Consider the following 57,671-nt stretch of genomic DNA (forward strand, 5'->3'; position numbering starts at 1 on the left):
GCAAACGAGGGAAATGTCGGCTCCGAGCGCGGCATATTTGGCAATCGTTCCGCCGCAAATGAACGATTCGTCGTCCGGATGCGCGAGCACGAGCGTCAGGCGCAGAGGCTCTTTTTTGTTGCGGACCTGTATCGTCATGCGAAAGCCTCCTTGGAAAGCTCCAAGCCGGTTGTCAGCTTGCCGTCGGAATCATGGCCGGCGATCAGCAGGCGGCCCGCTTCGTCGACCGTCATGTGCGTCAGCCCTTCGATGCGTATCCAGCCATTGCCCTTAAGCCGCAGCGCAACCCGGTACGGACCTGAGCCGTGCACATGAGTATTCTCGATCTGAACGACAACGTTGCGGGCGAACCCGCCGGGCGTCACCTCGAGGTGCGCGAACGAGGTGCGGCCGGCGAATGCGTCAAGCTTTTCAGCGAGCAAATCTTTATCAATCGGTTTCATGACTGCACCACCTGGTTTCGTAAATTATGGACGAGACATAGGGAGAAAAAGGTTCTCCTTCCATTATAGAAAAAATTTCCGCCGCCGTCATGCCGTCGCATCTTGCCAAAACGAGGCCGCCGGAGTAGGATGAGGGGTGACGTTTTTTCAATTGACCGCCGGATAAAGCATGCAGAAAGGGGGCGTCACGCGACGATGTACAGCTACATACGCCATTTGGCGCAGCTTCCTTCCGGTGTCATCCGCTTCGTAGCCACCGAAACGACGCTTGGCATCGGCATAGGGATGCTGAATATGATTTTGAATTTGCACCTGCTTGCTATCGGCCTCGATCCGCAAGATATCGGCGAAATCACCTCGGCAGGAACGCTTACGATGGGGCTTGTCAGCTTCCCGTCGGGCTACCTGGTCTCGAAGTTCGGACGGAAGCGGATGCTCGTCTTTGGATTGGCGCTCATGGCTTTAGCTTACGCCGGTTTCGGGCTCGGACACGGAAAATGGGGCATGCTCGTCGCGCAGCTTGGCTGGTCGGCGGGATTAACGTTCCTGGTCACGTCGGAAATTCAGCTGTTGTTCCAATATTGCCCGGACAAGCGGCAAGAGACGCAGGCTTATGCGCTGCTGTTTGCCGTATTTACGCTGTTTACCGGCATCGGCACTCTGCTTGGCGGCTACTTGCCGAAATGGCTCGGCGGCGCATCGTCCGTGTACCAGTATACGTTTTACGCCGGTGCGGTTTTTATTGCGCTAGGTGCGTTTTTGCGCGGAGTGCTGCTGCCTGGTGCGAGCGACATGAGACCGCAGCCGGAGGAGGAGAAAGTCGTCCTTACGCAGAGCCTCGCGATCGCTGCCGGACGTACCGGCTCGTTCTCTCGTCTGCTCAAGCTGTCGGTTTCCATTTTCTTAATCGGATTTACTTTTAACATGGCGAATCCTTATTTGAATGTGATCGTCCAATACCGTTTTGGCTGGGCGGACGAGCAAGTATCGCTGCTGCTAAGCGGAGTCGGCGTAGCGCTGTTTTTCGGCTCGCTGCTCATGCCGCTTGTGATCGACCGTTTCGGCATGCGCAAAGCTTTTGCCTACGCGTTCGCCGTCAACGCCCTGCTTGTGTTCGCATTGGCGGCTCCGATCGGCGCGGCCGCATTTTCCGCGGTGCTGCTGCTGCGCGGGGGATGCTTCACGCTATTAACTAATATGATCGACAGCGAGACGATGTCGGCCATAGACGAATCGGAGCGCAACCGCTTCGCCGGGATGCGCACCGTTTTCCGCAGCGTGGGCAGCGCGCTCGCCGCATACGCGGGCGGGGCTGTGCTGGAGGCGAAAAACACAGGGCTGCCGTTCGCCCTCACCGGCATCAGCCTGCTGCTCGGCTGGGCGTGGTTTTTGGCAGCGGCATTGCCGTCCATGCGACGCAAGGAGCGGGCGCCGCAGCCGGGGACGGGAGCGGATATGAGCGCGTAACGCGAACAAGCCCTCTACCCGTGAAACCGGAATCCGTGGTAATCTGGACGTATCGAACTGCGCAAAGTCAAGAGAGGGGGCGGCGTTTTTTCGTGCCGAGCTTCGATCTTATATCCGATCTTCATCTCGATTTCTGGATACGGCCGACATGGAATCCGTTTTCCTCGGCGCATAAGCTTCAGCGTATGCTGGCCGCCATCGTACCCGCGGCTCCGTCGGACGTGCTGGTCATCGCCGGCGATCTCGGCCACGACAACAAACAAAACGCCCGCTTCGTGCGCCGGCTGGCTGAAGTATACAGCCATATCGTCGTCGTGCTCGGCAACCACGACTATTACGTGCAGACGGCGGCGCAGCGCAGCGCCTACCGGCTGCGCTCCGAGCTGCGGGTGGCGGAAATGAAAAAGCTGCTGGAACGCATTCCGAACGTCAGCCTGCTCGACGGCGACTGCGTCAAGGTGGACGGCGTTACTTACGGCGGCTGCTCGATGTGGTACGACTTTCAATACGGCATCCAAGTGCTGAATCGCCATTATCGGCAACTTTACGAGCATTGGATGCGCCGTTCCAACGACGCCAGGTTCGTCCTCGGCTCGGCGCCAGGCTGGCTGGAGGAGCTCGTGCGCGAGCAGAAGCGGAAGCTGCGAAGCGTCGTCGGCCAAGCGGACGTTATCGTGACGCATGTGGCGCCCGATTGGAGCGTCGTGCCGGAAGGACGAGAGCTTGAGCCGGAGACGAGCTGTTATTTTTTTGACGGGAAACCGTATTATGCAGATGCCGCAGGCAAAGTATGGTGTTATGGCCATGTGCACCGGCGGAGCGACTATGCGCGGCACGGGTGCCGTTTTGTGAACGGAGCGCTCGGGTATCCGGCCGAAGCGAACGGCGCGGTTAAGCCTGCGATGCGAATTGTGTTCGGTGAATGACTGGAAGCGACGAATGTCTTTTTACATAATAATTATTATGTGTAGTTGGGGGGCGACGTACGATGGCGGCGACGATGGGGCCGGTACAATGGCGCGCAGCTTTGCGTCAACTGTTTGCGGACGCGGGGTATGAGAAAGACGAGCTGGTGCAGCTTGTGGACGCTTATGAGGAGCTGGCAGCCGACTATGCGGCGCTGCTTGCCGAAAATGAACGGCTAAAGCTGGAGGCGCGCCGGGCGAGGGCGGATGCGGCAGCGGGCATGGGATCCGGTACGGGTCATATGTCAAGCAAGCTGTGGGATGCGATACACGAATAGCGAAGGTACTGTTTCGTTTGCGACGACGATCAGTTGATCGTTTGACGAATTAAGGGGAAACAGGAAGCGGATCGGAAGCCGCGGGCTATGTGAGCCTGCGGCTTTTTTCCGCTTTAAGGCGTTGTGTTGCTTAAACCGAAGGAATGGCGATTCATTTTTGCCGCGAGAAAGTTTTTGCCGGTTGCTGCCGATTGAGCGCGAACGTTCCAATGCTTTTTTGCAATCGCATTGCCGCTATATTGTCGATTTTCGGAACGATTCTACAATTTTTAGTCCACTGGGTGTGTACATTCGAGGTGATATATGGTATTTTAAATTTAGAGAAAATATTGTTATACAAGGTTTTAATGATATTAAATATGTATACTCATAATGTACAATTGTTCGTTGTACAGAGACTAAGGAGGCGAAGGTGCATGGCCGGCATAATGCTGCAAAAGTGGTTGCAAGATCAGCTGGACGGTTTGCGCAGCAACGGGCTTTATAACGAGATCGATCCTTTGCAGGGGGCGAACGGTCCGACGATTCGCATTTCGGGCCGGACATTTGTGAATTTGTCTTCCAACAATTACTTGGGGCTTGCCACCGACTCCCGGCTCATCGACGCGGCGATTGCGGCGACGCGCCAGTATGGCGCGGGGGCGGGCGCTGTCCGGACAATCAACGGTACGCTGGAGCTCCATGCGGAGCTGGAACGAAAGCTGGCGGCATTCAAGCATACGGAGAGCGCCATCGCTTATCAGTCAGGCTTCAATTGCAATATGGCGGCGATATCGGCTGTTGTGGACGGCGGCGATGCGATTTTGTCAGATGAGCTGAACCACGCTTCGATCATTGACGGATGCCGTCTGTCGAGGGCAACGATCATTCGTTACCGGCACAGCGATATGGACGATTTGCGAGCGAAAGCGATGGAGGCGAGAGCGTCGGGAAAATACGCCAAAATCATGGTCATCACCGACGGCGTCTTCTCCATGGACGGCGATATCGCGAAGCTTCCGGATATTGCCGCTATTGCCGACGAATTCGAGCTCATTACGTACGTCGATGACGCGCACGGCTCCGGAGTGCTTGGCGGCGGAGCGGGAACGGTCAAGCATTTCGGATTGTCGGAACGGATCGATTTGCAGATCGGCACGCTGTCCAAAGCGATCGGGGTCGTCGGCGGCTATGTGGCGGGATCCAAACTGCTGATCGATTGGCTCAAAGTGCGCAGCCGCCCGTTTTTGTTTTCCACGGCGCAGCCGCCGGGGCCGGTCGCTTCGTGCATCGCCGCGATCGATATTCTCAGCTCGAGCGAAGAGCTGCAAGCGGCGATGTGGGCGCGAGCGGACTACTTGAAACGCGGGCTCAAGGCGCTCGGCTTCGACATCGGGCGCAGCGAAACGCCGATTACGCCGGTCATGATCGGCGACGAGTCGCTCACGCAGACGTTCAGCCGCGAGTTGTACGAAGCAGGCGTTTATGCGAAGGGCATCGTATTTCCGACCGTGCCGAAAGGCGCAGGACGCATCCGCAATATGCCTACGGCGGCTCATACGGAATCGATGCTCGATGAAGCGCTGTCCGCTTACGAACGGATCGGGCGCAAGCTTGGGGTCATCTAAAAGGAGGCTGACGCTTTATGAGGACGATAGTCGTAACCGGCGCGCTTGGGCAAATCGGGACCGAGCTTGTGCCTTATTTACGGGAACGGTATGGGGCGGAGCAGGTTATCGCGACCGATGTCAAGGCGGCTCCGGACGCCGAAGAGGCGGGACCGTATGCGGCGCTGGACGTCATGGACGGCGAAGCATTTTACGAGGTGGTGCAAAAGCACCGCGCCGATACGATCATTCATTTGGCAGCGCTGCTGTCGGCGACGGCCGAAGCGAAGCCGCTTTTCGCTTGGCAGCTCAATATGGGCGGTTTGCTGAACGCTTTGGAGACGGCGCGGCAGCTCGGCTGCAGCGTCTTTACGCCGAGCTCGATCGCCGCGTTCGGCGCCGGCGTCCCGAAGCTGGGCACACCGCAGGATGCGCCGCAGCGCCCCAGCACTTTATACGGCATCAGCAAAGTATCGGGCGAGCTGCTATGCGACTATTACTACCTCAAATACGGCGTCGATACGCGCGGCCTTCGTTTGCCCGGACTGATCTCGTATGCGGCCGCTCCCGGCGGGGGGACGACCGATTACGCAGTAGACATGTATCGCCAGGCGGTATCGTCCGGGAGCTATACGAGTTATATTGCCGAAGGCACGTATATGGATATGATGTATATGCCGGATGCGCTCGAGTCGATTGTCCGGCTCATGGAGGCCGATCCGGCGAAGCTGGCGCACCGCAACGCCTACAATGTGAGCGCAATGAGCATAGAGCCGGGAATGATCGGCGCCGCCATCCGCAAGCAGCTGCCCGACTTCCGGCTCGATTACTGCGTCGATCCGGTGCGGCAAGCCATCGCCGAGAGCTGGCCCGATGCGCTTGACGTATCCGCTGCGGAAGAAGAGTGGGGGTTCCGCCCGCAGTACGATCTTGGCGCCATGACAGCCGACATGTTGCGCGAGCTTCGGCTCCGTCTGCCGCAAGTGCCGCCGGTGAAGGCGGGCTAGCGGCAATTGCGCTCGGCGCTTCCTGCGGCCTGCGTTGTAGAAGCCGGCGTTCCGGTGTAAGATAAAAGCAAAGGATGGACATGCAATGGTGCGTAATCCCGCCTTAGGCGGGATTTTTTGCTGCAAATATTAGCGTTTATATCGCTGAGCTTCATACCGATGAATACATTTCATCGTTAAACGCGGTCGTGCATAAGGACGGCGTAAGCCGGTTATCTTTGCGACAAAGAGGAGTTCGAGAGAATGAACACGAGCGGCCGTCGCTTTATTCGGTACTATAGCTTGGGTCTTTTGCTTTACGCCGTTGCCATCGCCGTATACGTTATCGCAACGAAAGCGAATAACGTTCCTGAGGGCGTGCAGGGCACGGCCGCCGATCCGCGCACCTTTATGAACACGCGGCAGCTGGCCGATAGCGAGATTTACTCCGCGTGGCGCAATTGGCTGTTCTTTATCGGCTATCCGTGGGAGTGGGGCGTATACGTCGTCCTGCTATTCAGCGGCGCTGCCGCCAGCTTTGCAAGGTGGCTGAGAGCTAAGGTGCCGGCAGCGGTATGGAGATTCCCTCTCTATGTGCTTTCAATCGCTTTCGTCGTGTTCGTCGCCGGGTTGCCGTGGCGGATTGCAGCTTATTTGCTGTCGCGCGGCTACGGCATTACGACGCAGCCGTTCTGGGGCTGGCTGCGGGACAAGGCGGTCGCCTTCGGCGTAAACGGCCTGGCGACGGTTGCCGCAGCGGCGGCGGCAGTGTGGCTGCTGCAGAGTGGCGGCCGCTGGTGGCTCAAGCTGTGGCTCTTGTCCGTGCCGTTTACGCTGTTTTTGATGGTCGTGCAGCCGGTCGTGATCGACCCGCTCATCGACAAGTTCAGCCGGCTCGAGGATCCGGCGCTGGAGCGCGACATCCTGGAGCTGGCCGCGCGTGCCGGCGTACCCGCGGACCGGGTGTACGAAGTGCATATGGCCGGCAAAACGAACGCATTGAACGCCTACGTCACCGGCATCGGGCCGACGCTGCGCATCGTGCTGTGGGACACAACGCTGCGCAAGCTGAACCGGGACGAGGTGCTGCAAGTTATGGCTCACGAGATCGGGCATTATGCCAGGCATCACCTTGAATGGAGCACTGCCGGAGCAGTAGGTTCGTCGTTTGCGCTGCTCTGGATCGGCGGACGTCTGCTCGTATGGGCGCATGCCCGGTGGAAAAAGGTTTGGGGCATCGAGCGACTCGGCGATATGGCGGTCGTGCCCGTGCTGCTGCTGCTCGTGTCGGTGCTCTCATTCGTTACGCTGCCTTTTGCGAATGCGGTGTCAAGGCAAGCCGAGCATGCGGCGGACGATTTCGCGCTGCGGCTTATCGGCAGCGGCAAGGCTGCGGTAACGATGAATCAAAAGCTCGCGGCGGCCACGCTCGACATCGTCGATCCGCCGCTGCTCGTTCATGTATTCCGGGACAATCATCCGAAAGATATGGAGCGCATTCACGATGCCGACACGTACCGGCCTTGACGGCGAGAGCGCCGTCTCCCTCTATGTCATTGCCGGCATCGCCACTTCGCCGGATTTCATGGAAGAGCTGCGCGACGAGCTGGTACGGCGGTTTCGCGCCGAGACCGGCTCGGAGCGGATCCGCTCGGCGCTGCTGCACCCTTATGGCGCATGGGACCGCAGCATTTGGGCTCAGCTGCGCGACATTCGCCGCGATATGCGGCTGGCAGTCGGCAAAAGAAGCGGCTCGCGCGGGGGCGCTCATGTGCTGGAGCGGCTTGCAGCGGATGGCGCGCTGCGCGGAACGCTGTGGCTCGTCGGCCATAGCGGAGGCGGCGTTGCCGCCGTGCATGCGGCGGAAGCGCTGCTTGCTTTGCCGGATGCCCCCGATTGCCGCATCGTGCAGGTCGGCTCGCCGCGCTGCGCCGTGCCGGAGCCGCTGCGCGGCCGCACGGCTTATTTGTACGCGGTAGGCCGGGACGGCCGGGCAAAGGATCCGATTTGCCGCCTCGGTTCATGGGGAGGTTGGGAACGAGCGGGCGCAGAACTGCGTGCCGGCAAAAGCGCCGGACGGCGGGTGCCGCAGTGGCCGCCGAAGCTCGGCGTGCCCCGCTGGAACCGCGACAAGCAGGCGCCGCACCGGCGTGTGCCGCTGCCTATCGTCGGCGGTCATGCCGATTATTTTCGCAGCGGAGGCATGTTCAGGCAGGCGTTGGACGGCAGGAGCAATATGGAGTTGACGGTTGAAGCGATGTGGCCGACGCTGAGGGGCGATTTACGTAGCTTGGACGGCGAAAGTGTCGAGAACTGACCGGAGGCGGGCGCGAAGATTGGCGCTCTCTGCGATTTCCCAAGCAATAGCGGAGGCTGCTTCAGGGACGGCAGAGATGGTTGGTTACGTAAGTTCGCAGCGGGGAAAACATTCGAGGTGTCAGCAAGCAGGGCATTTCCTTATCGGTTTGCGCGTTCGCAGGGGGCGATCGTCGAGGACGTCATCTGTGTCATAGAGCGCAATCTCGAAGGAAAACAAAAGCTGAAGGAAGCAGGGTTAAACTTATACTCGTTGTTGACAATGGAAGAACTGCTTCGTGCGGGTTCGGCCGGAAGCTAACCATTTTACATAATAATTATTATGTCATTTCAATGAAAAAACGACCCGAGAACAGCAGCCGCCAGTCTCGGGTCGATTTCGCGAACGTTATAGCTTTGTATCGTCGATACCGTCCAGCCACGCTTCGATTTCGCCGATAACCGATGCGACGCAGCCGTCTTCGAACGGCGAACGCAGCCCGGCCAAAGCGACGAGACCGGTAAACGAGCGGCTGCCGCCGGCTTTGCACAGCTCCACGTAGCTGTTCCACGCATCGTCGCGGTTGTCGTTGGCACGTTTCCAATATTGCAGGGCGCAAATTTGCGCGAGCGTATAGTCGATGTAGTAGAACGGCGTTTTGAAAATGTGCTGCTGCTGGTGCCAGAAGCCGCCCCGCTCCAAAAACGGCATATCGTCGTATTCCCGGCTCGGTATATAAGCGCGCTCGATGCGCCGCCACTCGGCTTTGCGCTCCGCCGGAGTCGCTTCCGGATGCTCGTAGACGAAATGCTGAAACTCGTCGACGGCGACGCCGTACGGAATGAACGAGACCGCACCGCCAATATGCGAAAATTTGTATTTGTCCGTATCTTCCTTGAAGAACGATTCGATCCACGGCCACGCGAAAAACTCCATGCTCATCGAATGGATCTCGCAGGCGTCCAGCGTCGGATGGCTGTATTCCGGCACTTGCTGCCCGCGGCTCATATAAGCCTGGAACGCGTGTCCGGCCTCGTGCGTCAGCACATCGACGTCATGCGACGTGCCGTTGAAATTGGAGAAAATGAACGGCGCTTTATATTTGCTAATATAGGTGCAATAGCCGCCGACCCGTTTGCTCGGCTTGCTGACCAGATCCATCAGCCCGCCTTCCAACATGAAGCGGAAAAACGCATCCGTCTCCGGCGACATTTCGGCGTACATGTTTTGCGCTTGGGCGACGATCCAATCCGGATCGCCCTTCGGCGTCGGGTTGCCGGTCAAGTAGGAGAGGCCGTCATAATAGCGCAGCTTGTCGAGGCCGAGCCTGATGCGGCGCCGTTCGTTCAGCTTCGTGGCGACAGGCACGATATGCTCCAGCACCTGCTTGCGGAAAACCGCCACTTTCGACGCATCGTAGTCGGTCCGGTTCAGGCGCGCGTAAGCGAGCTCGATGAAATTCGCATACCCTAGCTTGCGGGCGATCTCCGTGCGCAGCTTCACGAGCCGGTCGTAGAGGCCGTCGATCTCGGCTTCGTGCTCCTCGAAAAAGCCGTAGCGGGCGTCGGCAGCCCGTTTGCGCATGGCTCGGTCCGTCGATTGCATGAACGGCGCCAGCTGCGAGAGCGTGCGGTCCTCGCCCTCGAAAGGTATTTTGGCGGAAGCGACCAGCTTGATATATTCGCTGACCGTTTTGTTTTCCTCCTGCAGCAGTCGGGTGACGTCATCGGAGAACGTCTTCAGCTCGAGCTCGGCTATGGCGAACAGCTGCGGCCCCCATATCGCTTCCAGCTCGCTCCGGAACGGGGAACTGACGAGCGCCTTGTAGTATTTCACAATAAGTCCTTGATAAAGCGGCGCTGCTTCGTCAAAATAATCTTGCTCGGCTTTGTAGAACGAATCGGCGGTGTTGATCGTGTAGCGGATTTTGGCGATTTGCATCATCGATTCGATTTCGCTTCTGGCGTCGTTGATCGATTGCATCGCCCGGTTTTGCTCTTCGCACGAAGCGGCGGCGGCGAATCGGTCCAGCAAGCCGAGGAACGTCTCTTCAAAAGCTTTCAAATCGGGACGGTTGTAGGCGAACTCTTGAAATTTCATAGCGGGCCTTCTTTCCGGCGATTGTTTACTTGCTTGCGCATTGTTCAACGCGTCAAGATTCAGTATATAGCAGAAAATGGGTTCTTGCCATAGAGCAAGGCCGTTTTGAATGTTCCGGGCGTATGATACGTATCGTTATAGGGCAATAAGTGTTACAGGGGGAGAACAGGGTGGCGGATTCCTTATACGAAGTTCAGACCCGAAGCCGGCTGCGAAGATGGGAGCTGGGGCTTGCGGCACCGCCGGGCAGGATTGCGCGAATGGGAAAAAAAAATACAAACGAAAGTAAACGACCTGCTTCCGGACAAATGGCACCAGTCGGTGACGGCCGCCGTGAAAGCGATCGTGCGAACGGCGCTGTTTTCCATGGACTATATCCCGAAGACGAAGCCGCTCCGGGCGGAATCGCTTGCGGATCACGACATTCGCGCCGAAGAGACGCTCAAGCTGTACCGGCGCATTGCCACCGTCGAAGGTGCGGGAACGGGAGCGGGCGGCATTGTGCTTGGACTGGCCGATTTTCCGATACTGATCGGCATTAAGCTGAAATTTTTGTTCGAGCTGGCCCATGCGTACGGGTATTCGACGGACGATTACCGGGAGCGGCTTTATTTGCTCCATGTGTTTCAGCTCGCGTTCTCAAGCTCGGAGCGACGGGCGGCAATTTGGGAGAAGCTGAAGCGGTGGAACGCCGCCGCCGATCTTGTGCCTGCCGGACTGGCGACGGATCAGGACCAGGTCGACTGGATGCAGCTCCAGCAGGAATACCGGGATACGATCGACTTCCGCAAAATGCTGCAGCTCGTACCGGGCATCGGCGCTGCGGTCGGCGCGTGGGCCAATTATGGGCTGTTGGAAGAGCTTGGCGAGGTCGGAATGAATTGTTACCGGTATCGGTGGCTGCAAGACAAGACGAAGAGAGAGGGGACAGTCAGCATTGACGAACGATAACGAATGGAACGAGCTGCAGAATACGCTGCATCGCTATGTGGAAGGAAGCAAAAAGGAAACAGCCCGCGGCCGCGTCGCTTCCTACATTCCCGAGCTGGCGAAAGCGCCGCATGACGCGCTCGGCATATCTCTTATGAACGGCGACGGCCAGACGCTGATGGCGGGCGATTGCGAGCTGCGCTTCACCATGCAAAGTATTTCCAAAGTATTTACATTTATTCTCGCGCTAATGGATCGGGGAGAGGACGCCGTGTTTGCCAAAGTCGGCAAAGAGCCGACCGGCGACGATTTCAACTCGATGCTGAAGCTGGAACTTGTCGAACCCGGCATTCCGTTCAACCCTTTTATAAATGCCGGTGCCATCGCCATTACATCCATGATCGCAGGCCGTGACGCGGACGAGAAAGCGGAGCGGATCTTGCAGTTTTTGCGGCGCGTGTCCGGAAACAGCGGGCTTGCAGTGAAAGATGAGGTGTACCGATCCGAGTACGAGACGGCGCACCGCAACCGGTCGCTCGCTTATTTTCTCAAGGATAACGGCGTTCTGGAGGATGACGTAGACCGCATCCTCGACGTCTACTTCCGTCATTGCGCGGTGGAAGTGACGTGCTCCGATGTGGCCAAAATGGCGCTGGTGCTAGCCTACGGCGGCGTCGATCCGATCAGCGGCGAGCGGCTCATTCCGCGCCGTTTCGTGCAAATTACGAAGACGTTCATGATAACTTGCGGCATGTACAACGCTTCCGGCGCTTTCGCTATCGAGGTCGGGCTGCCGGCGAAAAGCGGCGTCTCCGGCGGCATTTTGACGCTGGTACCCGGACGTTACGGCATCGGCGTCGTCGGTCCGGCGCTGAACCGCAAAGGGAATAGCGTCGCCGGCGTGCACGTGCTGCAGCAGCTGTCGGAGCATTTCGACTGGAGCTTGTTTTGACGGATCCGATCCGGGATGGCTGGCCGTTTGCAACATTTTCCTCTCCGTAGCGTTTAAAGAAAAGCACAGACAGATTATCGGATGAGGTGTGGGAGAATGAACAAAAAGTTGCTGGCGGCAACGTTATTAACGGCATTAAGTGTAAGTGCGGCGAACCCGCAACAGGCAAAAGCGGCCGGACGAAGCGTTACGGTTACGCTGCCGCATTTCCCGGTCGTGCTCGACGGAGTGGCGATCGACAGCGAGAAGCTTCGATATCCATTGCTAACCTATAACGACATTACCTATATTCCGATGACGTGGTCGATCAGCCAGGCGACAGGACTTCGCTTGAAATGGAGCCAAGAGAGCGGCCTGGACGTCGATCTGGATATGCCCGCGGCCGAGAAGCCCGATCTTGAGCAAGGCGGGTCGTTCCGGCAAGATCGGAGCTATCGGGCCAAAGTAGTCGATTATCCGGTCAAAGTCAATCAGCAGGCGATCGACAACGGCTCTCAGACGTATCCGCTGCTGGAGTTTCAGGATATTACCTACTTCCCGTTAACGTGGAATTACGCCGTAGACGATTTTCGCTGGAAATTGGGCTGGGATGCCGAGGACGGCTTGAGCATCGCAACTGCGCAACGCCGGTATATGACCGGGATTATCTATGACGACGACAGGTATTTGTACACGTACGTCCACAACGTTCCGAATCGGTTGTTCCGCATCCCCAAAAGCTTGCAAGGTTCGATTGAACTCGTGTCCGAAGAAGAGTCCAAGCGGATTCAGGCGGCGCGGGATGCAGGCCAGGCAGCGCCGGCGGGAGCAATCGCCCAGCCGCAAGCCAAGCTGACGACGTATCGCGACCATCAGCTGTGGCTGAACGACAAGCCGCTAATAAGCGTGGAGAAATACGAGGAAGGAAATGCCGCGTTCCGCAAACAAAGCGCTGCCGATGCACCGTTCGTTTACGACGAGAGCGCCTACGATGCAGGCGCCGACACGAAGGTGTTCTCATTCCGCATCCCGGTCGGTCCGAGCAATCCGTTCGAAACGCCGAGCGAGCAGCCGCTCGTTGTCGTGCATAAAGACGAGGTGCAAGTTGTTCCCGGTCTGAAATCGCCTTCCGTCTACAAGGTTGACAGCGGCTTATGGCTGTCGGAAATGTCGCCGACGAGGCTGTCCGCCCGCACGGCTCAATACCGGGGCAAAGTGCTCTGGATCGGGGCGGACGGAAAAAGCCGCGATTGGAACGAGCAGCTGAAGGCGCAGTATTTGCGCGTGCTGAAAGCGGACGGCGGCAAGCTTCTCGTGCAGGCGTACGAGCTGTACCGACCGGAAAATGCGCCGCCGGCAACAACGGGTTATTACTGGCTGCACGGTGACGGAACGTATGAAAAAATCGCCGGCTTGACCGAGGCCACCGAGGTGAAGGGCTCCTTATTCATCGCCGACAACCTCGATGCTTATGTGGACCGGGACAACCGGATTTACGTCGTCCGGAACAATACCGTCACCATCGCCAATAACGGAACGAGCCGCACATGGTGGGATTATGAGCTGAAAGAGGTGACCGAACAGTACCCGAATGCAGGGTATTGAATAAAATTCGCCCAGTGAAGTATGATAGACTGAAGCGCTGCCAGGGAGATTCCGATTCCCGGCAATCAGTCGGTCCGTAAGGAGAGTTGCCTGCTTGCTTCAGCACAAGCTCGTAGCGTTTATAGCCCATTATGGTTATGTCGGCATCTTTGGCGCCTTGACACTCGGAATTGTCGGCTTGCCGGTGCCCGATGAAGTGCTGATGACGTTTGCCGGCTATTTGATTTCGAAAGGCCGGCTGCATTATATACCTACGGTTTCCGTTGCTGTCGTCGGCAGTTTCACGGGAATGAGCCTCAGCTTCCTGATCGGGCGCAAGCTAGGCTATCCGGTGCTCGTGAAATACGGCAAGTACGTCCATATTACGGAGGAAAAGCTGAACGGAACACATCGATGGTTCGAGCGTTTCGGCAAATTTGCGGTAACGATCGGCTACTTTATTCCGGGAGTCCGCCACATTACCGCTTATTTGGCCGGCATAGGCAAGTGGCCGTTTCGCCATTTTCTCGTCTATGCGCTTCCCGGAGCGATGCTGTGGGCGGTTACGTTTATAACGCTGGGAACTTATTTGGGCGAACATTGGCGCAAAGTGACGGAGACGATTCACCGCTACCTGCTCGTTGTGCTGCTCATCGTCGTCGTGGCCGGGCTTGTGGCATGGTACGTCAAAAAAAGATGGAAAAAATCGGCGATATGAGCCTTGCAGGAGGTATGCTGGCATTGCTATGAGCTTGAAAATTCAATTATCCCGGGCGTTTGTTATAAGTCTCATTTGCGTTATCGGGTTTGGCGCGATCGCTCTGATGATCGGCGACAATGCCATTGCGGAGTTCGACCGTTCGGTGGCCGCGTTCATTCAAGGGCTGGAGTCGCCGCCGCTGACGCAGGTGATGATATTTTTCACGAATATCGGCGCGGGTTGGCCGGTAGTCGCGATTGCAATCGCCATCATGGCTTTTCTGTACATCGTGCTTCGTCATCGGAAGGAGCTGCTGTTATTCGTCGCTGTTGTCGCCGGCTCAACGCTGTTAAACGAAATATTGAAGCATGTATTTCAGCGAGCCCGCCCGGTCGTGCACCGGATCGTCGAAGCGAACGGCTTCAGCTTTCCTAGCGGCCACTCCATGGCTGCTTTCAGCTTGTACGGTGTCGCCAGCTTTTTGCTGTGGCGGCACATTCCGACCGCCTTCGGCCGCGTCATACTTATACTGATCAGCGTCGCGATGATCGCTTTAATCGGCATTAGCCGCATTTATTTGGGTGTTCATTACCCGAGCGACGTGCTTGGAGGCTTTCTCGCAAGCGGCGCTTGGCTGGCGGCGGCGATCTGGTTTTATCAGCGTTATCAAGAAAAGTCATCTTGACCTCAATCATACGTACTATCCCCGCAGGACGGGGATTTTTTTCGTTTGGGGATTATTGGTATCGGCTCCCCGGTTGCGGCAAATACTACTGAATATTGCAGCGGGAAGGGACCAGAAATGAAAGCAGCCGGCAGGATTTATGCGCGGGACATCCGCAATATCGTGACGAATTGGGCGGCGGCCATCATCGTATCTGGACTCGTCGCGCTGCCGTCACTATATGCGTGGTTTAACATCGAAGCTTCCTGGGATCCGTACGGACAAACCGGGGGGATTACGGTAGCTGTCGTCAACGACGACAAAGGTGCCGCGATACGGGGCACTCCGCTGAACATCGGGGCCGAAGTTGTAGACTCTTTGAAGGAGAACCATGATATCGGCTGGATTTTTGTTAATGACGAGCAGGCGCTGCAAGGGGTTCGCCATGGCGATTATTATGCGAGCATTACGATTCCTGCCGACTTTTCGGAGAAAATCGCTACGGTGGTCACACCCAATCCGCAAAAGGCGGAGCTTGTGTACACCGTCAACGAAAAAATCAACGCGATAGCGCCGAAGATTACCGCCAAAGGCGCAAGCAGCATTGTGGATAAAATCAGCAGCGCCTTCGTCAAGACGGCGAACGGAGCGATCTTTCGCGTCTTCAATGAAATAGGGGTCGAGCTGCAAAGGAACTTGCCCGATATCGAGAAAGTGCGCGATGCGATTTTTCGGCTGGAAGCGATGATGCCGGAAATTCATCAAGCGGTGGACGTTGCGGTAGCGGATGTCAATAAGGCGAGCGCGATCGCCCAGCAAATTCAACAGAATCTTCCGCTCGCGGCGCAGTTGGCGCAGGAGGGGGCAGACTTCTCGAGCCGGCTCGGGGACTTCCTTGGCAGCGCCTCGGCGGCGATGAATGAGCTGCGCCGAACATCAAGCAGGACCTTGCGCTGCTGCAGGAAACGGCGGATTCTGTGGGGGAGCTGGCCGGCATTTTGCAGCAAAACAAAGCCGATCCGGCAATCGTCATCGCGGCGCTTGACCGAACCGCCCAGCGGCTGGCTTTCGCCCACACGGCCACGCAGAACCTCGTCACGCTGTTCCAGCGGCTGCAGTCCTTCACCGGCGGCAACGCGCTGGCTCCTGTCATTGCCAGCCTGCAGCAGATCGATGCTCGCTGGCAGCAGCAAGCGGCAGCTGTGAGCGCGATCCGCAGCGCCATAAGCCGCGGGGAAGCGCCTGCAGACACGCTGGTGAACGACTTGAGCCAACTTGGAAAAGAGACGTCGGCCGCGCTCGGGGACGTGCTGGCCCGCTACGACACCGAAATTGTGCCGCAAATTTCGCAAGCGATGAACCAGGCGACTACGGCTGCGCATAACGTGCAGGCGATGCTCGCGGATGCGAATAAGAGCATTCCCGATGTGGAGCGAATCGTCGGCGATGCGGCAAAAGGGCTTGCCATTGGCGGCCAGGAGCTGGCCGCGCTGCAGCGGGACTTGCCTGCCGCCGAAGCGAAGGTGAAAAGTATCGCGGACCGCATAAGGGAGCTCGAGAAAGAAGGTACTTTGAACGAGCTGATCGATTTGCTCAAAATTAACGCCGACAAAGAAAGCGACTTTTTCGCCGAGCCCGTCAAGCTGACGGAGAACAAGCTATTTCCGATCCCGAACTACGGCTCCGCCATGTCGCCGTTTTTCACGACGCTGTCGTTATGGGTCGGAGCGCTGCTGCTTGTGTCTTTGCTGACGGTTGAAGTTCATGAACCGGAAGCCCAGTTGAAAAGCTATCAAATCTACTTCGGGCGCTATATGACGTTCGGTACGCTCGCTGTTTTGCAGTCGGTTTTAGTCACTGCGGGCGATATATGGCTGCTGAAAGCGTACGTTGCAGACAAGCTGCCGTTTATCGCGTTCGGCATGCTGCTAAGCGCCATTTTTATGCTGATCGTGTATACGCTCGTCTCTGTCTTCGGCAACGTCGGCAAAGCGATGGCGATCGTTCTGCTCGTGCTGCAGCTGGCCGGTTCGGGCGGGACGTTTCCGATTCAAGTGACGCCGCCGTTTTTCCAGGCGATTCATCCGTTTCTGCCTTTCACATATGCGATCAGCATGATGCGGGAAGCGGTCGGCGGCATTTTGTGGGATATTGTTGCCAAAGACGTGGCTGTGCTGCTGCTGTTCGTTGGCGCGGCGCTGCTCATCGGGCTGGCGCTTAAGAGCGCAATCAACCGTGCGGCCGAGCGGATGGTCGCGAAAGCGAAGGAGAGCAAGCTGATTCATTAGCATTCGCGATGCGCGCCGCAGGCGGGAAAAATGATATAATTTTCAAGATGGACATAGTGGAGGAGGATTGGATATGGACTTGAAGCTGGCTGGCAAAGTTGCGTTAATTACGGGCGGCAGCAAAGGGATCGGGTTCCGGACGGCTTTGTGCTTGGCCGAAGAAGGCGCCAAGGTGGTAATATGCGCCCGAAACGAAGCCGATTTGCGCGATGCCGCCGCTTACATTAGCGAACGTACCGGGGCGGAGGCGTTTTATATTGCGGCAGATGTGGCCAGCGAGGCGGATTGCGAGCGAGCGGTAACGGAAACGGTGAAGCGGTACGGGCGATTGGACATTTTGGTGAACAACGCCGGCACGGCGGCCGCGATGCCGTTCGAACAGGCGAGGACGGAATTGTGGCGGCGCGATCTGGATCTGAAGCTGTTCGGAGCGATCCACTGCTCCCGCTACGCCATTCCTCATATGCGCGAGACCGGAGGCGGAGCTATCGTCAATATTACGACATCGTCCGCCAAAACGCCTCCCGCCTCGTCGTTGCCTTCGTCGGTGAGCCGCGCTGCGGGGCTGGCCTTGACGAACGCGATGAGCAAAGACCTGGCTGCGGACAACATTCGGGTCAATACGGTATGCATCGGCATGATCCGCAGCGACCAAATCGAGCGAATATGGAAGCGGGATGAGCCGGACATGACGTGGGACGAATATGCGCGGGATCCGCGCCACCGCATCCCGCTCGGCCGCATTGGCGATACGGAGGAGGCTGCGAGAGTGATCGTCTTCCTGGCATCCGATGCCGCCTCTTACGTCACCGGCACTTCCGTCAATGTCGACGGCGGCTCGGGCGCTTCTTTGTAATCCCGCTCCTTCATACTAAGAAGTATAAGACCCGGCTCCGGACAGCATTGGTCCGAAGCCGGGTCTTGCCATCTCATCTTACTGGTGGATCGGCTTGCTCAGTGCAATTTGCGCGTCGCGAATGTTCCCTTGAATGACTCGTTCGACGCTGTGGCTCGGGTACACGCCGTGGGCATACAAAAAGTTGAACACTTGCGCGTGCAGCTGTACGCCTTGAATGAGCTGGTTCAATAAAGCTTCCCTGACAAAAGGCGTGGTCGTTTCCGTTATAAGCAAGCTGACGTTGCGGACTCCGCTTTTGGCAAAAATCAGCAGATCGGATGCGATAAACCGATCTTCGGTTGACATTTCCATCTGATGTTCCTCCCGTATGTTCCTGCATCGGAAAAGTATGAGCTGCGCCTATACTTAAGCTGATTCCGCTTCTAGACGTTAAGCCCGAGGAGTAACGGCGAGCAACGTGCAAGACGTCGCACGGCCGGCTTAACGCCGGGAAACGCGCTCGACCTAAGGACGGTGTGAGCCGGTTCCTCTCGGTTCCTTAAGGCAAAATGGCCCGGTATTGCAGCAGATGAATAATTTCCGCGATATGCTGCTCCGTTACCCGAATGGTATGAAGCACGAGCTGCTTCAACTCCGGGTTTTCAATTTTGGGCACGGCGTCTTTCAGCTTGGCGAGCCCGGTTGTTTTAGCAACTAGAACTTCATGCAGGTCGATCGTTTCATGCGGAGCCAGTCTGGTCGACGCCATTGGCATCGCATGAGGGCGGGCTGCAGGAGTAGTTGTATAACTCATCGGATACTATCCTCTCCTTGAACTATTTTCCACACATCTTATGCACGCCGGAAGAGGGCGTTCACCTAGAAGCGGGAAATCGGGCTCTCGCCTATGCAAGGCATCATGATCGCGAATACACATACAACTGATTGGATGCTTCATAATGCTTCGCGCATGGTACTATCAACTACGAACAGAAGGACGGAGCTTATGCTTTGAAGAAGGATAGCAGAGCATTGATCATCGGCCACCGCGGGGCACCCCGCGAAGCGCCGGAAAATACGTTGTCCTCGTTCCGGCTAGCGCTGAAGCGCGGATGCGAAGGCGTTGAATTGGACGTGCATTTGTCGCTGGACGGGAAAATTCTCGTTTGCCACGATGCTAGCATCGCCAGAACAACCAACGGCACCGGAATGATCCGCAACATGTCGGCCGAAGAAGTGCGGCGCTATGATGCCGGCTCCTGGTTTTCCAAAAAATACAAGGGCGAGAAGGTACCGCTTCTTGATGAAGTGTTTCAACTTGTTCCGGATCGCATGCTGATCATGATCGAAGTGAAGCATTCGTATGGCGGGGAAATGGAACGCCAGCTCATCGAATGCTTATGGCGGTTTAACCGCTTCGATCATGTTGTCATCTCCTCCTATGACCACTCTTGTTTGAGGCGTCTGAAGGGGATGGAGCCCAAAGTGAAAGTAGGGCTTTTATCGGCAAATTTTCTGGATTACATGCAAGACATCGAGAAGCTGGGTATCCCCGTCTATTCCCTACATCCGTTTCATTTGCTGCTGACCAAAGAAGATGTCCAGGAAGTATGTTCGGCAGGAATCAAAGTATTCCCGTACACGGTAGATTCCGTTGCCGAACTGAAAAAACTGATAAGATACGGCGTATCCGGCGTCATTACGAACGACCCTGACAAGCTGCAGCCTTACTTCAGAAGAAGCAACAAACGACGATAGCTTCACTAAGGCATTCCCTTCGCCTGAAAAATGTGGTAATATGGATGCGAACTATTGTTCTATTCCTGGAAAGATGGTGGCGGAATGTCGACTGAACGGTATGCAGAAATAGACGAGGTAATCGCCTATATTCATCAACATCTATACGACCCGCTTCCGCTTGGCCGCTTGGCCTCCTATATTGCCTACAGCCCGTACCACTTCACGCGCATTTTTAAGGAAAAAGTCGGGCTTCCTCCTTTATATTACGTTTCGGCCCTCCGCCTGCAAAAAGCGAAGGAGCTGCTATTGCGCACCAATATGAGCATTCGCGACGTCGGTCTGGAAATCGGACAACAAAGTCTCGGCACCTTCACTACCCGTTTTACCGAACGGGTGGGCGTTACGCCGTCCGCCTTTCGCAACTCGCCGCCGGAAGCGGACAACCTGGTCCGATTGCTGCAAAGGCTTGACGATTGGCAAACGATGATTCCCGCTTCCGATCGATACGCCCGAATCGAAGGGACCGTACGGGCATCGCTTCCGTTTGAAGGCGTCATTCTGATCGGCTTGTTTGCCAAACCGATTCCCGAGGGACATCCTATATACGGAACGCTGCTTCCTTCTTTGGGGGATTTTTACTTTACGGACGTCAAACCGGGCACCTATTACTTGATGGCGACTTCGGTTCCATGGGGGATGCAGGCGACGGACATTTTGCTTCCGCAATCGACGCTGCGCACCCGCACGAAAGTGCCAATCGTCGTAAAACCGAACAGCGTCGTCCCGCATCAACAAGTGATGCTCCACCCGCCCAGTCCGGGCGATCCTCCCATCCTCATTTCGTTGCCGCTTTTGATGAATATTTTTCTCAATCAAGTGCGCCAACATAGATACCGCGTCACCTAAGCAATCCGCCGAACATATTCTGCACTAGCCCATGTAAAGGGAGAGCAGAGATGAACAGGAAGCTTATTTTTGACTACATTGTTGTCGGGTGCGGGGCCGGCGGGGCAGTTATCGCCAAAACGTTGACCGATAACAATAGAACGTCGGTACTTCTTTTGGAAGCGGGCGAAAAGCGCGATAAAGATCAGCCGATCAGAGATTCAACTTTTGCCCTGAAGCTGGAAGAGCAGTTTTTTCCGGAATATTTTTGGCAAGGAGAGGGGGTTCCGCAGCAAGGAGTCGATGACCGAACGTTCGAGTGGACGACAGGCCGGCTTGCAGGCGGGGGCTCCTCGATCAATGGTGAACAATACGTTCGGCCTTCGGCCGCCGTGTTAAGAGAGTGGGAAAAATTGCTAGGACCGCTCTGGTCCCCAAGACGGGCCGTTCGCCGCTTTAAAAAGTTGGAGAACTATAACGGACGCACAAGCAACGCAGGGGCGAGAGGGAGGAACGGGAGAATCGATATAAGGCAAGCTCCTGCAAATCCGACGGGAATGGCGAGAAAACTGACGGCAGCCATCGAGCAAGCTACAGGACTGTCGGAGATTCTCGATTATAACGACCCCAAAACGCCATTAGGCCCGTTTACCCGGTGGCAGCTGTACCAACATCCGAGCGGGCGCAGGGAAAGCTCTTCGACCGCATTCCTAAGTTCGGATATCGTGACTCCGAGCGGGCATGGAGTGAAGGGGCGGAAGTTGCAGGTGTTTTTTAAATCGACGGCCATGCGGGTTCTCTTTTCCAACAAGCGGGCATCCGGTGTGGAATTTTTAAGGGAAGGCAAGTGTCTCAAAGCTTACGCCAGAAAGAAAGTTATTATTTCCGCCGGAATCAACAGCCCCCAGCTATTAATGTTGTCCGGGATCGGACCTGCCGCATCGCTCAAAAAAGCGCGCATTCCGGTTGTGTTCCATAATCCGAATGTAGGTAAAAGATTGCGGAATCATACGCTTAACTTCGCTGTTTTCAGGGCCAACCCCAACGATAGGCCCTTGCCGTCAAATGACCCGAATGCACTTTACACCGGAGGAGCTCTATTGCCGGATCCAACCGGAATTGCTCCCAACCGGCGTGCGGTACAACTGCTGGGTATCGCCTCCGAAGGGATGTTAACGCTGGCCATTCTTTATATGCGTCCGAAGAGCCGCGGATCGATCAACATTCAAAATAACGATCCTTTAACCATTGTGCTTGCCGACGAAGGGTTTCTCGACAATTCCGACGATATGGAAGCGGTAAAAAATATTTACAAAATTTATATAAAAAATATTGCAGCGCAATTAGCGGCGATCGATCCGTCATACCAGCTCGTTTCGCCAGCTCCTGACGTCATTGATGACGACTCGAGATTGGAACAATTCATCCGGGAAAATTTCGGCCACAATCATCATCAGCAAAGCTTTTTGCGAATGGCGCCTCTGAAAAACGGCGGGGTAGTAGACCGCCGGGGAAATGTTCATGGCGTAAAAGATTTAGTCGTGGCGGATGCTCCATCATTCCGTTTACCGTGGACGGAAATACGTCTGCCTCCGCCTACCTGATCGGTTATACCATTGCGCGCCAAATACAATTGCAAGAGAAAATAAGGCAGCGGCGCAAGCTCGCGTATTCTCGCTCTCGCTACGAAGACTTCGAAGAATAAGCGCGGCGGCCATAAAGAGCCTCGGCGGTTCAAAGCCGGGGCTCTGTTCATCATCTTACCTAATCTAACCTAGAAAAGCGATGGACGCTTTCACCTTCCTCGCAAATGCTACAGGATTGTCAATGGACTCCCAGTGAATATACATGAGCCGCGGCCGTTCGTTCAACCAATGGTTATGCAGCGCCGTTACTTTAATGCCGTGCCGCTGCAAATTTCTGATCAAGCGATTGGCCTGGTTTTGGAATACGGCCGTTTCGCCCAGGCACAGCGCGCGCCCCGACTTGTCGAGAGATTCAAACGAAAAAAGCTGATAGCGTACTAACGGAGAAGTGGTGCGCCTGCCCAAAATTTCCGCTCTCAGTTTCCGCGCCCGGCTGACAAAACAAACGGGACCCGGGTCGATTTCGTGTTCACCGCCCAAAATACGAGCGAATTGATTGCACAACCTTCTAAAACGCGGGCTTACTATAACGTTAGCCATGACATACCTCCTTCTGGGTTTGAAATAATATACGTTTAACCAGAGGAGTGTGCTTAGATGGATGCCTATTCATTACCCAAATCGATGGCATTCGTTTGGATAGCATGTTTGATCGGCCCATGCCGGCTCGCCGCCGTTATTTGCGAAAATGGGTCGGAGGTACTCCGTAATAGTTGCCGAACGCCCGCGTAAAAGAAGGGGAGTCGGAATATCCAAGGCTCAAGCCGATTTCCGTAATCGTCAGCGAGCTTTCCTCCAGCAGCCGCATCGCTTTGTCCATTCTCAGCTTTTGCAAGTAACGGACGGGAGTCATACCTACGTATTCCGTAAACTTTTTGGAGTAATAAGAACGATGAATGCCGACATGGCTTGCGACATCTTGCACGTTTATATTTTCCGTGTAGTGCGTGTTCATGTAGCTGATGCTTTTCCCAATCCAATCGCCCGGCTCCGCATCGATATCGCTCCGGGCAGCCGATTCGCAAACGAGAAGGCCAAGCAGCCGGTATAGCAAGCTGCAGCTGTTCAATCGATGCTTCAGCTCGCGGTTCGTTACCGTACGAAAGAGCTGGTGAAAGACGGATTCGACTTTTTTGCTAACGACGCTTTTCAAATAAGGCGTGTGCTCGTGCAGTCCGCTTCGGGAAAGCAGCGCCGGGACTTGTTTCCCGTCGATAGCGATCCAGGCCAGCTGCAGCGGATCGTCCGATGCCGCTATTTTGTACGAGTAGGGTACATGCGGAAACAGGCAAAATATATCCCCTTGTCCGAGCCGAACGCATTGATCACCGTACGTGAGTTGGACTGCTCCCGACCTGACAATATGCAAGCTGTAGTAATCGATGATACGGGGGCCGGCATGGTAGTTCGGCTTCGCGATATTGCGGCCGAGGCGGATCGGCCAAACGCCGCCGTCTTTATCGAAATCGTCGGGAGTAAGGTAAATGTTTTCCGCGAATTCATAGGCGTATTCCTGCATGTCAGGAAACCCTCCTTAACCGGTCTGTGCCACAAAGTATATCACCACACCTGACAAAATGCCAAGAAAAAGCGACTGTCTGTCATTGCCGCTTCGGCACCCTCCGAGTAAGATAAAGTCAATTATGAACGTCAGAGGAGGCCAACGCGAGCGATGAACAAGCCCAATATTGTGCTTATTACGAGCGACCAGCAGCACTGGAATACGTTAGGCGCTTTCAATCGTGAAATTTCAACGCCCAACCTGGATCGGCTCGTAAAGGAAGGCACGACGTTTTCGCGGGCATATTGCCCGAATCCTACATGTACGCCGACACGGGCCTCGATCGTTACCGGCATGTATCCGAGCCAGCACGGAGCGTGGACTTTGGGTACCATGCTGCCGGAGGACAGGCAAACGGTAGGAGAGCTGCTAAGGCAAGGAGGCTACCGTACGGCTTTAGTCGGAAAAGCGCACTTTCAGCCGGTCGGCTCCACGGACGAATATCGTTCGCTCGAAGGCCGGATGATGCTTCACGATTTCGATTTTTGGCGAAAGTTTACCGGCCCTTACTACGGCTTCGAACATGCGGAGCTGGTCCGCAACCATACGAACGAATGGCTGGTCGGACAGCATTACGCGCTTTGGATGGAGGAGCGGGGCTGCTCGAACTGGCGGGACTACTTCACTCCGCCGATCGGTACGATGGACGAGGCGGCGAAGTTCAGCTGGCCGATTCCCGAGGAATTTCATTACAACACGTGGATCGCGGAGAGAACGAACGCCCTGCTGGATACATACAAGCAGAGCGGAGATAACTTTTTCCTGTGGGCCAGCTTTCCCGATCCGCACCCGCCGTATTTGGCGCCCGAACCGTGGGCCAACATGTATGATCCCGACCGTCTGACCATTCCGAAAGCGGCCGCGGGCGAACACGAGAACAATCCGCCGCATTTTCGCATGACACAGGAGCCGGACCCGGATTTCTCCGCCTATCGTGAGACGGGGTTCGGCATTCACGGCTACCACTCCCATATCCGAATGTCCGAGGACGATCATAAGAAGTCGGTTGCCGTTTATTACGGCATGGTCAGCTTCATGGATAAGTGTATCGGCAAGATAATGTACAAGCTCGATGAGCTCGGGCTGGCCGACAATACGATCGTCGTGTTTACGACCGACCACGGCCACTTCTTCGGGCAACACGGCTTGCAAGCGAAAGGCGGGTTTCATTACGAAGACTTGATTCGCCTTCCGTTTATTGTCAAGTATCCGAACCGGGTTCCCGCCGGCCAAGTTTCCGATTCGCTGCAATCGCTTGTCGACTTGGCGCCGACTTTCCTCAGCTTCGCCGGGTTGAACGTTCCGGGGGCCATGACGGGAGTGGATCAGTCCCGGGTCTGGCTGGACCCGTCCCAGGCGTCACGGGAGCACGTTATATGCGAATTTCACCACGAACCGACGACGATTCATCAGAAAACGTACGTGGACCGGCGGTACAAAATTACCGTATACTTTAACCAAACTTACGGCGAGTTGTTCGACCTGGAAGAAGATCCGGGCGAAATCCGCAATTTGTGGCACGACGAGCGATACAAAGATTTGAAGTCGGAGCTGCTGATGAAATACATATGGGCCGAACTCGGCAAAGAGCCGATGCCGATGCCGCGAATCTCGGGCGCATAAAGCATTTCTCGGGACTTGGGGGTGACCGTTATCCGATCGTCGCACTATAGGAGAAAGTTGTTTTTGTTCAGCCTTATCCTCTCGGTCATCCCCGTTTTGTTCCTGGGCATATTTTCATACGCGAAGTCGTCCGGGATGATTCAGCGCAAAGTGAACGAGAGCAACGCGCAGCTTCTGCAGCAGACGCAGTCCCGCGTCGAGCAGGAGCTGAAGGCGGTCGACAATATGGTGATTCAATACGCCAACACCGCTTCGGTCAAGAGCGCTATCCAAAAGCCGCTCACCCCCAGGGACTTTCTGGAGGTAGAAGACATGTTGCAAAGCTTGCGCTATATGAAAACATTCGAATTCGGCATTGAAAATGTGTTCCTCGTCAGCTCCGAGCAAAACTGGCTCATCCATAACGACGGCCTGAAGGCGCTCGCAGAAAACGAGCATGGCGAACGGCTTCATTCATATTTGCGCGATCCCCGGCTCTCCTTCTGGGTGTACGAAACCGTCAGCGGCAGGCCGTACATCAGTCTGGTCAAAAAGCTGCCCATCGCTTATGGCCCGACCCACGGCATGATCGTCGTACAAATTCCTGTGCGTTATTTGCAGACGATGATCAATCTCGACCGTCGGGAGCATAAAACGATGATCGTCGATAGCAGCGGCAGCATATTGACGTACGACGATTCGTCCGCACCAGGTACCGATGTCTCCCGCCCGTCTTATATTCAAACGGCAATGAAGATGAATGAAGGGAGCGGAGCATTTAACGCGACAGCGGATAAGCGGAGCATGAGGGTGATTTACCGGAAATCGGCCTATAACGAGTGGATGTATGTCACGGCGGTTTCGGTGGATGATATTACCAAAGATTCCAGGACGATCGGCTGGATTACGTTCCTGACCTGTCTAGCCTTGTTCGTTGCTATTTCGGCGATCGCGATGTTCGGCTCGAATAAAATGTACGCTCCGGTCAGAAAGCTGTTCCAGTCCGTCGTCGGCACGGCGGCTCTGAAGGAGAACAAGAGGCGCAGCGACGAATTCGATTTCATCCAGGAGCGCATCCAATCGATGCTGAAGACGCAAAAGCAGCTGAGCGTACAAGTGGAATCGCAAATTCAGCAGCTGAAAATATTTTTCATGCAGAAGTTGTTTCGAGGGGAACAGGCGGCGCATGCGGCCGGAGAGCATTTGGCCGAATACCGGTTCCCGGCCGAATGGCGGCGGCTTTGCGTATTCGCGCTGCAAATCGATACGCTGTCCGGAACGAGGTACCGCAAGCACGATCACGATTTGCTCATGATCGCTGTCAACAACATTATGATGGAGCTGATTCCGCCGGAACGCCGGTATTTGCCGGTGCCGGTCGATGAGTGCCAGGCGATATTGCTATGCGGAAAAGAAGAAGAGGAAGCGGACTTCGACAGCTTCGTCTTCCAATGTGCCGAGACGGTGCAGCGAACAGTCAAGGACGTTCTCGACTTGCAGGTGAGTATTGGCATAAGCCGGCCGTTTCGCGAATTGAGGCAAACGCCGAAAGCGTTCCGCGAAGGAGTCGAAGCCCTCAAATACCGGATCCGCTTCGGCCACGGAATCATTTTGCGCATCGAAGACGTGCTTCACGGCCAAACGTTAAGACCGCTGTATCCGTCGCGAATCGCGAGCGAGCTTTGCGATGCGGTCCGGATGGCCGATCGCGAAACCGCGGTGCAGCGGCTGCACCAATTTATGCAAGATATCGCGGCGATGGACCTCTCCCCTCGGTATTATGAGCTGTTTTTGTCCAGACTGCTGACGGAGCTGCTGCGGCTCGCCGAAGATTCGGGACCCGCGATGAAAGCTTTGCTTGCCGAGGAGCGGAGCTTGTTCGGCCAAATGTTTGCGGCCAAGACGATGCAGGAAATGGAAGAGTGGTTTGCGGCGACTGTGGTGGAGCCGATCGTTGACCATTTTGACAAACGAAACGAATCGCAAGTGAAGCTCCTTTCGGACGAAATAGCCGCCGTGATTCACCGCAATTACGATACGGATCTGACGCTGGAATCGTGCGCCGCGCTGCTCCATTACCATCCCTCGTACATCAAACGCGTGTTTCGCAAAGGGAAGGGAGTCAGCTTCAGCGATTATTTGTCGATGCATCGCATGGCCATGGCCCGGAAATGGCTCGTCGAGACGGACATGAAAGTGTCCGAAATCGCCGAAAGGCTCAGGTACAACAATTCGCAAAATTTCATTAGGCATTTCCGGAAAGTAGAGGGCATTACGCCCGGCGAATACAGAAAGCGAAGCGAGTTGCAGGTCGGTGCGATCGTAAGCGATGCGGGCGAATAGCCCGCTTTTTTTGTTAAGTCTGAATGTATAGCCCGCCTGTACTCGGCTGAGTCTGCTGCGGTAATCTCGCACGTCCATAAGGAAAGCGTAAACCGGTTATCTTTTGCTTGCCTGCGGCTTAGTGCCGGATAGCCCTAATGATTGCATGGGTCCGTTATGATTATGTACGCCGTTCATGGCGCACCGCTGGGGAAACGGGCGGAAAGGTCCCTACGGATTATGGACGGTACCCGGGTGCCGGTGCGAAGATCGATGCATGCGGAAACGTACGCTTCCAAACGCTATATCAAACGGAAAAAGGGGGGACTTCGCTTGTTTTCGCCGACCGTGCGGAAAGCAGACTTGAACTCGAACGCGGCGCCAACCGGAAAAGGCAAGCTGGCCAAAGCGCTCGTTCGTGACCGATGGCTGTATGTTATGCTTGTGCCCGGACTCATTTTTTTTCTCGTCTTCAAATATGTGCCGATGTGGGGCGTGCTGATCGGTTTCAAAGATTATCAGCCGTTTCTCGGCTTCACCGGGAGCGAGTGGGTCGGTTTCAAACATTTCGAACGTTTTTTTACGAATCCTGTGTTCTGGATGCTCTTCAAAAACACGTTCATTCTGGCCGTCTACAACATCGTGTTTTTTTTCCCGATGCCGATCCTGATCGCGCTTCTGCTGAACGAGGTCCGGATCGAAACGTACAAACGTCTCGTACAGACGATGATTTACGTTCCGCACTTCGTTTCCTGGGTCGTCGTCGTAGGCATCGCCTACATTTTCTTTACTTCGGAAGGCGGCATCGTCACCGAATGGATGAAAGGGCATTCAGGGCATGCGATCAACGTGCTGGAAAGCGCGGACTGGTTCCGCACGATGGTTACGGCAGAGGTCATCTGGAAAGAAACCGGCTGGGGGACGATCATTTTTCTCGCTGCGCTCGCCGGGGTCGATCCGCAATTGTACGAAGCTTCCCGCATCGACGGAGCGGGCAGCTGCGCCAGCTGTGGCACATAACACTGCCGTCGATACGAGGCGTGATCGTCATTTTGCTCATTTTGCGGCTGGGCACGTTTCTGGATAGCGGATTCGAGCAAATTTATTTAATGCTGAACGCTTTGAATCGGAACGTAGGCGAAGTGTTCGACACGTACGTATACACGAGCGGCATTACGCAAGGACAGTTCAGCTACAGCGCCGCAATCGGGCTGTTCAAATCGGCAGTCGGCTTCTTGCTCGTGATCGGTGCCAACCGGATAGCCAAAAAATTCGGCGAGGAAGGCGTCTATTGATGGGCGCTCATCGGACAAAGATTTTTCCGGAAATGGGGGTGAACCGGATGAGCGGGGGCAAGTTTTGGGCGAACCGGGCGATCGATATGGGCATATACGGCGCGCTGGCCGCGTTCGCCTTGCTGACGTTTCTGCCATTCTTATACGTGATCAGCGCCTCGTTCACGGCATCGGAGGTGCTGCTTCAAAAAAGCTTCGTATTGTTTCCGACACGATTTTCGCTGGACGCGTACAGGTATATTTTTTCCACGGAAACGATGCTGCGCAGCTTAGCGGTTACGGTTTTCGTCACCGCTGCCGGCACTTTCGTCAATTTGGTCATGACCGTGCTGATGGCTTATCCGCTTGCGCGCCATTATTTGCGGGGCCGAACGGTCATCATGAGGCTGATCGTGTTCACCATGCTATTCAACGGCGGCATGATTCCGACCTATCTGGTCGTCAAGTCTCTCGGGCTGCTGAACACGTACTGGGCTTTAATCCTGCCGGGGGCGATCAGCCCTTTCAACCTGATCGTGCTTAAAAACTTTTTCCAGCAGCTGCCGGACGGCCTGGAGGAATCGGCCAAAATCGACGGCTGCAACGATCTGGGCATTTTGATCCGGATTGTGATACCGCTTTCCATGCCGGCGATTGCAACCTTTTCCCTGTTTTACGCCGTGGGGCATTGGAACACGTTTTTTAACGCGCTGCTTTATATTAACGATCATACGAAGTGGCCGATCCAGGTGCTGCTCAGGCAAATCGTCATTTTGTCCGAAGGCGGCATCGGCGATTCAGGCGCAATCGACGCAAATTTCGTGCCTCCTGCGCAGACGGTGAAAATGGCCTCGATCGTAGTGGCGACCGTTCCCATTTTGCTCGTGTATCCGCTGCTGCAAAAACATTTTGCCAAAGGAGTTCTGCTCGGTTCGGTCAAAGGATAACCACAACTATTTAGAAAGGGCGGTATGGAAACATGAATGGACGGAGCTTCGCAAGAAGACGCATGGCGGCTGCCATAAGCGCCATCGCGCTGACGAGCACGGTAATCGCCGGTTGCAATGCAGCCGGTACGGAAACGAAGCAAGCGCAAGGAAAGACGGACGGAGCGAACAATACGGGGGCGCAAGCGGCGAAGCAACCCGTCGCCATCAAGATGATGATCCCGTACTGGAATGCGGAGCCGCCGAAGCAAGGGGGCGAAACGCTGAAAAAAATCGAACAGCACACGAATACGAAGCTGGACATCATTTGGACGCCGGGCTCGGCCTATACGGACAAATTGAACGCAAGCATCGCTTCTCAGGACTTGCCGCAAATCGTCTACGTGCTCGCCGACGGGAACAAAAACGCCGGGCTCGTCAACGCCATCCAATCGGGCATGTTTTGGGAAATCGGGCCTTATTTGAAGGACTACCCGAACTTGAGTAAAATCAATCCGCGGCTGCTCGAGGAAAGCTCGTTCGACGGGAAAATTTACGGCATTTACAAACATATTCCGCAAGCGCGCAACGGCATCGTCTACCGCAAAGATTGGCTGGACAACTTGGGGCTGAAGGAGCCGAAGACGCTGGATGAACTGATTCAAGTGATGAAGGCGTTTACTTTTAACGACCCCGACAAAAACGGCAAGCAGGACACGATTGCCTTCGGCGCTTCCGGTCCGATCGGCCTCGACTTGTTCGTCGCCTGGTTCGGGGGACCGAACAAATACGAGCTGAAAGACGGCAAGCTGACGCCTGCCTTCATGACGAAAGAGTATATGGACGCGATGAAGCTGTACAAAAGCTTCTATGACCAAAATGTGATGAACCGCGATTTTGCCGTGCAGAAAAACGATTTCGAGATGATCAACAAAGGGAAGTCCGGCATGCTGTTCGCGGCGCTGGAAGAGGTCGAGTCCCGCTACGTCGATTTGTACAAAGCGTTCCCGCAAGCGAAGCTGGACGTCATCAGCCGCATCGAGGGGCCAAAAGGCGTGCGGGTCATTACCCGCGGCGTATTCCCGCCGCAGTTCATGTTCCCGAAGACGAGCATCAAGACGGAAGAGCAGCTGAAGCAAATTTTGAATTATATGGACAAACTGGCCGATCCGGACATGCAGAATTTGTTCGTATGGGGATTTGAAGGCGTTCACTACAAGCTTGAGAACGGCAAGCCTGTCCGGACCGACGCGCAAAAGTACAATACGGACGTCGCCTCGTACGAGTTCATGCGATTCGACGACGGGTCGAAGGCGATGAAAGGAACCAACTCGCCCATATTGGAAAAGGCGCTGCGCATGCAGGAGGAAAACTTCCCGTCCGCGATCTCGAATCCTGTTCAGGCGCTCATCTCCAAAACGAATATCGAGCGGGGGAGCGAGCTGTCCAAAATTGTGGGGGACGCGACGACGAAGTTCATTATGGGCGAAATCGACGAAGGCGGGTGGAACAAAGCGGTCGAGCAGTGGCGCAAAGGCGGCGGCGACCAGATGATCAAGGAGTACGAGGAGGCGTACGCCAAGCTGGGCAAAAAATAGTAGCCCTGGCGGCATGTCTGCGAAAAAACAAACTCCCGATGCTGCGGAAGCGGCACGGGAGTTTGTTTTTGCCTTTTGGCTATTGCACGGCGGCGTTGAACGACATGATCCACATCGAGCCGGCCACGATCGTAAACACGATGACGCAGCCGAGTATGAGAGCCATAACGTTGTAACGCGGCTGTTCGCCTTCGCGAACGTGCATGAAGAAGAACAGCTGAATCAAAAACTGCAAAACGGCCAGCAAGACGATCGTTACGATGAGCGGTTTGCCGGCAAGCGCATGGCTCAGCACCAGCACAATCGGGATAATGGTCAAAACGATCGACAGCGCGAACCCGGTGACGTACGATTTCACCGAGCCGTGAGCGTGCGTTTGCGTCGTTTCGTGCTCCATTTACATCACCCCCATCAAATACACGACGGTAAACAGGAAAATCCAGACGGCGTCCAGGAAGTGCCAGTACAAGCTGATGACGAACACTTTGCGCCGCGTCACGGCGGTAATGCCGCGCCTTCTCAGCTGCAGCATGATAGCGGTCATCCAGACGAGGCCGAGCGAGACGTGCAAGCCGTGCGTGCCGACGAGCGTGAAGAACGCCGACAGGAAGGCGCTGCGGGATATGGTAGCTCCTTCTCCGGCCATTTTCGCGAATTCGCTCACTTCGAAGCCGACAAAGCATGCCCCGAGCAGCGCCGTCACGGCCAGCCAGCCGAGCAACTGGTTTCGTTTGCCCTGGTTCATCGCCAGCGCGGCGAGGCCGCTCGTAAAGCTGCTCGTCAGAAGGATGAACGTCTCGGCGACGAAGCCTGGCACTTCAAACAGCTCTTTGCCGTTAGGGCCGCCGTCCGTGTGGGTGCGGAGCACGACATAGGCGGCGAACAGCGTACCGAACAGCAGGCAGTCGGTGACGAGAAAAATCCAGAAGCCGAGTATTTTTAAGCCTTCCTGGTCATGATGCTCGGCCGCATGAGCGTGAGCGGCTGTTTGCCCGCGGGAAGCTTGGTGAACAGCGGTGTGCGCCACGGTTAAATCCCCCTTCCAAACGATGCTTCCGTACGTTTGATTTCATCGACGGGAATGTAATAGTCGGTATCATATTGGAACGAACGCGCCAAGAGACAGGCCGCTACGCCTAAGAGACCGGCAACGGCCATCCATATCCAGCTGAATACGAAGCCGAAGCCGGCGACGAACCAGAAGGCGGCCATAATAATTGGGATACCGGAGTTCTTCGGCATATGAATCGGCTCCAGCGCAGGCGCCGCCGCAGCACGTTTGCCGGCTTCGCGCGCTTGTTTCTCCGCCCACCAGGCGTCCTGCTCGCTAACGTGCGGAACGGTGGCGAAGTTATACATTGGCGCAGGGGACGGGATCGACCATTCCAGCGTGCGCGCGTTCCACGGATCGCCCGTCGTATCGCGCTCGCCGTACTTGATGCTGTAGCTGATTTGCCACACCTGGAAAATAAAGCCGATCCCCATCAGGAATGCCCCTATGCTGGAAACGAGATTGAGCGGAGCCCATCCCATATCCCAGCCGTACGTGTATACGCGGCGCGTCATGCCCATGAAGCCGAGCGCGTATTGCGGCATGAAGCATACGTAGAAGCCGATGTTCCACGTCCAGAACGCCCATTTGCCGAGCTTCTCGTCGAGCTTGAAGCCGAACATTTTCGGCCACCAGTAGTAGATGCCGGCCAAATAGCCGAACACGACGCCCCCGATCAGCACTTGATGGAAGTGGGCGATCAGGAAGTAGCTGTTGTGGTACTGATAATCCGCGGGGGCTACGGCCAGCATGACGCCGGTCGCGCCGCCGACGACAAAGCAGGGAATGAACGCCAGCGTCCACAGCATCGGCTGTTTCAGCTGAATGCGGCCGCGGAACATCGTGAACAGCCAGTTGAAAATTTTGACGCCGGTCGGAATGCCGATGGCCATCGTCGAAATGGCGAAAAACGTATTGACGTCAGCGCCTGCGCCCATCGTAAAGAAATGGTGCACCCAAGTGAAGAAGGAGAGGACGCTGATGATCATCATCGAGAACACCATGGACTTGTAGCCGAAAATTTTCTTCTTCGAGAACGTGCTGACAATCTCGGAATAAATGCCGAATGCGGGAATGACGACGATATAGACTTCGGGGTGGCCCCACATCCAGATCAGATTGACATACATCATCGGGTTGCCGCCGGCCGTCATCGTAAAGAAATGAGCGCCAAGGAAGCGGTCGACGAACAGCAGCGCGAGCGTAATCGTCAAAATCGGAAAGGCGAAAATGATCATCACGCTGGTGGACAGAACGGACCAGGAAAACAGCGGCATGTTCATCAGCTTCATGCCCGGCGCCCTCATTTTGAGGATGGTGACAAGGAAGTTGATGCCTGTCGCAAGGCTCCCGATACCGGAAATTTGAATGCCCCAAATATAGAAGTTTTCGCCGACTCCCGGGCTGTGCGACATTTCCGACAAGGGCGGGTAGCTAAGCCAGCCTGCGTCCGGCGAGCCGCCGATCACGAACGACAAGTTGAACAGCATCGCCCCGAAGAAAAACAGCCAGAAGCTGAGCGCGTTCAGGAACGGGTAGGCGACATCGCGCGCTCCGAGCTGGAGCGGGACAACGATGTTGAACAGAGCGAACATCATCGGCATCGCCATGAACAAAATCATAATCGTGCCGTGCGTCGTAAAAATTTCGTTGTAATGGTCGGCCTGCAAAAATTGAATGTTCGGCAAGGCCAGCTGCGTTCGCATCAGCAGCGCGTCGACACCGCCGCGGAACAGCATGAGCAGCGAAGCGATCAGGTACATAATGCCGATCTTCTTATGATCGACGGACGTCAGCCATTCTTTCCAGAGCCACGTCCATTTTTTGAAATAAGTAAGCACGAACACGATCGCAATCGTCGTCAGGACGATCGCGACGTCGGCGCCGTAGATGAGCGGATCGCCGGTTACGAAGAACGTGGACGCAAAATCTTTCAGTTTCGTCAGCATCGGTAGCGGATCCCCTCTCTTAATGATGATTCATGCCCGGCATATCCGTCATGCCCGACGTTCCCGTTGCGCCTGTTGCGCTTGTGCCGCTTGATTCACCTGGCTCACCGGGAGCCGAACTGTGGTGCATATACATGCCGCCGTTCTTGTTCACGATATCGTCGAACAAGCCGTCCGGGTACGAGGAGTACAGCGTCTTCTCGGAAGTGCCCGGCTGGACGAGCTGTTCGTAGCCGCTTTTCGTCAGTGCGGGAGCGGTTTGCTTGACGCTTGACACCCATTGATTGAACTCCGCCTGCGGCTTCGCTTCGACATCGAAGCGCATGTGCGCGAAATCTTTGCCGCTGAAATTCGCCCCGGTTCCGTAGTAGACGCCCGGCTTGTCGGCTTGCAGCCACAGCTGCATCGCCATGCCCGGCATCGTATATTCCTGGCCGCCGAGCTGGGGCACCCAGAACGAGTTCATCGGCGCGTCCGACGTGAGCTGGAACCGAACCGGCACGCCGGCCGGAATTTGCACGTAATTGACGGTGGCGATATGTTGGTCCGGATACGTGAACAGCCATTTCCAGTCGAGCGAAGTTACCTGGACCGTAATCGGCGTCGTATCGCTGACCGGCGGCTTTGCCAGGGCGAACGTATCGCGGGCCGTGTAGGTGCCGAGGATGCCGATGATAATAATCGGAATGCCCCACCAAATCGTCTCCAGCAGCTTGCTGTCATGCCAGTCCGGGGTGTAAGGGGCTTTGTTGCCCGGTTTGTCGCGGTAACGCCAGACGATGAACACCAGAATAGCTAAGACGGGAATAATGACAATCGCGCATAACACGGCCGACAGCACAATAAGGCGCTGCTGCGTCGCGGCCACAGGACCTTGCGGATCAAGCACCACGAATTTGCCGCTGCAGCCCGACAAGGCAAAAACCGCCAAGCATAAGGCGAAGGCCGCGCAGGCAGCTTTCAAAAATTTGCGAGCAGGTTTCAGGTTCACGCTTTACGCACCTTCCTAACAGAGCGGGAATTTGATTTACTCTTACCATAGCAGAAAAGTTGTACTTTTTTTCACAGGTTAACAATACCGTCAAATAATCGCCTTTTCTTCGACAAGAAGCTGTCAAGAAAAATTCTTATTTTGCTGCCGGAACGCCAAAAAGCCCTGTTCCGATCGGAACAGGGCTCTGAGAGCGGACTATGCGATTGTTTGTCGGGCTATTGCTGCTTGGCGTTATTTTGCAGCAGATGGACGACGGTGCCGACGACGTAAATTTGTACGCTGGCGATTAAGCAGCCGATGCCGATCATCAGTCCGAGGTTTTGGTCGGTAAATTCGCTAATATTGATGAGGCAGAGCAGAAGGCCGATTCCCAGCACGAGCCAAGCGATGGCGTTCATAACGGAGAATAGGCGGCCGCCTTCGGTTGCGGCTTTGCGCTGAAGCGTTATCATTTTCATGGAAGTGCACCCCTCGGATGTATGTTGATGTTGTCACTATTTTATCACATTTGCCGGCATTCGTTAACGGATTTTTCGATAAAATTTCATGAAATGGACAAGAACTGTTGTTGCCATGAAAATTTTAATTGAAAATTAAGCTCATTTTCAGTACTCTTTCAGAAATGGAATCTACTATAAGTTAAAGGGGGGTTAGGCTAATATGGATCGAAAAGGAAAATGGAAGCAACATGTGAGTCTAGGCTTTGTGATTTTGATCGCTATTCCGATCTATCTGTTTTTGTTTGGGAAAATCGGTTCGATTTTTTCGTTGTTTTGAGCCAAGCCAGTAGTTGCCACGATCCGCGAATGCCGCGGCTTTTTTTTTGGCCAAAATTTGAGAAAGAGCGCGCGAATTGAGTAAACTAGAAGAAAGAAAAGGAGGCGAAAGTCAGCATGGCCGATCCGGCACCTAATATGGAAATTGGAATCAGTACTTTTTTGGAAACGACACCGGACCCGGTTACCGGACAGGTCATCAGCCAAGCCGAGCGGCTGCGCGATGCGATCGAGGAAATTGTGCTGGCCGATCAAGCCGGCCTGGATGTGTACGGAGTCGGGGAGCATCATCGGCCCGATTACGCGGGCAGCGCGCCTGCCGTCGTACTGGCCGCGGCGGCAGGGATGACGAAGCGGATCAGGCTGACGAGCGCCGTTACCGTGCTATCCTCCGACGACCCGGTGCGCGTCTATCAGGCGTTCTCGACGCTCGACGGCATTTCTAACGGCAGGGCGGAAATCATGGCGGGCCGAGGTTCGTTCATTGAATCGTTCCCGCTTTTCGGATATAGCCTGGACGATTATGACGAGCTGTTCGAAGAAAAGCTGGAGCTGCTGCTTGCGATCCGCGCGTCGGAAAAGGTAACTTGGCGCGGCGGACACCGTCCCGCCATCGACAACCTGGGCGTTTATCCCAGGTCCGTGCAAAATCCGTTGCCCGTATGGATTGCCAGCGGCGGGAGTCCGGAGTCGGCCGTTCGGGCGGGCATGCTCGGCCTTCCGATCGTTTTTGCCATCATTGGCGGGATGCCGGAAAGATTTGCGCCATTAGTCAACCTTTACAAAAGAGCCGCCGCGCAGGCCGGACACGATCCCGACAAACTGCCGATTGCGACGCACTCGCACGGCTTCGTAGCGGACACCACCGAGCAGGCGGCCGATATGTTCTTCCCTTCCACTCAAGCTCAAATGAACGCCATCGGGCGTGAGCGGGGCTGGGGGTCTTACACCCGGGCGACGTACGACGATGCGCGCAGCCTACACGGAGCTCTTTACGTCGGCGATCCCGAATATGTGGCGGAGAAAATCGTTCTGCTGCGCAAAAATTTAGGGGTAACCCGCTTCTTCCTGCACGTCAATGTAGGCACGATGCCGCACCGCGACGTCATGCGCGCCATCGAGCTGCTCGGCACGAGGGTCGCGCCGATCGTACGCAAGGAACTCGCCCGAATCGAGGCGAAAGAATAGAGCGGCAAAAGATTGCATAATGATTGAAAACATCCGCCCTTTTATGGGACAATGATAAGTGCTGTACGTTTCATGGTTTCGGCACGAAAAAAATGTGGGAGGATGAACACTGGTATGAGAACGATCAAGCTTGGAACGAGCACATTGGAAGTTCCGGTTATCGCGGTCGGCTGCATGCGAATCAACTCGCTGGACAAATCCGAGGCGGAGCGCTTTGTCCGGACGGCGCTGGAAGAAGGAGCCAATTTCTTCGACCATGCGGACATTTACGGCGGCGGCGCCTGCGAAGAAATATTCGCGGATGCCATACATATGAACGACGACATGCGCGAGAAAATGATCCTGCAATCGAAGTGCGGCATTCGGAAGGGGATGTTCGATTTTTCCAAAGAACATATCCTGTCGTCGGTTGACGGCATTCTGAAGCGGCTGAAAACCGACTACTTGGACGTTCTGCTCCTGCACCGTCCGGATGCGCTGGTAGAACCGGAAGAGGTCGCCGAGGCTTTCGACATTTTGGAGAGCTCAGGAAAAGTGCGGCATTTCGGCGTTTCCAATCAGAAGCCGCTGCAGATCGAGCTGCTGAAAAAGTTCGTAAAGCAGCCGCTCGTGGCTAACCAGCTGCAGCTGAGCATTACGAACGCCACCATGATCTCGAACGGCATCAACGTCAATATGGAAAATGAATCCGCCGTAGACCGGGACGGCAGCGTGCTCGATTACTGCAGGCTGAACGAGATTACGGTCCAGCCTTGGTCGCCGTTCCAATACGGCTTCTTCGAAGGGGTATTCCTCGGCAACGACAAGTTCCCGGAGCTGAATGAAAAGATCGACGAAATCGCGGCAAAATACGAAGTGAGCAATACGACGATCGCCATCGCCTGGCTGTTGCGCCATCCCGCACGGATGCAGCCGGTCACCGGCACCATGAATATCGGCCGGCTCAAAGATTGCTGCAAAGCGAGCGATGTGCATCTGACGCGCCAAGAATGGTATGAGATTTATCGCGCTGCGGGCAACGTGCTTCCGTAAACGATATTCGGTTGCCACGCTGCATGACAGAGCAACCTCGGGTCGGCGAAGACCCGGGGTTGTTTTTTTATGTGGACAATAGTTGCAATATTAATCCGCATTCATGCTAAACTAATGGCTATAAGCAGCCGCGGGCTCCTCATGTACTTTTGGCCGGACGGTCTTGCAAGGGGGGCATACGTTTGAAGCATTCCATATACGAATTTGTGGAGACCGGCGAGCGGTTGCCGTTCGATGTTTCCCTCCACAGGGTGAATTACGTTCCAAGCCACTGGCACAACAGCGTGGAAATCATTTTTGCCCTGCGCGGAACGTTGGAAGTGACCGTAAACAATACCCGGCATACCATGTCGGAAGGGGACGTCCTGCTCATCAATTCATGCCATATCCATGAGGTTATCGGTTTGGATATGAATATTATTGCGACCTATCTCGTTCCGACCGCTTATTTGAAGGCGAGCCACAGAGGCAGCGAAGCGGTAAACTTCGGCCTCGACTCGCGCACTGCCGGCAAAGAAAAGAAGCAGGCGCTGGACCGCATCCGCCAGCTGCTGGCCGAAATGATCCAGCTGACATATAAGAAGAGCGAATATTACGAGCTCGATATGCAGATTCGCATGCTCGCGGTTTTTTTCTTGCTGCTGAAGCAGTTTCAAATTTCGGCAAGAGGCGAAGCGGTGAACGAGAAGTACATGGAGCGCATGCTGCGGATTATCGGCTTTTTGGAGGAAAACTACCGGAGGCCGGTCACGCTGCAGGAAATTGCCGAACGCGAATATTTGTCGGTGCCTTATTTGTCCAAGTTTTTCAGCGACAATTTTGGGCTTAATTTCCAGTCTTATCTCACCAGCATCCGGTTGAAAAATGCGGTCGAAGCGCTCTTGCAGCACGAGCAAGCCGCGATCGCGGACATCGCTGTAGAGCACGGATTTCCGAACGCGAAATCGTTCTATGCTGCCTTTAAGATCAAATATCATATGACGCCGAACGAGTATCGCAAGCGTTACCACCCGGACGCCGAGACGAAGCGGGAAGCGGCTTCCGCGAATTATTTGGCGTTCAATCAGGCGAAGGCGCTCGGCATCGTCAACCAATTTTTGCAGCGCGGCCGGTCGGCGTCGGCGGAGACGGACGATGTTGCTGTAGTGGAACGGGAGCATGCTCAGGTACGTCTAGACGGAGGGGAGATGAGGCTACTCCGTCATACGTGGAAAAACCTGATCACGATCGGCAAAGCGAAAGAAGGGCTGCATGCGGACGTGCAGCAGCAGCTGCGCGCCTTGCAGCAGACGTGTCCGTTCCGGTATTTGCGGTTTCATGGCATTTTCGACGATGCGATGATGGTGTATCAGGAGGAAGAGACAGGGGAGGCCGTTTACAACTTCAGGTTCGTCGAGCAGCTGTTTGACTTCCTGCTGTCTATCGGCCTGAAGCCGTTCGTGGAGCTCGGTTTCATGCCATCCGCGCTTGCGGCGGACAAGAGCAAGACGATTTTTTACAGGGAAAGCTATGTGAGCGGGCCCAAGTCGCCGGGCAGATGGTGTGAGCTCGTCGAGCGATTTCTTCGCCATTGCTTGAACCGTTACGGGGAGGCGGAAGTGGCCAGCTGGCGGTTCGAATTTTGGAACGAGCCGCAGCTCGCCATGTTTTGGCCGGGATCCATGGAAGATTACTGCGAGCTGTACAGACACACTTACCGGACGGTTAAACAATGCTCGGCCGCTTTACAGATCGGCGCTCCGGGAACGATCATTACGATGGATACGAAGGCGTTCAACGAGACGTTCTTTTCGTTTTGCCGCGAGCATCAGTGCATGCCCGATTTTATTCCGCTCCATTACTATCCGCATGAGACGCTGCAAGAACGGGAGAACACCGGCCAGTCCGAGCCGCTTCCGCCGGGGAACCCATTTCGGGACCTTCAGGAGAAGTTTGGCCGCGTCTCGCCGAACCCGGATCTGCTCAAGGAGAAACTGGAGAAAGAGCGGTCCATTTTGCGCGAGCTTGGAGCGGGCGATATCGAGCTGTATTTGACGGAATGGAATTCGACGGCCTATCACCGGGAGCTGACGAACGATACGTTGTATAAAGCCGCGTATATTGTGAAAAATATCGTGGATAACTTGGATGCGATTGGCGGCTTCGGCTACTGGGTGTTGAGCGATAACATCGAGGAAACAGCTGCGTCGCCGAAGCTGTTCCATGGGGGACTGGGCCTGGTCGCCCAGCACGGAATCCCGAAGGCCGGCATGGCTGCCTATGAGCTGCTGGCGAAATTGGGAAATCGCTTCATAGTAAAAGGCAAACGGTATGTCGTAACCGCCGGACGAGGAGGCTATCAGGTCCTTTCGTTCAATTACTGCCATTTTGACGATCTGTATGCGCTCGGCGACATTTCGTTTATTGACGACACAAACCGCTACAACGCATTCAAAGACGTGAAGACGATCGAACTGGAGATCGATTTGACAGGATTGCCGGAAGGCCGGTACCGCATGGTCACCTATTCGCTCGGCCGAAAGCATGGAAGCAGCTATGACCGCTGGGTCGAGATGGGAGCCCCGGACACGATTGCGGCAGAAGATGTCGCTTACCTGAAGGCGCAAGCCCTGCCCCGAAAGCAGGCGAGAACGGTGGAAGGCGGGCAGGAGCTCACGTATACCGCCACGCTCGAGCCGCACGGCGTCGAGCTGATGGAGCTGATTCCGCTCTACTGACGGTTTGGGTCAATTTTTAACGTGCTTTCTTCGCGGAATTGGATGTGCTGTACAAAATAACATTAAATAACGTAACAAAAGAGCATAATTCAGCGCCTCTCATCCGGGAGGCGCTTTCATGTATAATTTTAATTGAAATCGTTTTCAAAAATCCAGCATGTACTTGGGAGGCAAGGAATATGGTGAACGGACAAATAAAAACTCCTTTGAAACGACTGACGTCCGGAATTATGCTCGGCTACGGCTTTATGATGCTCGCTTTGATGACGCCCGCCATATTGCTGCTCACTTTCAAGATGATCGAGATCGATCCGAAGGGCTATACGTCCTCTTACGGTATCGTGTCAGGCGTCGGCGCGTTCTTTGCCCTTATCGGCAATCCGCTCGGCGGCGCGTTCAGCGACCGGACGAATATTGCGTTCGGACGGCGCCGCGCGTGGATTTTGATCGGATCGGCCGTAGGCTCGGCGGCCCTTCTTTGGATCGGTCTGGCCAAAGAAACTTGGCAGGTCATGGCGGGCTGGGCGATCGCCCAGCTGTTCTTCAACTTCGCTATGGCCGCCTACACGGCGCTTGTACCGGATCAGGTGGAAGTGAACAAGCAAGGGACGGTATCCGGCTGGATCGGATTGATATTGCCGGTTGCGATGACGGTCGGCATGGTGCTGATGATGCTGCTGACTTCGTTTCCTTCGGTTGCCAAATGGACGCTGCTCGCCTGTCTGGGCGTTGCCGGTCCGATCGTGAGCCTGTTCATCATCCGCGACGGCAAGGTCGAGCTGAAGCAGGGCGCGAAGAGGAGCGTTCCGCTTGGCGAAAAGCTTAGCCGCATTTATCCGAGTCCGAGAAAATATCCAACGTTCACTTGGGCGGTCGCTTCCAAATTTTTGCTGATGATGGGGTACTGCAGCAGTTTGTACCTGACCGTTATGCTCGTCAACCGGATGCACTTCACCGAGAATCAAGCGACGGCAAGCGTAGGGATTATCAACATTGTTTCCATGGCCGGCATGGCGCTGACCAGCATATTCGGCGGCGTGCTTTCGGACAAATACGGCAAGCAGAAGCCGTTCCTGTATGGAGCTGCGGCAATTATGGCAGTCGGCATTCTCGTTTACGGTTTCGTTCCGCAATATGCGGCCTATATCGCCGCTTCCGCGATTATTGGGCTCGGATTCGGCTGCTTCTCCGCCGTCGACATGGCTCTTGTGTCGCGGATTTTGCCCCGCAAGGAAGACGCGGCCAAAGATTTCGGCCTGATGAACGTTGCCAACGCGCTTCCGCAGTCGATCGTGCCGGCAATTGCCCCTCTTTTGCTCGGAATTGGCGGCTGGTCCTTTTTCTATGTAACGCTCGCCGTTTGCGCCGTTGCCGGAGCTATAGCCGTTCGTCCGCTGCCTGAAGTCGGCGCTGAGGCCGGTGACGAGAAGCAAACGAGCGGCTATATGCAAACAACGTTATAACCTATAGGAGGTATGCAAAGTGAATAACAAAGCAAACTCTGCAAAAGAAGAAACCATTCGATACGTGAATAATCCGGGCGGGCCGACACTCGGGTTTTGCGAAGCGTCGGGCGTCTCGATTTTGCAGCAGGACGGGCTGTTCTTCAAAGACTTAAGCCGCGACGGCAAGCTCGACAAGTACGAGGACTGGCGCTTGAGCCCGGAAGAAAGGGCGCGAGACCTGGCGTCCAAAATGACTGTCGAACAAATAGCCGGCCTTATGCTGTACAGCCGCCATCAGTCGATTCCCGCCAGGAGCAGAGGCTGGTTCGCCAGCACATACGGAGGGAAGCCTTATGAGGAAAGCGGCGCGAAGCCGTGGGATCTGACCGACGAACAAAGGGCTTTTCTGGAGAAAGACCATTTGCGGCACGTGCTTGTTACGACCGTGGAAAGTCCGGAAGTTGCGGCACGCTGGAGCAACAAGGTGCAAGCTTTTGCGGAAGGTACGGGGCTCGGCATTCCGGCCAACAACAGCTCCGATCCGCGTCACAGTTCCGATGCAAGCGCGGAATTCAATGCAGGCGCAGGCGGCAAAATCTCGATGTGGCCGGAGCCGCTCGGCCTGGCTGCAACCTTCGATCCGAAAGTAACGGAGCGCTTCGGGGAAATCGCGGCTAAGGAATACCGCGCGCTCGGCATTACGACAGCCCTTTCGCCGCAAATCGATATCGCTACGGATCCGCGCTGGTTCCGCTTTAACGGAACTTTCGGCGAAGACCCGCAGCTTTCCGCCGACATGGCGCGCGCTTACGTCGACGGCTTCCAGACCTCGAAGGGCGAGAGTGAAATTGCCGGCGGCTGGGGCTATGACAGCGTGAATGCGATGGTGAAGCATTGGCCGGGCGGCGGCCCCGGCGAAGGCGGACGCGACGCGCACTATGCGTGCGGGAAATATGCGGTGTATCCGGGCAACAATTTTGACGAGCATCTGAAGCCGTTTACGGAAGGCGCTTTTCAATTAGAGGGCAAGACAGGAATGGCTTCGGCGGTCATGCCGTACTATACCGTTTCCGTCGGTCAGGATACGGTGAACGGAGAAAATGTAGGCAATTCTTACAACAGCTATTTGATCCGCGACTTGCTCCGCACCAAATACGGCTACGACGGCGTCGTCTGTACCGACTGGCTCGTCACGGCGGACGAATCGGCCGGCAAGGACAGCTTTTTGAGCGGCAAGCCGTGGGGGGTAGAAGGCTTGTCGGTCGCCGAGCGCCACTATAAGCTGCTGATGGCCGGTGTCGACCAGTTCGGCGGCAACAACGAGATCGAGCCTGTCCTGGAGGCGTACCGAATAGGCGTTGCCGAGCATGGCGAAGCCTATATGCGCAGCCGTTTCGAGCAATCGGCGGTGCGCCTCCTGAAAAACATGTTCCGCCTCGGCCTTTTCGAGAACCCGTATTTGCAGCCCGAACAAAGCGCCGAAACGGCCGGCAACCCTGCATTTATGAAGGAAGGCTTTGACGCGCAGCGGAAATCGATCGTTTTGCTGAAAAATAAAAATCAGCTGCTGCCCCTTCGGCAAAAGCTGACCGTCTATATCCCGAAGCGGTACACCCCTGCGGGCAAAGACTGGTTCGGCAACCCGACTCCCGAGAAGCGGGAGTACCCGGTCAGCCTGGAGATCGTGGGCAAGTATTTCCGGGTCACCGACAATCCGGATGAGGCGGACTTCGGACTCGTGTTCATCAGCAGCCCGAAATCCGGAACCGGGTATTCGCAGGAAGATGCGGACCGCGGCGGTAACGGCTACGTTCCGCTGAGCCTCCAGTACGGAACCTATACGGCGGATCATGCCCGCGAAATCAGCCTAGCCGGCGATTCGCGGCCCGACGATGTGCTGAACCGCTCCTATAAAGGCAAATCGGTGACGCCGGAAAATACGTCCGATCTGGACGCTGTGCTGACGACCAAACAAAAGCTGAAGGGCAAGCCTGTCATAGTGTCGCTGCTGTTGAACAATCCGACCGTCGTCGCGGAATTCGAAGCTGAAGTCGACGCGATTGTCGTTAACTTCGGCGTACAGGTGCAGGCGGTCATGGAAGTGCTGACAGGCTCCGCAGAGCCTTCCGGGCTGCTCCCGCTGCAAATGCCGGCCCATATGAAGACGGTGGAAGAACAGTTCGAGGACGTTGCGCACGATATGGAATGCCATGTCGATACCGAGGGCAATACGTATGATTTTGCCTTCGGCTTGAATTGGAGCGGGGTCATCGAGGACGAGCGGACAAAGAAGTATAAGAAGGAGACATATTAAACGGGCGAATTGGGAATCCTTGAGGCATCAACGATGTTTGGGGCGATGAGGATGAACGATTGGATCAAGAAAGCATTTTCGCTCGGAATCGGGATCACGATGGTGAGCAAGGACAAGATCGAAAGCTATGTGAGTGAGCTCGATGAAAAAAGGCGAGGTGGCCCCGGAACAATCGAGGGAGCTTGTTGTGAAGCTCATTGAGCGGGGCGAGCAAGAGCAGGCGGAGCTGAGGCGGCTGATCAAAGAACAATTGCAGCGGCTATTGGGCGAAATGAATATCGCTACAAAAGAAGATTTGCAAAGACTGGAACAGCGCGTCGAGAAGCTGGAACAACCGAGTTAAGCCTATGATCGGCAAACGGATTCGCCATTTGCAGCGGTACCGGGATATCGCGCTGGCCTTGGCCCGGAACGGGTTCGGGTTCATTGTAGAAGAGACGGAGCTATTTCAACTGTGGCAGCTGCCGGTCAGGGTATTCAGGCAGGCAGCGGCAGTGTCAATCGAGAAAAAATCGATAGGGGAACGAATCCGGTGCGTCATCCAGGATTTGGGCCCCACTTTTATTAAGCTCGGGCAAATTGCCAGCACAAGGCCCGATATGCTGCCGGAAGACATTGTTGCGGCGCTAGGAAAGCTTCAGGATCAGGTGCCCCCGTTTCCTTTCCGGCACGTTTCGGACATTATCGAACAGAGCTTGCAGCTGCCGATCCACGCGGTGTTTGCCAAGCTGGAGGAAGCCCCGCTTGCCGCGGCCTCAATCGGACAAGTTCATGTCGGCCTGCTGCAAAGCGGCGAACGGGTCGCCGTCAAAATTCAGCGGCCCGGCGTTGCCGAGACGATCGTCACCGACCTGGAAATTTTGGAGCAAATGGCCGAGCTGGCCGAGAGCCGCTTCGAATGGGCGCGCACATTTCGAATCCGGGACATGATTCGGGAGTTCGGCAAATCGCTGCTCAGCGAGCTGGACTATACGAACGAAGGGAAAAACGCCGAGAAAATCGCCAGCCAATTTAAAGGCGACAATCTTATTTACGTGCCGAAAATTTATTGGGCGTATACGACGAAGCAAGTATTAACGATGGAATATATCGAAGGAATCAAATTGAATCAGCCCGAGCTGCTTGAGGAAAAAGGGTATAATCGCCAGCAAATCGCGAGGCGGCTCATCCAATCCCTATTTCATCAAATTTTCGTCGAAGGCTTTTTTCACGCCGATCCTCATCCGGGCAACATTTTGATACTGCCGGGGGAAATTGTCGCCTTTATGGACTTCGGCATGGTCGGGCGCCTGACGCCGGAAATGAAGTACCATTTTTCCAGCCTGATTATCGCATTGATGCGGCGAAGCACCGATGGGATCATCAAGTCCATTATGCGGATCGGCTTGATCGACGACGACGTGGATATGGCCGCGCTTCGCGAAGACCTGGAGAGGCTGCGCGAGAAATATTACGGGGTGCCTTTGAGCCAGGTAAGCATCGGCGGCATCGTGAACGACCTGTTTGATGTGGCGTACAGGTTTCAAATCCGGATTCCTGCCAATTTGATTTTGCTCGGCAAAACGCTGCTGACCGTAGAAGGGGTCGTAGAGCAGCTGGACCCGAGCCTCAGCATCGTCAATATGGCCGAACCGTTCGGTTTGCGGCTGCTGAGGGAGAGGCTTCATCCGCTCCATTTCGGCAAAAATCTGCTGAAAGACGTCGCCGAATACGGAGAACTGCTCGTCAGCTTGCCGCGGCACACGAAAGTGCTGCTTTCCATGTTGAGGAAGGGCAACGTCCGCCTGGAAATCAGCGTTCCCGAGCTGGATTTGTTTTTGCGCAAATTGGACCGGATCGGCAACCGGATCTCGTTCAGCATCGTGCTGCTTTCCTTCAGCATCATCATGACGGGACTCCTGATCGGTTCCTCGCTGGCGGGCAGAAATCCGGGCTACTTGGTCAACGTGCCGACGGTCGAGATCGGATTGTTCGTAGCCGGGTTCATGCTGCTGTGGCTGCTGTTTTCGATTTTTCGCTCGGGCCGGTTTTAAAACGGACGCGGCTATAGCGTAGCCGTTGAAATCCGCCCCAAGCGTCAAACGGCCTGATTTTGCAAGGAGTTGGCGGGTACGATCTCGACGATGGGATTGTCGACCAAGTCGTTGTCGATAATGCCGGACAAGAAGTTGGCTTCAACGTTGGAACCGAACAATTGCCCGTTGCCAAAATTGGTTTTGCCGGTTTGATTCCATCCCGGCTGAGATATTTCCCCAACGGAAATGACGCTGCCTCTGTTCAAAGAATTAACGTTAATCGCTCCTGCTGCCAAAGAAATAAAAACAGCCAAACCGCCACCTCCAGTAAAGCTTCCCTACCATAAAGTATTCCGGCCCATTTCGGGGGTTCCGGTTATTTTCGCAGCTCGCCGTCACAGGCGTTCGCTGCCTCACTCGGTTCGGGGCTTCTGTACGATTCGGATATTCGGTTCTGTTCCGCCGGTGCGCTCGACGATCTTTCCTTCCATGTGAACGGGCGCATCGACCGCATCGTTATCCATAACGAGGCCGGCGAACCGGCGCAGCCAGTTGCTGCCGACGTTTTTGCTGGTGCCGTAATTGATTTTGCGGGAGCTTCTCCAGCCAAGCTGTTTATTGTCGCCAAGGCCAATAGCCGAAACGGTCGAAACCGCATTCGCGTTAACGGATTGAAATTGGACCGCACACTGCTGGTTGTTATTTGCCGCATCCGTTAATGCGATATACCTGACATCGTCAACCGCTGCGTCAATAACGTCCTGGTCGTACAAGACACTGACCGCATTCGTCAGAGTCGTCCCGCTCAGACTCCCCAAACCTTGATTCGATTTATGGTAAGTGCTCCACCCGAACGCCTGATTGGTACCGATAAAAATACCCGAAGCATCCTCGATGTTCGTTACGACCAGCTTGTTAAATATGACCGCTGCTTGTTGATGAGATGTAGACAAACGCATACCCCTCCTTCGCTTAAACCCGCGCATTTTTATCGTCAACAGGAAAGTCCGGCGGTGCATCGGACACTTCTCCCGCAGAGAGGATCAGCTTTTGCAGCCATTCCGGCGCCTCGGAATCGGAAATGTTGAGCATATCCAGAAAATCCGAATCGTTCAAAAGGGAGCGAATGCCGGAAACGACATTCCGGTCTCCGCTGACGGAACCGAAGCCTTGGGTAAGCTTCTGGTGGCTCTCGAAACCTGCAGGCCAGTTGTTGCCCATATTCATGCATGAAGCGTTCGTAATGGAACCGATTCGAATGGAGCCGATCACAAATTGCGGCGACATAAAGGATGGCATATCCGTTACCTCCGATCCAGGGGGTGCGCACACTGCATCATTTTTGAGTCAGACGGAAGCCGGAAGGGGTGCGGCTAAAGCTTGCTTCTCCGTCACGCGCCGGCCGGACGGGAGGAGTGGCGTCGCTTTCTTTGCTGCGATTCGGGGGAGTCGCTTGGGAATGATCTGGTTTAGGGCGTGCTTGTTCCTTGGATGAGTCAAGATTCGGCTTGACGCCGAAATTGTTTCCCAAATTTAAGGCGCCGCTCAGCGTTTCAATATCGAGACGATCCAAGCGGTATTCCATTTTTTCCAGAACCGGCTGATGAATATGGACCGTTTCGATCGTAATCCGTGGCGTTTGGTCGGCAAGACGATCGAGCGCATTCTCCATGCGGCTGATTTGATGGCTTAATTCCCGAAGGCGGGCTTCCAAATCGTTAATTTGTTGCTGATCTTGCCTCGTTTTCCGCTTACCAAACCACGGAATCATGAATCATCCGGCGTTTCCGTCAAGGTGTCGATATTGTCGCGATCGTTCAGCGCGGCTTTGATGTCCGATACGGAGCAGCGCATTCCGTCAACCGTTCCGAAGGCTTGATTTTGCTTGCCGCTGTGCTTATATCCCCACTGCTGGTTGCTTCCGGAGAAAACCCCCGACGAGTTGGATATCGTCCCGATTTGGATTTGTTGGAAACGGATTCGCACCATCTTCTCATCACCTTGCCGCCAAATTTCTATTATTTATATGATAAGAGGGCAGGCAGGATGACCTTCGCAGCCTTCAGAAATCGATCGGGATATGGGTAAGCTGCTCGTGCTGTTCAATTTGCAATTCGACGATAAGCAGGCCTTGGCTGTATTTGGCCCGGATGTCATTTCTCGCAACCGGCTTCGGCATCGGCAGCGACCGGCGAAAGCTTCCGAAAAAGCGTTCTTTCAGGGTGATTTGCTTATCGGTAGCGGGATAGAGGCGAGGCAGATCGCCTTCTAACACCAAAGACTGCCCTTCCAGGCGAATGGAAATTTGATCGGAGCGCAGCAAGCCGGGCAGCTCGGCGACAACTACTACCGTATTCGGAGTGTAATAAACATCGATCCGCGGTCCGGTATTGGGAATCAGACCGGCGATATCGTGCCAAAATTGTTCTCCGAGCACTTCGTTTGCCTGTTCGTTGAACGAGCTCCATTCATGATTCGGGCTCGGCTGCTGTTTGTCCCGCAATTTCCTCACCTGCTTTCTCGCCGCTTCGATGTATTATCCGCTAAACGAAGGTTTGGTGAGCGGACAGTCGGCGATCATCGGAAAATCCCGGGTAAAGTCCGTCAATTTGCGCAGAAAATAGCACGTTTCCGGGATGTGATGCTCCAAAAAACGAAGCGTCGCTCGGTTTAGCACTTCGGAGTCTTTGTACAAGCCGACAACTTCGTAAACCAGCACGTAGAAATCGGTCACCGAGCGTGCGACTTGTCCGGCAAAGCGGAGCTGGAGCGGAAAATTGGGCGGCGTGAAGCGCAAGAATCCCTTTATGTTTTGATTTTTGACGAGATGCGCTTGAAATTCGTCGATCGCTTTCCGCACTCGATTGATGAGCGGAATTTCCGCGGGATCCAAAATATTGGCCAGCAGCAAAGCATGGCCGAGCTGATCCTCCAACCACAAATCCAGCAGCGCACTCAACGGGAGCGGAACGGGTTGCTCGCCCCGAACGAAAAAAGTAAGCAGCCGCAAATATTCCGCATTTTCGTTCAAGGTGCCGTTCAGAAAAGTAGGGGTTAAATTCAGATTGATCCGGTTATATATTCGAAGATGCTGTAAATGGCCTTCCAACCGGTAGTAGCCGGCCGACACCGATTGACTTTCAACGGCAAATTGCATCATAGGCGGGGAAGACAGCGGAAGATCGCGTCCCAATGTCTCAAGCCGCTCGCGGAGGCGCCGGAATTCACCGATAAAGGATTGCGCCATGGACACCCATCCTGCCTCTTCCGGGGACAAGTAATCCCGCACGAAGTGCGCATGATCGTCCAGTATTTCCAGCCAAAACCGGTGCTCTTCCCAAACAGGCAAATCGGCTCCAGCCGGCATCGTCATCGCCTCCTTAAATGAGGTCAACGACATTGTATGCCGAAAAAGGGCTCAAAATGTTATCTTGCCGCTGAAAAGACCGCAAGCAGGGGACTCAGCGTAGAGCAGCGAGAAGGAAGGGACGGTGGCCGCCCCGGGCGAGGTGCCGTCTGTCAAGGGCGCACTTGCTTTTGTACGGGGCTTCTGGCGAAGAGGAGATGATGCAAGATAATGGTAACCACGCCGACGTTGATGGACAAATCCGCCACATTCAGGATTCCGTGTCCGGATCCGAAAACAAGGAAATCCGTTACTTTTCCGTACAGCAGTCTTTCCAATCCGTTACCGGCCGCTCCTGCAACGAGAAAAGCCAGGCCGATATCCAGGAAGCGCCTCTTGGGGAAATTGTTTTTTCGGTACAATAAAACTCCAATAATGACGATTACCGCAACGATACCGAATAATCTGCCGTAACCTTGAAATAAACTGCGGGCCGCCCCGGAATTTTCATAATACGTAAACTGAATTATCCCCGGAACAAGCGTATAAGTATCTCCGACCTGCATCCAGGCACGCACGAACAACTTCGTAATTTGATCTGCGGCGGTCATCATCAGCGCTATCCAATAAAACAAACGGATCACCAGCTTTCATAAACTTATATTTATAATACAAGTGTTTTTTTGCCCGTTCAAACCAAAAGTCGCGAAAATCGCGGCTTTTTTCATTAATGCGCTTACTGCTAATCATTTTTGTCGAACTTGAAGCGGAAATGGAAAGTGACAGAGCTTTAACAACTTCTTGATGAATTCCACGCAAAAAGAGGAAGATCTGCATAAGTTCTCGATATTTATTGTTTAAACTGGCTGTGAAAGGAGAGAAACAGCCGCGAAGAACAAGAATTGAATGATGCAAAAAGCAACAAAGCAATCGGAACGCAGAGTGGAGGAAAATAACGGATGATGAAATTAACGAATTTTGCCATGAAAAATGTGGCGGTAGTGTTTATCCTCATCCTGCTGCTCATCGGGGGAGGAACGTATTCGGCATCTTCGCTGAAAGTCGAACAGTTCCCGGCCATTTCGTTTCCTTTCGTTGCCGTCGTGACGCAGTATAACGCTCCGCCAAGCGACGTGCTCGACCAGGTGACAAAGCCGCTTGAGAAGGCGGTCGCCGGCATAAGCGGGCTGCAAAATCTGATATCATCTTCAGACGACAACATCTCATCCATTTTTATCACACTGGAAGGCAACCAGAAGCCGGAAGACATCAAGAAGGATGTGGAGAGCCTGATCTCGGGCGTCAAGCTGCCGGACGGCGCACAGAAGCCGAAGGTGATGACGGCGGGATTCGCCTCGGCTCCCATTTATTATTTGGCGGTATACGGCGAAAACGGCATGAACCAGACCGACCTGGATAAGGCGTACAAAGATACGATTTTGCCGGGCTTTGGTTCGATCAAAGGCATTGACCACGTCGTCTCCGTCGGCAACGCCGAAGCGACGATGACGATCAAGCTCGACGCGGGCGCGCTGAGCAACTACGGCTTTACGCCGGCTCAAGCGGTCGGCATGCTGCAGTCGGCACTCGTCTCCAGCCCCGCCGGTACGGTTGATTTTAACGGCAATACAGAAATGGTGCGCATCAAAGGCCAGATCAATACCGTGTACAATTTGCAGAACATGCCTCTGACGACACCGAAAGGCGATACGCTTGTGCTGAGGCAAATCGCCAAAGTGGAAGCGATCAACGAAGCGACTTACTATGCCCGGCTCAGCGGGCAGCCGGCAATCGGCGTTCTGCTGTACAAGACGAACGAAGCTAACGCGGTCGAGTTTGCCGCTGCTGCCGATAAGCTGATGGAAGGCTGGGAGAAGACGCTGCCCGGCGTGAAATTTTTATCGATCTACAACCAGGCGGATGGCGTTAAAGAATCGGTTAATGGCATGTTGGAAGAAGGCATCATGGGAGCCGTATTGGCATCGCTTATGATTTTGCTCTTCCTGAGAAACGTTCGGATGACGCTTATCGTTTTGGTTTCGATTCCGCTTTCGCTTTTGATCACTTTGATGCTTATGGCTATGCTCGACACTTCGCTCAACATTATGACCCTTGGAGGAATGGCAATCGCAATCGGGCGCGTCGTCGACGACAGCATTGTCGTCATCGAGAACATATACAGCCAGTTGGTGAAACGCCAGGAGCGCCACGAGTCGGTCATCCAATTCGCGACGGAGCAGGTGGCGTCCGCCATTACGTCGTCCACGATTACGACGGTAGGCGTATTCGGTCCGCTCGCCTTCGTTACCGGCATTATCGGCTCCTTTTTCCTTCCGTTTGCGATTACGATCGTCTGTGCGATTTTGTCGTCGCTGCTCGTCGCGCTTACCGTCATCCCGATGCTGGCGAAGCTGCTCGTGCTCCGCACCAAGAGGCTGCCGCACCACGACGAGAATCGGGTCGGTCCGATCATTCGCCGTTACAAAAACATCATGAACTGGACGCTGGCTCGTCCGAAGAGAACGCTGCTCTTGGCTTTTCTGGCGTTTATGATAACTTGCGTCGTCACGGTGCCGAATCTTCCTGTCGCTGTCATGGGAGGCGACGAGGCACAGAAGCAAATGTATTTCAATATCAAGATGCCGAAGGAGACTTCCTTCGAGACGATGGACGCAAAGTCGAAGCAGCTTGAGCAAATGATGCTGTCCGACAAGGACGCCGGCGGTAAGCCAGTCTTCCATTACGTGGAAACGCTCGTCGGTTATTATGACCAAAGAGCGTTTCGCAACGTCAGCCAAACCGATCGTATCGCTTATACGGCGACGATGTTCGCCGAAGCAAATGAATCAGTCGATGCAAAGAAGACCGCCAAGGAATGGAAGGAGAAGCTGCAGGCGGAATTGCCGAAAGGCTCCGAGGTGGAGGGAGACACGTTCTCCAACGGAGCCCCGACGGGCAGCGACGCCGATTTCTCGTACGCGCTGAAGGGTGACGACGAGCAGTATTTGATGCAAGCCGTGCAAATGGTCAAGGAGAAAATGAAGGAGTTCCCCGAGCTGCAAGACATTAAAGATAGCATGGCGGAAATGAAAAAACAAATCGAAATTACCGTCGACGAAAATAAAGCCAGACAGTACGGCGCAAGTTCCGGCTCAGTGCTAAGCACCGTGCATAGCTGGATCGCCGAAGAGAAACTGGGCGATATGAAATTCGACAACACTGTATTCAAAACGAAAGTCATGATCGATCCTTCGTTCAAAAATTCCGTCAAAGCTATCGGCGATTTTACGATGAAGACGCAAACCGGCGCGGTCATTAAGCTGAGCGATATCGCTAAAGTCGCGGAGGTGCAAGCTCCAGTTTCCATAAGCCGCGAGATGCAGAGCCAGACGCTGAAGGTGAATGCGAGGATCGATTCCAAAGACAAAGGCGGCGTCAGCGCCAAAGTATCGGCCGCGCTCAATCAGCTGCAGCTCCCGCCGGGCATCACCCACGAATTGCAGGGCGCCTCCGACGATATTCAAAAGAGCTTCATCCAAATGTTCCTGGCTATGGGCGCCTCGATCTTTATCGTCTATCTGATCATGGTACTCGCGTTCGGCAATGCCAGCGCGCCTTTCGCCATATTGTTCTCGCTTCCGCTCGCTGCGATCGGCGGTTTGATCGGCCTGCTCGTTACGCGTCTGACGCTTGACGCCACGGCGCTGATCGGCTTCCTGATGCTGATCGGGATCGTCGTTACGAACGCGATCGTCTTAATCGACCGCGTGCAGCAGCTGCGCGAGCAGGGCTATGGCGTGCGAGAAGCGCTGCTTGAGGCGGGCGTCACTCGTCTTCGTCCTATTATTATGACGGCCGGCGCAACGATCATCGCGCTGCTGCCTCTGGCTCTTGGATTCTCGAAAGGGACGGTTATTTCCAAAGGACTCGCGGTCGTCGTTATCGGCGGATTGACCACCTCCACACTGCTGACGCTGATCGTCGTGCCGATCGTCTATGAAATTATCGAGGCGTTCAAGGGGCGGGTGCACCGCATGTTTCACAGGAACAGCGAACCGGCCGCCGGCGAGAAGGCCGCAACTTCTATACAGTTGAGGGGATAAAGGAGAAAAACATATGAAAATGCGTCGTAAGAGTCAAATGAAAAGACCTCTGGCTACTGTCGGACTGCGCGGCACCAAGCTGCTTGGCGCAATTGTTCTGGCGGCCGCGCTTGCTGCCGGATGCGCAAAGGCGCCCGAGAAGCAGGCGGCTGCGCAGGAGCAGCAAATTCCTGCCGTACGGGTGCAGCCGATCGCCAAGTTGGTCATAGCCGATCCGCTCGAGCAAGTGGCCGACGTCGTGTCTGCCGTCCAGCTTGATATTGTAGCCAAGACCGGCGGCGATGTGCAGGAAATCGTCAAGAAGAAAGGCGAATATGCGAACAAAGGCGATGTGATTTTCCGCATCGATCCGACGGACGTACAGCTTCAGCACGATCAAGCCGAGCTGAACCGACGCAATTCGGAGCTGCAATACAGCATATCTAAAGACAATATTGAAAACAGCAAAACCGATGCCCGCAACGGAGTTGCGAAGCTCGGGCAAGCGGTCAAAGATTTGGAGAAGACCTACAACAAGCTGCGCAACGATTATGACGCCGGACTTGCCGCCAAACAGCAGGTCGATCAAGCTGAAACGCAGCTGAACAATATGAAGCTCGATCTGCAGAGCGCACGCGATAAACTGCAAGCGCTGGAAACAAATAAATCGCTCGAACAGCTGCAGGTTGCCGCAGAGCTGGCAGGAGTCAGCTTGAAGCAGGCTGACCGCGCTCTCGGCAATGTCGAAGTCAAAGCAGCGGTCAGCGGCGTCGTAACCGATCTCGGCGTCGAAGCGGGTATGACGGTGCAACCCGGCTTCCGCGCCGGCACGCTTCAGCAGCTCGATCCGGTCAAGATCAAGGCAGAGCTCACCGAAGAGACCGCCAAGCTCGTGCGCGGCAAGCAGGAGCTGACGTTCTATATACCTGGCGTCGTCGATAAGACGAAAGCGAAAGTCAGCTACTTGGCCGACGTGATGAACGCTACGACGAAGGCGTATTCGCTGGAGCTGGAAGTCCCGAATCCGGAGCGCAACATCCGACCAGGCACGAAAGCGCAAGTGCTGCTCACCGAATCTCAGGACCAGAATGTCGTCGCCATTCCGACGTTAAGCGTCGTTCGCGAAGGCAGCGATACGTACGTGTTTGTAGTTAGCGGCGATCATGTCGAGAAGCGCAAAATCGGGCTCGGACGTTTGAAGGATGCGAATCAGGAAGTGCTGAGCGGCGTCAAGGAAGGCGAGCAGCTCGTCGTAACGGGCCAGCATCTGCTGAAGGATAAAGATAAAGTACAGGTGTCGAAATAACCCGAGGAGAACTTATTCGTGAGAAAATATGTGAAAGTAACGTTCGCAACCGCCCTTCTAACCGCTGTCATAGCCTCTTCAGCAGTTCCCGCCGCTTTCGCCGACGGGGGGGCGGCCGTTACGGCTGTTCAGTCGCCATCGTACGCATTGAACGATGTGCTGCAAGTCGAAGTCAAGAGCGTTCTGAACGAACGGGTAAAAGACGGAACAAGGCTCGGCGCGGTGATCCGCATAACGAATACGTCCGGCAAGCTGACCCGCGTGCCGGATTACGAGCTGCGCCTGAAGACGGCGGACGGCACCGAGTATACGCTGCAGCCGAGCGCAACGAACGTGCCTTCCGTAAACGCCAAAGCGTCCCGGGAACTTACCTATTTGCTGACGATCGACCGTACGGATGAGGTGAACGTCACCGGCGTCGAATGGGTGGACGTCGACCTGTACGTATATCCGAAGAAAGAGACGCGTATGCTGGACGTTCCTATGTCCGGCATTGCTTGGAAAGGCGCGGAGACGGCCATTTCCGACGCGAACGCAAGGAAGAAATGGGGCGAAAGCTTTACTCTGCCGTCTTTGAATTCTCCGCTCGTCTACAAGCCGGTCGATCTGACCCGAGACTTCAACGACAAGACGCCGGTCAACGTCGTGCAAGTGCTCGTCGAGAACCCGACAGCCGAACGGCAAGCGCTGCCCGATCTGGCGATGGACGGCAAATCGGCGACAGACGTATTCAGCGGGCAACTTGTGGAGCAAGGCCCAATCGTGCTGGACGCGGCGAGAAGCGCTACATTCATTTCGCCATCCAGACCGACATTGACAGCGTGCTGCAAAGCTTAAACGTCCTTACCGTCGAAAAATATGCGAGCGCCGACGGCCAGAAGACGTTCAACGTCGGCCGCTTGAACGTTGTGCTGCCGACCGCGGTGGCCGCCGCCACGGCCCCGAACGAAGCCAAATACAAGCTCGGAACGCCGCTAACGTTCGACAAGCTGAACAAAATCATTCACCCGAACATGGAAGTGTCGCTCGTTGAACTGCACGTTCAGGATAACGAAAACGACGGCTTCAAAACCGCAATCGCGAAATTCAAGCTGCTCAACAAGAGTGACCATCCGCTGCCGGTACCGTCGTTCGCGACTGAGCTTGTCAGCGCCGACGGCTATGTCTATGCCGGATACGGCCAGACGAACGTAGCGCAGCGCGTCATTCCGAGCGGAGCTACGACGGTATCGTATTCGTTCTCGGTGCCGAAATCGCAGGAGAGCACCGAACTACAGCTGAACATTCTCGACGCGCAGACGATCAAGCCGTACAAATCGGTGATCGGCTCGCTGCGCGCCGACGCGCAGACGGACGATACGACGCAAGCGACCGAGCTGAATCTGTACCCGTTCAAGCTGAAGATGAACTATTGGACGGCCAGCGCCAATTTTTACCAAGGCGTCTATACGTACAAAATCAAGCTGAATCTCGACATTCAACAAGATCCGCAAGCCGTCGCCGACGCCTCTTCGCCGAAGCTGCAAATCGATGTCGTGGGTTCCGAAGGCCGTGTTATCGGCAGTATGCAAAATTTGAGCTTGACCGGAGTTAACGCGCTGATTAACGGATCGAACGAAATAGCTCTCAATGCGGCGACCAATCAGCTGGAAATTCCGTTCACGTTCCGCATTTACGAAGCTTTCACGAACACGAACGGCGAGGTCGTGAGTCGTCTGCTCACAACGCTTAAGTAAAAAGATCTGCCGATAAGAAAATGCCTCGTACGCCATAAAAGGAGAACGAGGCATTTTTTACTCATCTCGGCTTATTGCGACGGCATGGCGGGAGGTCTCATTTACACGGA

General features: G+C 55.1%; 52 protein-coding genes and 2 pseudogenes (1 of these 54 only partly in view). 34 read left to right on the forward strand and 20 right to left on the reverse strand.

Going from position 1 to position 57,671, the window contains the following annotated elements:
* Together SD70_RS07125 and SD70_RS07130 are read right to left on the reverse strand one after the other, a co-directional pair.
* Positions 1-138: the 5' end (the start) of a PIG-L family deacetylase gene (locus SD70_RS07125; RefSeq protein WP_052487134.1), read on the reverse strand. The gene continues 597 nt to the left of window position 1, outside the view; 138 of the gene's 735 nt are visible here — the first part of the coding sequence; the start codon lies at positions 136-138; the stop codon falls past the left edge of the window.
* Positions 135-443: a DUF1806 family protein gene (locus tag SD70_RS07130; RefSeq protein WP_041046928.1), complete on the reverse strand. Its 309-nt coding sequence runs from the start codon at positions 441-443 to the stop codon at positions 135-137. Before SD70_RS07130 ends, SD70_RS07125 begins: the two co-directional genes overlap by 4 nt.
* A 195-nt stretch (positions 444-638) precedes the next feature.
* Between SD70_RS07130 and SD70_RS07135 the strand changes: the two genes are divergently transcribed.
* From SD70_RS07135 to SD70_RS32915, 7 genes are all read left to right on the forward strand, one after another.
* Positions 639-1,910: an MFS transporter gene (locus SD70_RS07135; protein ID WP_052487135.1), complete on the forward strand. Its 1,272-nt coding sequence runs from the start codon at positions 639-641 to the stop codon at positions 1,908-1,910.
* 92 nt (positions 1,911-2,002) lie between these two features.
* The gene (locus tag SD70_RS07140) at positions 2,003-2,836 is read left to right on the forward strand and encodes a metallophosphoesterase (RefSeq protein WP_041046929.1); all 834 of its coding nucleotides are present in this window, start codon (positions 2,003-2,005) and stop codon (positions 2,834-2,836) included.
* 62 nt (positions 2,837-2,898) lie between these two features.
* On the forward strand, positions 2,899-3,153 hold the full coding sequence (locus SD70_RS07145) for a hypothetical protein (protein ID WP_041046930.1): 255 nt from the start codon (positions 2,899-2,901) through the stop codon (positions 3,151-3,153).
* A gap of 416 nt (positions 3,154-3,569) precedes the next feature.
* On the forward strand, positions 3,570-4,760 hold the full coding sequence (locus SD70_RS07150) for a glycine C-acetyltransferase (protein WP_041046931.1): 1,191 nt from the start codon (positions 3,570-3,572) through the stop codon (positions 4,758-4,760).
* A 17-nt stretch (positions 4,761-4,777) separates the two neighbouring features.
* Positions 4,778-5,746 (forward strand): NAD-dependent epimerase/dehydratase family protein, encoded by a 969-nt coding sequence (locus SD70_RS07155; protein ID WP_041046932.1) that lies wholly within the window; start codon positions 4,778-4,780, stop codon positions 5,744-5,746.
* Between the two features lie 243 nt (positions 5,747-5,989).
* The gene (locus tag SD70_RS07160; protein ID WP_041046933.1) at positions 5,990-7,252 is read left to right on the forward strand and encodes a M48 family metallopeptidase; all 1,263 of its coding nucleotides are present in this window, start codon (positions 5,990-5,992) and stop codon (positions 7,250-7,252) included.
* Positions 7,230-8,042: a hypothetical protein gene (locus tag SD70_RS32915; protein ID WP_052487136.1), complete on the forward strand. Its 813-nt coding sequence runs from the start codon at positions 7,230-7,232 to the stop codon at positions 8,040-8,042. Before SD70_RS07160 ends, SD70_RS32915 begins: the two co-directional genes overlap by 23 nt.
* A gap of 387 nt (positions 8,043-8,429) precedes the next feature.
* Here SD70_RS32915 and SD70_RS07170 read toward each other — a convergent pair whose 3' ends face one another.
* The gene (locus tag SD70_RS07170) at positions 8,430-10,121 is read right to left on the reverse strand and encodes a M3 family oligoendopeptidase (RefSeq protein WP_041046934.1); all 1,692 of its coding nucleotides are present in this window, start codon (positions 10,119-10,121) and stop codon (positions 8,430-8,432) included.
* A gap of 231 nt (positions 10,122-10,352) precedes the next feature.
* Here SD70_RS07170 and SD70_RS07175 point away from each other — a divergent pair, with 231 nt between their 5' ends.
* The 8 genes from SD70_RS07175 to SD70_RS07210 all read left to right on the forward strand — a co-directional run bounded on the left by SD70_RS07175 (position 10,353) and on the right by SD70_RS07210 (position 18,074).
* On the forward strand, positions 10,353-11,072 hold the full coding sequence (locus tag SD70_RS07175; RefSeq protein ID WP_231571084.1) for an EcsC family protein: 720 nt from the start codon (positions 10,353-10,355) through the stop codon (positions 11,070-11,072).
* Entirely contained in the window at positions 11,059-12,003 is a 945-nt protein-coding gene (gene glsA / locus SD70_RS07180) for a glutaminase A (protein WP_041046935.1), read from the forward strand. Before SD70_RS07175 ends, glsA begins: the two co-directional genes overlap by 14 nt.
* 96 nt (positions 12,004-12,099) lie before the next feature.
* Positions 12,100-13,587, forward strand: coding sequence for a hypothetical protein (locus SD70_RS32920; protein WP_052487137.1), 1,488 nt, complete (start codon positions 12,100-12,102; stop codon positions 13,585-13,587).
* A 94-nt stretch (positions 13,588-13,681) separates the two neighbouring features.
* A complete protein-coding gene (locus SD70_RS07190; RefSeq protein ID WP_041046936.1) occupies positions 13,682-14,284 on the forward strand; it encodes a DedA family protein in 603 nt (200 codons plus the stop codon).
* 28 nt (positions 14,285-14,312) lie between these two features.
* A complete protein-coding gene (locus SD70_RS07195; protein ID WP_041046937.1) occupies positions 14,313-14,951 on the forward strand; it encodes a phosphatase PAP2 family protein in 639 nt (212 codons plus the stop codon).
* Positions 14,952-15,068: 117 nt separating this feature from the next.
* Positions 15,069-16,136, forward strand: a complete 1,068-nt coding sequence (locus SD70_RS37700; RefSeq protein ID WP_231571085.1) for a YhgE/Pip domain-containing protein — start codon at positions 15,069-15,071, stop codon at positions 16,134-16,136.
* Positions 16,137-16,324: 188 nt separating this feature from the next.
* Positions 16,325-17,218 (forward strand): YhgE/Pip family protein, encoded by an 894-nt coding sequence (locus SD70_RS37705; RefSeq protein ID WP_231571092.1) that lies wholly within the window; start codon positions 16,325-16,327, stop codon positions 17,216-17,218.
* Between the two features lie 73 nt (positions 17,219-17,291).
* Entirely contained in the window at positions 17,292-18,074 is a 783-nt protein-coding gene (locus tag SD70_RS07210) for an SDR family NAD(P)-dependent oxidoreductase (RefSeq protein ID WP_041046939.1), read from the forward strand.
* Between the two features lie 78 nt (positions 18,075-18,152).
* On the opposite strand, the gene SD70_RS07215 is transcribed toward SD70_RS07210, so the two are convergent.
* Together SD70_RS07215 and SD70_RS07220 are read right to left on the reverse strand one after the other, a co-directional pair.
* Complete coding sequence (locus tag SD70_RS07215) at positions 18,153-18,428, reverse strand: spore coat protein (protein WP_041046940.1); 276 nt, start codon at positions 18,426-18,428, stop codon at positions 18,153-18,155.
* 187 nt (positions 18,429-18,615) lie between these two features.
* Positions 18,616-18,870 (reverse strand): coat protein F, encoded by a 255-nt coding sequence (locus SD70_RS07220; RefSeq protein ID WP_231571086.1) that lies wholly within the window; start codon positions 18,868-18,870, stop codon positions 18,616-18,618.
* A 197-nt stretch (positions 18,871-19,067) separates the two neighbouring features.
* Between SD70_RS07220 and SD70_RS07225 the strand changes: the two genes are divergently transcribed.
* From SD70_RS07225 to SD70_RS07235, 3 genes and pseudogenes are all read left to right on the forward strand, one after another.
* Complete coding sequence (locus SD70_RS07225) at positions 19,068-19,814, forward strand: glycerophosphodiester phosphodiesterase (protein ID WP_041046941.1); 747 nt, start codon at positions 19,068-19,070, stop codon at positions 19,812-19,814.
* An 84-nt stretch (positions 19,815-19,898) separates the two neighbouring features.
* Entirely contained in the window at positions 19,899-20,702 is an 804-nt protein-coding gene (locus SD70_RS07230; RefSeq protein ID WP_041046942.1) for a helix-turn-helix domain-containing protein, read from the forward strand.
* 50 nt (positions 20,703-20,752) lie between these two features.
* A pseudogene (locus SD70_RS07235) lies at positions 20,753-22,386 on the forward strand (GMC family oxidoreductase).
* A gap of 64 nt (positions 22,387-22,450) precedes the next feature.
* Here the strand turns inward: SD70_RS07235 and SD70_RS07240 are convergent.
* Entirely contained in the window at positions 22,451-22,867 is a 417-nt protein-coding gene (locus SD70_RS07240; protein ID WP_041046943.1) for a DUF1259 domain-containing protein, read from the reverse strand.
* Positions 22,868-23,003: 136 nt separating this feature from the next.
* Positions 23,004-23,846: an AraC family transcriptional regulator gene (locus SD70_RS07245; RefSeq protein WP_041046944.1), complete on the reverse strand. Its 843-nt coding sequence runs from the start codon at positions 23,844-23,846 to the stop codon at positions 23,004-23,006.
* A gap of 153 nt (positions 23,847-23,999) precedes the next feature.
* On the opposite strand from SD70_RS07245, the gene SD70_RS07250 reads away from it, so the two are divergent.
* The 5 genes and pseudogenes from SD70_RS07250 (at position 24,000) to SD70_RS07270 (ending at position 31,610) form a co-directional block, all read left to right on the forward strand.
* On the forward strand, positions 24,000-25,511 hold the full coding sequence (locus SD70_RS07250) for a sulfatase family protein (RefSeq protein WP_041046945.1): 1,512 nt from the start codon (positions 24,000-24,002) through the stop codon (positions 25,509-25,511).
* A 63-nt stretch (positions 25,512-25,574) separates the two neighbouring features.
* Positions 25,575-27,833, forward strand: a complete 2,259-nt coding sequence (locus SD70_RS07255) for a helix-turn-helix domain-containing protein (protein WP_041046946.1) — start codon at positions 25,575-25,577, stop codon at positions 27,831-27,833.
* Between the two features lie 252 nt (positions 27,834-28,085).
* Positions 28,086-29,107, forward strand: a pseudogene (locus tag SD70_RS07260) (ABC transporter permease).
* Between the two features lie 47 nt (positions 29,108-29,154).
* Positions 29,155-30,033 (forward strand): carbohydrate ABC transporter permease, encoded by an 879-nt coding sequence (locus tag SD70_RS07265; RefSeq protein WP_041046991.1) that lies wholly within the window; start codon positions 29,155-29,157, stop codon positions 30,031-30,033.
* A gap of 32 nt (positions 30,034-30,065) precedes the next feature.
* The gene (locus tag SD70_RS07270) at positions 30,066-31,610 is read left to right on the forward strand and encodes an extracellular solute-binding protein (RefSeq protein ID WP_041046947.1); all 1,545 of its coding nucleotides are present in this window, start codon (positions 30,066-30,068) and stop codon (positions 31,608-31,610) included.
* 79 nt (positions 31,611-31,689) lie between these two features.
* Here the strand turns inward: SD70_RS07270 and cyoD are convergent, their stop codons facing one another.
* From cyoD to SD70_RS07295, 5 genes are all read right to left on the reverse strand, one after another.
* Entirely contained in the window at positions 31,690-32,007 is a 318-nt protein-coding gene (gene cyoD, locus SD70_RS07275) for a cytochrome o ubiquinol oxidase subunit IV (protein WP_041046948.1), read from the reverse strand.
* Complete coding sequence (gene cyoC / locus SD70_RS07280; protein WP_041046949.1) at positions 32,008-32,637, reverse strand: cytochrome o ubiquinol oxidase subunit III; 630 nt, start codon at positions 32,635-32,637, stop codon at positions 32,008-32,010.
* 2 nt (positions 32,638-32,639) lie between these two features.
* Entirely contained in the window at positions 32,640-34,610 is a 1,971-nt protein-coding gene (gene qoxB, locus SD70_RS07285) for a cytochrome aa3 quinol oxidase subunit I (RefSeq protein ID WP_041046950.1), read from the reverse strand.
* A gap of 19 nt (positions 34,611-34,629) precedes the next feature.
* Positions 34,630-35,601, reverse strand: a complete 972-nt coding sequence (locus SD70_RS07290; RefSeq protein ID WP_052487139.1) for a ubiquinol oxidase subunit II — start codon at positions 35,599-35,601, stop codon at positions 34,630-34,632.
* Positions 35,602-35,819: 218 nt separating this feature from the next.
* Complete coding sequence (locus tag SD70_RS07295) at positions 35,820-36,062, reverse strand: hypothetical protein (protein ID WP_041046951.1); 243 nt, start codon at positions 36,060-36,062, stop codon at positions 35,820-35,822.
* Positions 36,063-36,518: 456 nt separating this feature from the next.
* Between SD70_RS07295 and SD70_RS07300 the strand changes: the two genes are divergently transcribed.
* The 7 genes from SD70_RS07300 to SD70_RS07330 all read left to right on the forward strand — a co-directional run bounded on the left by SD70_RS07300 (position 36,519) and on the right by SD70_RS07330 (position 47,109).
* On the forward strand, positions 36,519-37,568 hold the full coding sequence (locus SD70_RS07300) for an LLM class flavin-dependent oxidoreductase (RefSeq protein WP_041046993.1): 1,050 nt from the start codon (positions 36,519-36,521) through the stop codon (positions 37,566-37,568).
* A 114-nt stretch (positions 37,569-37,682) separates the two neighbouring features.
* Positions 37,683-38,600, forward strand: coding sequence for an aldo/keto reductase (locus tag SD70_RS07305; protein ID WP_041046952.1), 918 nt, complete (start codon positions 37,683-37,685; stop codon positions 38,598-38,600).
* Positions 38,601-38,782: 182 nt separating this feature from the next.
* Entirely contained in the window at positions 38,783-41,317 is a 2,535-nt protein-coding gene (locus SD70_RS07310; protein ID WP_041046953.1) for a GH39 family glycosyl hydrolase, read from the forward strand.
* 179 nt (positions 41,318-41,496) lie between these two features.
* Positions 41,497-42,780, forward strand: coding sequence for an MFS transporter (locus SD70_RS07315; protein ID WP_041046954.1), 1,284 nt, complete (start codon positions 41,497-41,499; stop codon positions 42,778-42,780).
* A 19-nt stretch (positions 42,781-42,799) separates the two neighbouring features.
* On the forward strand, positions 42,800-45,076 hold the full coding sequence (locus SD70_RS07320; RefSeq protein ID WP_041046955.1) for a glycoside hydrolase family 3 protein: 2,277 nt from the start codon (positions 42,800-42,802) through the stop codon (positions 45,074-45,076).
* Between the two features lie 142 nt (positions 45,077-45,218).
* Entirely contained in the window at positions 45,219-45,419 is a 201-nt protein-coding gene (locus SD70_RS35835) for a hypothetical protein (protein WP_156157919.1), read from the forward strand.
* A gap of 4 nt (positions 45,420-45,423) precedes the next feature.
* Positions 45,424-47,109: an ABC1 kinase family protein gene (locus tag SD70_RS07330; RefSeq protein ID WP_041046956.1), complete on the forward strand. Its 1,686-nt coding sequence runs from the start codon at positions 45,424-45,426 to the stop codon at positions 47,107-47,109.
* Between the two features lie 44 nt (positions 47,110-47,153).
* Here the strand turns inward: SD70_RS07330 and SD70_RS07335 are convergent, their stop codons facing one another.
* The 8 genes from SD70_RS07335 to lspA form a co-directional block, all read right to left on the reverse strand.
* Complete coding sequence (locus SD70_RS07335; protein ID WP_041046957.1) at positions 47,154-47,405, reverse strand: hypothetical protein; 252 nt, start codon at positions 47,403-47,405, stop codon at positions 47,154-47,156.
* Positions 47,406-47,504: 99 nt separating this feature from the next.
* Entirely contained in the window at positions 47,505-48,044 is a 540-nt protein-coding gene (locus SD70_RS07340) for a hypothetical protein (RefSeq protein ID WP_041046958.1), read from the reverse strand.
* A gap of 19 nt (positions 48,045-48,063) precedes the next feature.
* Positions 48,064-48,390 carry a hypothetical protein gene (locus SD70_RS07345; RefSeq protein WP_052487140.1) on the reverse strand — a complete coding sequence of 109 codons (327 nt, stop codon included), beginning with the start codon at positions 48,388-48,390 and terminating at the stop codon, positions 48,064-48,066.
* A 37-nt stretch (positions 48,391-48,427) separates the two neighbouring features.
* A complete protein-coding gene (gerPC, locus tag SD70_RS07350; RefSeq protein ID WP_041046959.1) occupies positions 48,428-48,862 on the reverse strand; it encodes a spore germination protein GerPC in 435 nt (144 codons plus the stop codon).
* Positions 48,859-49,080, reverse strand: coding sequence for a hypothetical protein (locus SD70_RS07355; protein ID WP_041046960.1), 222 nt, complete (start codon positions 49,078-49,080; stop codon positions 48,859-48,861). The genes gerPC and SD70_RS07355 overlap by 4 nt, the downstream gene beginning before the upstream one ends.
* Positions 49,081-49,153: 73 nt before the next feature.
* A complete protein-coding gene (locus tag SD70_RS07360; RefSeq protein ID WP_041046961.1) occupies positions 49,154-49,594 on the reverse strand; it encodes an Hsp20/alpha crystallin family protein in 441 nt (146 codons plus the stop codon).
* Positions 49,595-49,627: 33 nt separating this feature from the next.
* On the reverse strand, positions 49,628-50,458 hold the full coding sequence (locus SD70_RS07365) for a DUF2935 domain-containing protein (RefSeq protein ID WP_041046962.1): 831 nt from the start codon (positions 50,456-50,458) through the stop codon (positions 49,628-49,630).
* A 152-nt stretch (positions 50,459-50,610) separates the two neighbouring features.
* Positions 50,611-51,072, reverse strand: coding sequence for a signal peptidase II (gene lspA / locus SD70_RS07370; protein WP_231571088.1), 462 nt, complete (start codon positions 51,070-51,072; stop codon positions 50,611-50,613).
* Between the two features lie 324 nt (positions 51,073-51,396).
* Between lspA and SD70_RS07375 the strand changes: the two genes are divergently transcribed.
* From SD70_RS07375 to SD70_RS32935, 4 genes are read left to right on the forward strand one after another with little or no spacing between them, the layout of a single operon-like run.
* Positions 51,397-54,540 (forward strand): efflux RND transporter permease subunit, encoded by a 3,144-nt coding sequence (locus SD70_RS07375; protein ID WP_041046963.1) that lies wholly within the window; start codon positions 51,397-51,399, stop codon positions 54,538-54,540.
* Positions 54,541-54,553: 13 nt separating this feature from the next.
* Positions 54,554-55,825, forward strand: a complete 1,272-nt coding sequence (locus SD70_RS07380) for an efflux RND transporter periplasmic adaptor subunit (RefSeq protein WP_231571089.1) — start codon at positions 54,554-54,556, stop codon at positions 55,823-55,825.
* Positions 55,826-55,843: 18 nt separating this feature from the next.
* Positions 55,844-56,662, forward strand: coding sequence for a hypothetical protein (locus tag SD70_RS32930; protein ID WP_052487141.1), 819 nt, complete (start codon positions 55,844-55,846; stop codon positions 56,660-56,662).
* Positions 56,647-57,561 carry a hypothetical protein gene (locus SD70_RS32935; RefSeq protein ID WP_052487142.1) on the forward strand — a complete coding sequence of 305 codons (915 nt, stop codon included), beginning with the start codon at positions 56,647-56,649 and terminating at the stop codon, positions 57,559-57,561. Before SD70_RS32930 ends, SD70_RS32935 begins: the two co-directional genes overlap by 16 nt.
* The last annotated feature ends 110 nt before the right edge of the window (positions 57,562-57,671 follow it).

It is taken from the genome of Gordoniibacillus kamchatkensis (assembly GCF_000829455.1).
GTDB lineage: Bacteria > Bacillota > Bacilli > Paenibacillales > NBRC-103111 > Gordoniibacillus > Gordoniibacillus kamchatkensis.

Excerpts from the sequence above, each read along its gene's own strand:
- SD70_RS07270 (WP_041046947.1), top strand. The coding sequence starts at position 30,066 with ATGAATGGACGGAGCTTCGCAAGAAGACGCATGGCGGCTGCCATAAGC.
- SD70_RS07330 (WP_041046956.1), top strand. The coding sequence starts at position 45,424 with ATGATCGGCAAACGGATTCGCCATTTGCAGCGGTACCGGGATATCGCG.
- SD70_RS37705 (WP_231571092.1), top strand. The coding sequence starts at position 16,325 with ATGCTCGCGGATGCGAATAAGAGCATTCCCGATGTGGAGCGAATCGTC.
- SD70_RS07305 (WP_041046952.1), top strand. The coding sequence starts at position 37,683 with ATGAGAACGATCAAGCTTGGAACGAGCACATTGGAAGTTCCGGTTATC.
- SD70_RS07210 (WP_041046939.1), top strand. The coding sequence starts at position 17,292 with ATGGACTTGAAGCTGGCTGGCAAAGTTGCGTTAATTACGGGCGGCAGC.
- SD70_RS07375 (WP_041046963.1), top strand. The coding sequence starts at position 51,397 with ATGATGAAATTAACGAATTTTGCCATGAAAAATGTGGCGGTAGTGTTT.
- SD70_RS32915 (WP_052487136.1), top strand. The coding sequence starts at position 7,230 with ATGCCGACACGTACCGGCCTTGACGGCGAGAGCGCCGTCTCCCTCTAT.
- SD70_RS07355 (WP_041046960.1), bottom strand. The coding sequence starts at position 49,080 with ATGGTGCGAATCCGTTTCCAACAAATCCAAATCGGGACGATATCCAAC.
- SD70_RS07145 (WP_041046930.1), top strand. The coding sequence starts at position 2,899 with ATGGCGGCGACGATGGGGCCGGTACAATGGCGCGCAGCTTTGCGTCAA.
- SD70_RS07315 (WP_041046954.1), top strand. The coding sequence starts at position 41,497 with ATGGTGAACGGACAAATAAAAACTCCTTTGAAACGACTGACGTCCGGA.
- SD70_RS07265 (WP_041046991.1), top strand. The coding sequence starts at position 29,155 with ATGAGCGGGGGCAAGTTTTGGGCGAACCGGGCGATCGATATGGGCATA.
- SD70_RS07300 (WP_041046993.1), top strand. The coding sequence starts at position 36,519 with ATGGAAATTGGAATCAGTACTTTTTTGGAAACGACACCGGACCCGGTT.
- SD70_RS07195 (WP_041046937.1), top strand. The coding sequence starts at position 14,313 with ATGAGCTTGAAAATTCAATTATCCCGGGCGTTTGTTATAAGTCTCATT.
- SD70_RS07160 (WP_041046933.1), top strand. The coding sequence starts at position 5,990 with ATGAACACGAGCGGCCGTCGCTTTATTCGGTACTATAGCTTGGGTCTT.
- SD70_RS07220 (WP_231571086.1), bottom strand. The coding sequence starts at position 18,870 with ATGAGTTATACAACTACTCCTGCAGCCCGCCCTCATGCGATGCCAATG.
- qoxB (WP_041046950.1), bottom strand. The coding sequence starts at position 34,610 with ATGCTGACGAAACTGAAAGATTTTGCGTCCACGTTCTTCGTAACCGGC.
- SD70_RS07295 (WP_041046951.1), bottom strand. The coding sequence starts at position 36,062 with ATGAAAATGATAACGCTTCAGCGCAAAGCCGCAACCGAAGGCGGCCGC.
- SD70_RS07380 (WP_231571089.1), top strand. The coding sequence starts at position 54,554 with ATGAAAATGCGTCGTAAGAGTCAAATGAAAAGACCTCTGGCTACTGTC.
- SD70_RS07150 (WP_041046931.1), top strand. The coding sequence starts at position 3,570 with ATGGCCGGCATAATGCTGCAAAAGTGGTTGCAAGATCAGCTGGACGGT.
- SD70_RS35835 (WP_156157919.1), top strand. The coding sequence starts at position 45,219 with ATGAAAAAAGGCGAGGTGGCCCCGGAACAATCGAGGGAGCTTGTTGTG.
- SD70_RS07365 (WP_041046962.1), bottom strand. The coding sequence starts at position 50,458 with ATGCCGGCTGGAGCCGATTTGCCTGTTTGGGAAGAGCACCGGTTTTGG.
- SD70_RS07345 (WP_052487140.1), bottom strand. The coding sequence starts at position 48,390 with ATGCCATCCTTTATGTCGCCGCAATTTGTGATCGGCTCCATTCGAATC.
- SD70_RS07135 (WP_052487135.1), top strand. The coding sequence starts at position 639 with ATGTACAGCTACATACGCCATTTGGCGCAGCTTCCTTCCGGTGTCATC.
- gerPC (WP_041046959.1), bottom strand. The coding sequence starts at position 48,862 with ATGATTCCGTGGTTTGGTAAGCGGAAAACGAGGCAAGATCAGCAACAA.
- SD70_RS07230 (WP_041046942.1), top strand. The coding sequence starts at position 19,899 with ATGTCGACTGAACGGTATGCAGAAATAGACGAGGTAATCGCCTATATT.
- SD70_RS07245 (WP_041046944.1), bottom strand. The coding sequence starts at position 23,846 with ATGCAGGAATACGCCTATGAATTCGCGGAAAACATTTACCTTACTCCC.
- SD70_RS07240 (WP_041046943.1), bottom strand. The coding sequence starts at position 22,867 with ATGGCTAACGTTATAGTAAGCCCGCGTTTTAGAAGGTTGTGCAATCAA.
- SD70_RS37700 (WP_231571085.1), top strand. The coding sequence starts at position 15,069 with ATGAAAGCAGCCGGCAGGATTTATGCGCGGGACATCCGCAATATCGTG.
- SD70_RS07250 (WP_041046945.1), top strand. The coding sequence starts at position 24,000 with ATGAACAAGCCCAATATTGTGCTTATTACGAGCGACCAGCAGCACTGG.
- SD70_RS07215 (WP_041046940.1), bottom strand. The coding sequence starts at position 18,428 with ATGGAAATGTCAACCGAAGATCGGTTTATCGCATCCGATCTGCTGATT.
- cyoD (WP_041046948.1), bottom strand. The coding sequence starts at position 32,007 with ATGGAGCACGAAACGACGCAAACGCACGCTCACGGCTCGGTGAAATCG.
- SD70_RS07155 (WP_041046932.1), top strand. The coding sequence starts at position 4,778 with ATGAGGACGATAGTCGTAACCGGCGCGCTTGGGCAAATCGGGACCGAG.
- SD70_RS07170 (WP_041046934.1), bottom strand. The coding sequence starts at position 10,121 with ATGAAATTTCAAGAGTTCGCCTACAACCGTCCCGATTTGAAAGCTTTT.
- SD70_RS07130 (WP_041046928.1), bottom strand. The coding sequence starts at position 443 with ATGAAACCGATTGATAAAGATTTGCTCGCTGAAAAGCTTGACGCATTC.
- SD70_RS32920 (WP_052487137.1), top strand. The coding sequence starts at position 12,100 with ATGAACAAAAAGTTGCTGGCGGCAACGTTATTAACGGCATTAAGTGTA.